Origin of the sequence: Pseudomonas sp. GM25 (genome assembly GCF_000282255.1) — a bacterium.
GTDB classification, from domain to species: domain Bacteria; phylum Pseudomonadota; class Gammaproteobacteria; order Pseudomonadales; family Pseudomonadaceae; genus Aquipseudomonas; species Aquipseudomonas aphyarum.
This window is the reverse complement of the sequence record NZ_AKJQ01000007.1, coordinates 1-47,878: the sequence shown is the minus strand read 5'-3', so window position 1 is coordinate 47,878 and position 47,878 is coordinate 1. Positions and strand designations below refer to the sequence as shown.

Genomic DNA, 47,878 nt, shown 5'->3' with positions numbered 1-47,878 from the left:
GATAGCCGTGGCTGCCGAAGCCGCACATCACCGCCGTGGCGATGGCCGAGACGAACGAGTGGTGACGGAACGGCTCACGGGCGTGGACGTTGGACAGGTGCACTTCGATCACCGGCAATTCGCTGGCGACCAGTGCGTCGCGGATCGCTACCGAGGTGTGTGTCCAGGCGGCGGGGTTGATCACGATGCCGGCGCAGCGCTGGCGGGCGCCGTGAATCCAGTCGAGCAGTTCGCCTTCGTGGTTGGTCTGGCGAAACTCCACGGCCAGGCCGAACTCTTCGGCGGCGCGCCCGCACAGGGCAGAAATGTCGGCCAGGGTTTCGTGACCGTAGGTCGCCGGTTCACGGGTGCCGAGCAGGTTCAGGTTCGGGCCGTTGAGCACCAGAACGATAGGGGGCATGGGGGCAAACTCCACTTATTGTTTTTGGCTTGGGCCGAGGGTTTCGACCTGTGGAGTTAAATTGTACTAGATGGTTACTTTAATCAATTGCTCTGCATCGACAGCTTGGTTTTGTGTGCGGTGATCGCACACAGGTGAGAATCAGTGCGGCAATTGCTCCACCAGAAAATCGATGAAAGCCCTGACGCGCAGGGGCATGTGGCGATTCTGCGGGTACAGCAGCGTGAACGGTCGCGAGCGTCCGCTGTAGGGTTTGAGCACTTCTATCAGCGAGCCGTCGGCCAGTTCTTTTTCCACAATGAAGCGATAAGTCTGGAACAACCCGGCACCGTGCCTGGCCAGGGTCACGCCACCGAGCACATCGTCCGAGCAGCAGAAATTGCCCTCGGCGAGGATTTCCCGTGGCGCGTCTTCGTCGTAAAACAGCCAGGTGATCCGCCGCCCACTGCTGGGCAGTTCGTACTGAATGCATTCGTGTTGTTCGAGATCTTCCAGGGACTGCGGCGTGCCCGCGCGTTTCAGGTAGTCGGGGCTGGCAACCATCACCAGCGCCGCATCTTCCAGATGCCGGGCGATCAGGCCGGAATCGGGAATCGCCCGCACGCGGATCGCCATGTCGTAGCCCTCGCCGACGAAGTCGATGTTGCGGTTGCTGATGTGCATGTCGACCTTCACCTGCGGGAAGCGCGCGCGAAAGGCCGGCAGTAGCGGCAGGATCCGATGATGGGCGTAAGTCGTAGGAATACTGATACGCAGGGTGCCGGACGGTTCCTGCTGCTGGCCCATGACCTCCCGTTGTGCCTCGACCAGTTGCGCCAGCGCCTGGCTGCATTCTTCGTAGTAGCGACGGCCGCTGTCGGTCAGTTTCACGCTGCGAGTGGTGCGCGCGAACAGCCGCACGCCCAGGCGTTCCTCCATGCGTGATACCGAGCGGCTTACTGCTGCCGGCGTCACCGAAGCCGCCTGCGCCGCACCGGTGAAACTGCCGCACTCGGCGGCCAGGCAAAACAACTCGATGCTGCCCAGCTGAAGATCGTCGAAGTGTCGCTGCATGATTGATTACACCGGGGAATGAGTCTTCGTATGTAGCAAATGCGCAGCCGGTGCGAAAGAACTGCTTACCATTTTGCGCGGGGCTTTTTCGGCTCCCGCACTAGGCTCGAAAGGTAACGGCCACAGTAGGCGTTGGTGCCGGTGGTCGGATTTGCCAGGGAATGGCAAGTGTTGAAACGTTTAAACCTAACGGATGGGTTAACATGAAGGTATGCGGTTACAAAGGACTGTCAGTGGTAATCATGTTGCGTGACGAACATTGTCCGCCCCACGCACATGTGGATGCAGGGGCCTGGAGCGCCCGCTTCAAATTCAGTTTCTGGCACAACGGCGTTGAACTGTGGGATGTCGTGCCGCTGTCGCATCGACCGCCGGTTGCCCTGCTTGAAGGGCTTCGCCAGTCATTGCGTGAAGCCGATCATCTGCGGCGGGCCCGCTGGATCTGGTGGACTCGATTGCGCACTGCCTGTCTCGACAATCAGTGGTGGGACGGGCAGTCGAATCAGGTGGCGGTGCTGCGGGAGGTTACCAGCACGAGTTTCAGGATCGGATCGGCGTATTACGAGCCGGAGGTCAACAAAACCCTGTTGGCCCTGATCGGCGCCCACGAAGGAGTGGAAATAGAATTATGAAAACAGTCAAAGCCGCGTTGCACGCGGATCGGCCCGTCACGGAAAAACGTCTGGACGAAGCCGTCGACCGTGGCGGCGTGCGCCGTCGCAGTAGCCTGCAAGCCGTGTCGGTGGCCTTTCAGAAACCGTGCCTGGTGATTCACTTCGAGGACGACAGCGGCGTATTGCTGCCAGTGAATCTCTACCGGGAATTCGATGATTTCGAACCGCAAGACTTCAGCGGATTGCACGTCGGCTTTGCCGGCACCGCGCTGTGCCACGACGGCAAGGATCTGCAGGTTTCCATCGCCGGCATGATCTCGGCCAGTCAACCATTGATGGCCATGGCCGCCTCGGTGATCGCTTCGCGCAATGGTCGCCAGAGCAGCACCGCGAAAGCTGAAGCTGCGCGGGCCAACGGCAGGAAGGGCGGGCGCCCGCGCAAGATTGATCCGGTGTTATGAACAGGCACAAAAAAGCCGTCGGTCAGGACGGCTTTCTTGTATCTGGCACCTGCGATCAACGTCGGGTCAACAGCACGCCGGATTCCATGTGGTGAGTCCACGGGAACTGGTCGAACAGCGCGCAACGGGTGATGCGATGCGTGTCGTGCAGTTGGGCGATGTTGGCCGCCAGCGTCTCCGGGTTGCAGGAGATGTACAGGATGTTGTCGAAGCGACGGGTCAGTTCGCAGGTGTCCGGGTCCATGCCCGCCCGTGGCGGGTCGACGAACACGCTGCCGAACTCGTAGCTTTTCAGGTCGATGCCGTGCAGGCGACGGAACGGACGAACTTCGTTCAGGGCTTCGGTCAGCTCTTCGGCGGACAGGCGCACCAGCGTGACGTTATCCACAGCGTTTTCGGCCAGGTTGCTCAGTGCGGCGTTGACCGAGGTCTTGCTGATTTCGGTGGCCAGCACTTTGCGCACGCGGGTTGCCAGCGGCAGGGTGAAGTTACCGTTGCCGCAGTACAGCTCCAGCAGATCGTCGCTGCGATCGCCCAGCGCTTCGTATGCCCAGTTGAGCATCTTCTGGTTCACGGTGCCGTTGGGTTGGGTGAACGCGCCTTCCGGTTGGCGATAGCTGAATGTGCGACCGCCAACTTCGAGTTTCTCGACCACGTAATCGAGGCCGAGCACTTCGCGCTTGCCCTTGGAACGGCCAATGATGCTGATGCCCAGATCCGCCGCCAGTTTGGTCGCCGCCGCGTGCCAGTGCTCGTCCAGCGGACGGTGATAGCACAGAGTGATCATCGCATCGCCGGCCAGGGTGGTCAGAAACTCCACCTGAAACAGCTTGTGGCTCAGCGCCGCGCTGGCCTGCCAGGCCGCTTTCAATTGCGGCATCAGCTGGTTGATGCGCAGGCTGGCGATCGGAAACTCTTCGATCAGGATCGGCGTGCGTTTGTCATCCTGCGAGAACATCGCGTAATGCCGCTCACCGCCCTCGCGCCACAGGCGGAATTCGGCGCGCAGACGGAAGTTCTGCAGCGGCGAGTCGAACACCGTCGGCTCCGGTGCATCGAACGGGGCCAGCAGGTCACGCAGGCGCGTGACCTTGTCTTCGAGTTGTGCGGCGTAGGCCTGGGAATCAAAAGTCATGCGTTGAACCAACCCAGCTTGATCACGAACAGAATCGACAGGATCACCAGCGCCGGGTTCAGCTCACGGGCGCGGCCGGACAGCAGTTTGATAGCAGTCCAGGCGATGAAGCCGAAGGCGATGCCGTTGGCGATGGAATAGGTGAAAGGCATCGCCAGGGCGGTGACAACGACCGGCGCGGCGACGGTGATGTCTTCCCAGTCTATTTCCGCCAGACCGGAAGTCATCAGCACGGCGACGAACAGCAGCGCCGGCGCGGTGGCGAAGGCCGGCACGCTGGCGGCCAGTGGCGAGAAGAACAGCGCCAGCAGGAACAGGATTGCGACAACGATGGCGGTCAGGCCGGTGCGGCCGCCGGCACTCACGCCCGCAGCGGACTCGATGTAGCTGGTGGTGGTCGAGGTGCCCAGCAGCGAGCCGGCCATTGCCGCGGTACTGTCGGCGATCAGCGCACGGCCCATTTTCGGCATGTGGCCGTCCTTGCCCATCAGGCCGGCGCGCTTGGCGACGCCGATCAGGGTGCCGGAGTTGTCGAACAGGTCGACGAACAGGAAGGCGAAGATCACGCTGACCAGACCGATGTCCAGTGCGCCCTTGATGTCCAGTTGCAGGAAGGTCGGGGCCAGCGAAGGTGGCATCGACGTCACGCCGCCGAACGGGGTGAAGCCCATCACGATCGAGACGATGGTCACCGCCAGAATGCCGATCAGCACCGCACCGCGCACTTTCAGGGCTTCAAGGGCAACGATCAGGGCGAAACCGAGGGTGGCGAGGATCGGCGCCGGTTGTTTCAGGTCGCCGAGGCCGACCATGGTCGCCTGGTTGCTGACCACGATGCCAGCGTTGTGCAGGGCGATCAGCGCCAGGAACAGGCCGATACCGGCAGCAATCGCCGAGCGCAGCGGCAGCGGGATGCTGTTGATGATCCACTCACGGATGCGGAAGATCGACAGCAGGAAGAAGCACACGGCCGAAATGAACACCGCGCCCAGCGCCACTTGCCAGGTGTGGCCCATGTGCAGCACGACGGTGTAGGTAAAGAAGGCGTTCAGGCCCATGCCCGGTGCGAGGGCGATCGGGTAGTTGGCGATCAGGCCCATGACCGTGGAGCCGATGGCGGCTGCCAGACACGTGGCGACGAACACCGCGCCTTTGTCCATGCCGGTCTCGCCGAGGATGCTCGGGTTGACGAACAGAATGTAGGCCATGGCCAGGAAGGTCGTGACGCCCGCGAGAATCTCGGTCCGCACGTTGGTGTTATGTGCCTTGAGTTGAAACAGCCTTTCCAGCATGTCTGCTCCCCGTGGCGCGCGTGGCGCCGTGAATGTATCGACCTCAACAGCAAAGCACAGACCGTCGCAAGCGCCTGGAAAATTGTGGTGGGCCGGAAAAAGCCGCGCATCATACCAGCAGCGTGAGGAAGATGGCGGATGTTGGTGTCGATCGTCGGCGAAGTTTTGCACCACGGCCAAGTACGCCATACTGCGCGCTGTTTTTTCGGGGATGGATCGCATGAACAAGGGTTGGATGAAGACCGCTGGACTGATGGCCTTGCTGCTGGCCGGTGTACCGGCGGCACACGCAGCGTCGGCACCGCCATTGAGCGAGGTGAAAGTCATCAAGGTTCAGTCGTCGTCCTGCGGGCTCGAAGACATTACCGATGGCCAGGTGCAGACCCGTTGCGATCACAGCGCGCCGGGCATCAAGGTGTACGTGCTGGAAATCGGTTATGGCCAGAGTCAGCCTCAGGCGGCGCTGGACGGTTTTGAAGTGAACGGCACCCGGAGTCCGGTCTGTGCCTTCGATAACGGCAACCTGACCGAATGCACGCCGGGCGCGAAGACCGTCGGTTCGCTGTACACCTTCGATCTGACGACTCGTCAGGAAGGCACCTTTACCTTCAGCAACACCTCGATCAACGCCCCGCGCAACACGATGTCGACCCAGCTTTACATCAAGTAACGGCTGTCGCCGAACAGGGCAGGGCAAAGCTGACTACGCTTTAAAGATCACCCAGCGGATGGCGCCCATGACCTTTAGAGCCCTGATTACCCTCGCCGAGGGCATCGATGATCTGCAATGCGTGACCCTGATCGACGTGCTGCGCCGCGCCGGCATCGAAGTGGTGGCGGCCAGCATCGAAGGCCGGCGCATGCTGACCTGCGCCCGAGGCACGCGCCTGACTGCCGACGGCATGCTCATTGATGTGCTGGCCCAGACTTTCGACCTGATCGTCCTGCCGGGCGGAGCGGTCGGCGCACAACACCTGGCCGCGCACCAGCCTCTGCAACAACTGCTCAAGGACCAGGCCAGTGCCGGACGACTTTTCGCCGCCATCGCCGAAGCCCCGGCGGTCGCCCTGCAAAGCTTCGGTGTATTACGTCAACGCCGGATGACCTGCCTGCCCGACACCAGCCATAACCTCTCCGGTTGCACGTTTGTTGATCAACCAGTGGTGGTCGACGGCAATTGCATCACCGCCCAAGGCTCCAGCGCCGCGCTGGCATTTGCGTTGACGCTAGTTGAGCAACTGGCGGGCAAAGCCGTCAGAGCGAAGGTAGCGGGGGAGTTGCTGGCCTGAGAAGTTCAGGCGTGAGCGGCGATTGGTTGAATGGCTGGCTGCTCACGGTGCTCGGCTTGCCAAAGGTCGTAATCGGTCTGAACGCCTAGCCACATACGAGCCTTGCCAATCCCCGCGCGTTCCAGTCGTACGGCCAGATCCGGGCTGATCGGCGCATGTCCGTGCAAGACGCGAGATAGATGAGGACGAGCGAATCCCAGATGCCGAGCCAATTCGGTCACGCTGATGCCAAGTTCCGGCAATACATCCATCAACAGTGTTTCACCGGGGTGCGGCGGGTTGTGCATGGGCATAGGATTTGATCATGCGGCGAGTGTAAGGCGATACATTACACTCAATGCGGTATCTATGTACCGCATCTTTTCGAGCTGATTGTGTTTGGCGGGTTAGCTGCGTAGGTGGCAGCAGTGTAGCTAGGCCTTCACCTCTTCCACCGGCACATGCATCCGGTCGCGGTTGGCCAGGGTCGGGAACAGTTTGATCCAGGTTCCGGTCACCACCAGCGTGCCGATGCCGCCCATCACCACTGCCGGCACGGTGCCGAACCAGTGCGCGGTGAGGCCGGATTCGAATTCGCCCAACTGGTTCGAGGCACCGATGAACAGGCCGTTCACCGCGCTGACCCGGCCGCGCATTTCGTCGGGGGTTTCCAGTTGCACGAAGGAGGCGCGGATCACCATGCTGATCATGTCCGCCGCGCCGAGCACCACCAGCACCGCCAGCGAGAACCAGAACGAGGTCGACAGACCAAAGGCGATGGTGGCGACACCGAACACGCCGACGGCAGTGAACATCACCCGACCGACGTTTCGCTCAACGGCAAACCGCGCGAGGAACAGCGACATCATCAACGCCCCGACCGCAGGCGCCGAGCGCAGCAGTCCCAGCCCCCACGGCCCGGTCAGCAGAATGTCCTTGGCAAACACCGGCAACAGCGCCGTAGCGCCGCCGAGCAGCACGGCGAACAGATCCAGCGAAATCGCCCCGAGAATGTCTGGACGGCTGCGAATGAAACGAATCCCCGCCAGCAACGAATCCAGCGTCGCTTTGCCTTTGTTCAGCGGAGTTTGCCGTGCAGGCAGGTTGAGCATCAGGGTGCAGGCGATGACATACAGAATGACCGTCGGGCCATAGACCCAGACGCTGCCGAAGGCATAGAGCAGACCGCCGAGCGCCGGGGCGACGATGGTGGCCGATTGCTGTGCAGATTGCGCGGCGGCGACCGCCCGTGGGAACAATGCGCTGGGCACGATGCTCGGCAGCAGCGCCTGAGTGGTCGGCATTTCGAACGAGCGCGCGGCGCCCAGCAAGAACGCCAGAATAAAGATCATTTCCCGGGTGACATGGTCGGTGGCGCTGCCGATGGCCAGTGCCAGAGCGATCAAGGCCTGCAACGACTGGCAGATCGCCGCGACCTTGCGCCGGTCGTAGCGATCGGCAACGTGGCCGGTGTGCAGCATGAACAATACGCGTGGAGCGAATTCCACCAGCCCGACCAGACCCAGGTCGAGCACGTTGCCGGTCAGTTGATAGAGATTCCAGCCGATCGCCACGGTGAGCATCTGAAAACCGCTGGCGGTGAAGATCCGGGCAAACCAGAACGCAAGAAAGGGACGGTGATGACGTAACAGCAAGGGCTCTTGGCTGGGCATTTGCGGGCCGGTCTTGATCGAGGGGAACCGCGAGATTATCACCAGTCTGTAACAGGAAGTTGCTATGACAAAAAATTTAGTTAGCCAGACATCGATTTTTCCGCGCCCGGACACCGAACCCGGCCACCGATGTATTTCAGGGCGTTGCCAGGACTCTGAGGCAACTTGTCACGCGGCAAAAGACCACGCGGTTCCCCGTCGGAAATGGGACTACTCTTTCAACGTTGATTGATCCAGATCAAGACCCTTCGCGGAACTGATCCGGGACCCGTCGGCAGACTCCCTGCGTCGCGATGCCTGTAAAAAGAAGAACGAATCCGAGTTCGCCGCACTCCATACCCGTGGGGGCAGTGGTCCAAGGCCGCCAGTCTTGGAACCGTTATCTGATAGAGGAAAGCTTATGTTCGGTTTAGAGGCCCTGGATCTCGCCCGAATTCAGTTCGCGTTCACCATCTCGTTCCACATCCTGTTCCCGGCGATCACCATCGGTCTTGCGAGTTATCTCGCGGTGCTGGAAGGCCTGTGGCTGAAAACCGGCAACGACACTTACCGTGACCTCTACCATTTCTGGTCGAAGATCTTTGCCGTCAACTTCGGCATGGGCGTGGTCTCGGGCCTGGTCATGGCCTACCAGTTCGGCACCAACTGGAGTCGCTTCTCGGACTTCGCCGGTTCTGTCACCGGCCCGTTGCTGACGTATGAAGTGCTTACGGCGTTCTTCCTCGAAGCCGGTTTCCTTGGCGTGATGCTGTTCGGCTGGAACAAGGTCGGGCGCAAGCTGCACTTTTTCTCCACGGTAATGGTGGCCATCGGCACACTGATTTCGACCTTCTGGATTCTCGCCTCCAACAGCTGGATGCAGACGCCGCAGGGCTTCGAGATCGTCAACGGTCAGGTCATTCCGACCGACTGGCTGGCAATCATCTTCAACCCGTCGTTCCCGTATCGACTGATGCACATGGCGACTGCCGCGTTCGTCGCGACAGCATTCTTCGTCGGCTCGTCGGCGGCCTGGCACTTGCTGCGCGGCAAGGACAACCCGGCGATCCGCACCATGCTGTCGATGGCGATGTGGATGGCGCTGATCGTTGCGCCGATTCAGGCGGTCATCGGTGACTTCCACGGCCTCAACACCCTCAAGCATCAGCCGGCAAAAATCGCCGCGATCGAAGGCCACTGGGAAAACCATGGCAATGAGGCGACGCCGCTGATCCTGTTCGGCTGGCCGGACATGAAGGAAGAGAGAACCAAATATGCGGTCGAGATCCCGTACCTCGGCAGCCTGATCCTGACCCACTCGCTGGACAAGCAAGTCCCGGCGCTCAAGGAGTTTCCACCGGAAGACCGGCCGAATTCGACCATCGTGTTCTGGTCGTTCCGGATCATGGTCGGCCTCGGCTTCCTGATGATCTTCACCGGCCTCTGGAGCCTGTGGCTGCGCAAGCGCGACACGCTCTACACCTCGCGGCCGTTCCTGTACCTGGCGCTGTGGATGGGGCCGTCCGGTCTGATCGCGATCCTGGCGGGCTGGTTCACCACTGAAATCGGTCGTCAGCCGTGGGTGGTCTACGGGCTGATGCGCACGGCGGATGCGTCGTCCAACCACAGTTTCATGCAGATGAGCATCACGCTGATCATGTTCGTGGTGGTGTATTTCGCGCTGTTCGGTGCGGGTCTGGGCTACATGATGCGTCTGGTGCGCAAAGGGCCGAAGACCGACGAAGGCAAGGAAACCAACGACGGTGGTCCTGGCCAGAAACGCACGCCGGCCCGTCCGTTGTCCGCTGCCGACGACGATGGCGCCGAACACGACCGCAGCCTGACCAAGGAGATTTGAGTCATGGGTATTGATCTTCCGCTGATCTGGGCCGTGATCATCATCTTCGGGATCATGATGTACGTGGTCATGGACGGTTTCGACCTGGGGATCGGGATTCTCTTCCCGTTCATCCCGGGCAAAGTCGACCGTGACGTGATGATGAACACCGTCGCCCCGGTGTGGGACGGCAATGAAACCTGGCTGGTACTGGGCGGCGCTGCTTTGTTCGGTGCGTTCCCGCTGGCCTATTCGGTGGTGTTGTCGGCGCTGTACCTGCCGCTGATCTTCATGCTGATCGGGCTGATTTTCCGCGGGGTGGCGTTCGAGTTCCGCTTCAAGGCCAAGGACGACAAGCGTCACCTGTGGGACAAGGCCTTCATCGGTGGTTCGGTGGCGGCGACGTTCTTCCAAGGTGTGGCGCTTGGTGCGTTCATCGACGGCTTGCCCGTGGTCAACCGGCAATATGCTGGCGGTTCACTGGACTGGCTGACGCCGTTCACGCTGTTCTGCGGTGCCGCGCTGGTGGTGGCGTATGCCTTGCTCGGTTGCACGTGGCTGATCATGAAGACCGAAGGCAAGCTTCAGGAGCAGATGCACAATCTGGCGCGCCCCCTGGCCTTCGTGCTGTTGGCGGTGATCGGCATCGTCAGCCTGTGGACGCCTCTGGCCCATCCGGAAATTGCGACGCGCTGGTTCAGCATGCCGAATCTGTTCTGGTTCATGCCGGTGCCGATTCTGGTGCTGGTGACGATGTACGGTCTGATTCGCGCAGTGGCGCGTAATGCCAACTACATGCCGTTCCTGTTGACCCTGGTGCTGATTTTTCTCGGCTACAGCGGTCTGGGCATCAGCCTGTGGCCGAACATCGTACCGCCGTCGATCTCGATCTGGGACGCCGCCGCACCGCCGCAAAGCCAGGGCTTCATGCTGGTCGGCACGCTGTTCATCATCCCGTTCATCCTGGGTTACACCTTCTGGAGCTACTACGTGTTCCGCGGCAAGGTCACCCACGAAGACGGTTATCACTAATGGTGATCACGATGGCGCCGACCGCGGCGCCATCTCCCTCAACCGGAGGATGCAAGCATGACCGGCAAACATTCCCTGCACGACATTGAAGAAGCCGAAAAAAAGCCGCTGTGGCAGCGGCTCGGCTGGTTGGCCATGATCTGGGTCGGCAGCGTCGGTGCACTGTTCATCGTCGCCAGCCTGATGCGCATGTTCATGAATGCAGCAGGCCTGACCACGCACTGAGACTTCCCATCCCGCTGCCTTGCGGCACGGATTTTTGACCCTCCGACCGGAGGGTTTTTTTTGCCCGGATTATTTGCGCGCCTTGAGGATGACGAACTTCGGCGTAGCCGCGACCTGCTCGACACCCCGGAACAGCCGCGCCAGTTTGCTGTGATAACCCAAGTGACGGTTGCCGACGATGTACAGTGCACCGCCAACGACCAGCGCTTCGCGGGCCTGCTGAAACATGCGCCAGGCGAGGAAGTCGCCGACCACCTGTTGCTGGTGGAATGGCGGGTTGCACAGCACCACGTCCAGCGATTGCGCTTCCTGCCCGGCCAGACCGTCGCCGGCGCGCACGATCACTTCACGCTCACCCAGCGCCGCGCGCCAGTTTTCGGCTGCTGATTGCACGGCCATGAACGATTCATCCACCAGCGTGTAATGCGCGTCGGGGTTTTGCAGGGCGCTGGCGATGGCCAGTACGCCGTTGCCGCAGCCAAGATCGGCGACCCGCGCAGAGCCGAGGTTTTTCGGCAGGTGCGGAAGGAAGGCGCGGGTGCCGATGTCCAGGCCTTCACGGCAGAACACGTTGGCGTGGTTGAGCAGTTCGATGGCCGGCTCGTCGAGGCGATAACGGGTCGGGTAGGGCGAGACGGCGGGTGCCTTGGCCTCGGGCGTGGCGATCAGCAGTCGGGCCTTTTTCACGGCCAGCGAAGCCTGAACCGGGCCGATATAGCGTTCCAGCAGGTCACCGGCGGCACGGGGCAAATGCTTGACCATCGCCGCTGCTACCACCTGAGCGCCGGGTGCCAATTGACCCTGCAAGCGAATCAGTTGCTCTTCCAGCAGCGCCAGGGTTTTCGGGACGCGGATCAGCACCCGGTCGAACGGCCCGACCAACGGCTCGCTGGCAGGAATGCCGCGCAGCGCATCGAATGCCTGACCGTTACGCAGCAGGTTCTTTTCCAGGCCCTGAAACGCCAGGAACGAATCACCGCTGGTGCTGACCTGCACCTTGCCCGAGAGGCTGATGGCCAGTGCGCCGAAACTGTCGTTGAGCACCAATACTCGGGTATCCGTCGGTAGGTTCTGTTCGGCCAGATGATTGAGCAGGTATTCGTCGGCTGCATCGAAGGCTTGCAGCGGTTCGTTCTGCTGTTCGGGCTGGCGGATCAGATCAAGCTGGGCGAAGGGCGTATCGAGCAAAGGCATGGGACGGGGACTCTGGGTAATCGACGGGTGTCCCGCGGCCCAGGGTGTCGTGCGGCGGAACCGACCGAGTGGACAACGGCGTGAACGCTCACGACATCACTCAGGAAGGCTGCAAATGGTACGTTTTTTTTGTTGGCAATACTCGTCTGATTTCAGTGCAGGGAAGAGGGCGGCCTAGAGATATCCGGCCTTGGAGGCGGCGATGACGGCTGACATCTTGTTGCAGGCGTTGAATTTGGTGATCAGATTTTTGATGTGATAGTTCACGGTCCGTTCCGCGACATTCAGGATCTGACCGATTTCCCAGGCTGTCTTGCCCAAGGCGCACAGCTTCACGATTTCGAGTTCCCGTATAGACAATCGTACGGGCGGTGGTTTGGCCAGCATTGGCGGGAACGCAATGAGGAACAACGCGCACAAGTGTTGCAACACGTATTGCAACACACCGTATTGATCGTACAGTTCCAATGCGAAAACTTCGCAGTAGGGCCGCGCCAGGCTGATTGTGCAGCACAAGTCATTTTTTTCGTCGTGAAACGGCTGCGACCAGCCGTGTTCCATCCTGTGATTTTGAAGCGCACTCCACATGAGCGGTGTCTTCGAGAAGGCTTTCCTGCTCCAGAGAAATGGCAGCATGGACTTGTGGCAGTATTCGGTTATCGGGTCATTTGCGCTGAAATTGTTCTGATATTCCTCATTCCAAGCCGGTGTGAAGTTGTTGATGAAAAAGGGTTTGAATGACGTAGTGCCAGGTCGCGAGACTTTAATGCCGCAATACTGGAATCCAATATTGTTGGCAAAATTTCTTAAAATCGGGAAAGCGTTATCGATTTCCTTCGCGCGAGTAATCTGTTCTATCTGGGACTCCTTCCACCTTTCCATTTTGGGATGTTCTCCATAAACAAGTTCGCGGGGGTGTCTATTGGATCCAAAGGGACGGACACGCAGACGAGTGTAGGACGCTTCTTACGAGTCGCTTGGATTTTTTTGTTCTTGGAGAGTGAATCTGTTTGGAATATCTACACCAGTCGTTTATATGGGGTTGTTCATATAAATGTTTGGCCTTCAAGTTAGTAGATTTTCTGTAATAGTGGCACTTTGAAATGCCATTACAAACTGTCGGTGTTCCAGTGCGTAATTATGAGTAACAATCGGTTCATTGTTGATGGAGTGAATCGATGACCGCCAGCAGCGAAAAATTCAGCCGCCAGACATTGCTCGATGTACAACCGCTGACCCCGAACCTGTTCACCCTGCGTACCACGCGCGATGCCGGTTTCCGCTTCCGCGCCGGGCAATTCGCGCGGATTGGCGTGACCCGTGAGGACGGCAGTACGGTGTGGCGCGCCTATTCGATGGTGTCTTCGCCGTTCGACGAGTTTCTGGAATTCTTTTCCATCGTGGTGCCAGGTGGTGAGTTCACCAGCGAACTGAGCCGGCTGAAGGCGGGGGATAGCTTGCTGATCGAGCGCCAGGCCTTTGGTTATCTGACGCTGGATCGCTTCATTGATGGCCGCGATCTCTGGCTGTTATCCACAGGCACGGGGGTGGCACCGTTTCTGTCGATCCTTCAGGACTTCGAAGTCTGGGAAAAGTTTGAACGAATCATTCTGGTCTACAGCGTGCGAGAGGCTCGAGAGCTGGCTTATCAAACACTGATTGCCGAGCTGACGCAGCGTGACTACCTGACCGAATATGCACACAAATTCCAGTTCATTCCGGTGGTCACCCGTGAACCGTATGCGGGCGCCCTCAACGGACGCATCACCACGCTGATCGAAAATGGCGAGCTGGAGAGGGTGGCAGGCGTCGAGCTGACCCCGGCGCATTCGCGGGTCATGCTCTGCGGTAATCCCCAGATGATCGATGACACCCGGGCCTTGCTCAAGCAACGCGGCATGGCCTTGAGTCTGACGCGGCGACCGGGACAGGTGGCGGTGGAAAACTACTGGTAAGAAAACGGCGCCCTCAGGCGCCGTTTATGTGTTCAAGGCCGGTTGTTCTGAGCCTTGAGCAGATCGCGGATCTCGCCCAGCAGTTCTTCTTCCTTGGTCGGTACCGGCGGCAGGGTCGGCGCCACGGCTTCTTCGCGTTTCAAGCGGTTGATGGCTTTGACGCCCATGAAAATCGCGAAGGCGACGATCACGAAGTCAAGAATGCTCTGGATGAATTTACCGTACGCCAACATCACCGCGGGAGCATTGCCCTCGGCGGCTTTCAGCGTGATGGCCAGGTCACTGAAATCCACTCCGCCGATCAGCAGACCGATTGGCGGCATGATCACATCGCCGACAAACGACGAAACGATCTTGCCGAAGGCCGCACCGATAATGATACCGACGGCCATGTCGACCACATTGCCTTTGACCGCGAAGGCCTTGAACTCGCTGAGCACGCCCATAGTTATTTCCTTGTTACAGATGAGTTTGGTGTACGCAGTGTAAATCAGCATAACGCGTCCTGCGCGTAACACCTTCTTACAAAGCCTGTTTTTATCGACACACCATTTCGCAATTAGTTTGCAAAGTGCCACTAATCGCGCGCGGAATACGCCTCAAACCGCTGATTCCGAAGAAAAAATATTCAATCACGGCGTTGTGATCTTTCTATTTAGGTTTGGCGAATCGAGCTTCTAGCCTCTGTCTGGCGCACCTGGATGCGCCTCAAAAAAACAGAGGAACCTGAAATGAATTCCACGCTTGGTTCAGGGGTTATTCCCCGTCGCACCGTTGGTGTATTGGCCGCCAGCCTGTTGACCCTTTCCGTGAACGCCGCACCCCTGACCCGGGATAACGGCGCGGCAGTCGGCGACAACCAGAACTCGCAAACCGCCGGCGCCAACGGCCCGGTACTGTTGCAGGACGTGCAACTGATCCAGAAGCTGCAACGCTTCGACCGCGAGCGCATTCCCGAACGCGTTGTGCATGCCCGAGGCACTGGTGCCCATGGTACGTTCACTGCGACCAACGATCTGAGCGATCTGAGCAAGGCCAAGGTGTTTACCGCCGGCCAGGTCACGCCGGTGTTCGTGCGTTTCTCGGCGGTGGTTCACGGCAACCATTCTCCGGAGACCCTGCGTGACCCACGTGGCTTCGCAACCAAGTTCTACACTGCCGACGGTAATTGGGATCTGGTGGGTAACAACTTCCCGACATTCTTCATCCGCGATGCGATCAAGTTTCCGGACATGGTGCATGCCTTCAAGCCCGATCCGCGAACCAACCTTGACGATGACTCGCGTCGCTTCGATTTCTTTTCCCATGTACCTGAGGCCACCCGCACATTGACGGAGTTGTATTCCAACTCGGGAACCCCGGCCAGTTATCGGGAGATGGATGGCAACAGTGTGCATGCCTACAAGTTGGTCAACGCCAAGGGCGATGTTCACTATGTGAAGTTTCACTGGAAAAGTTTGCAGGGCATCAAGAATCTCGATCCGCAACAAGTTGTGCAAGTTCAGGGCCGGGATTACAGTCACATGACTCACGATTTAGTAACAAATATTAACAAGGGTAACTTTCCCAAGTGGGACTTGTACATCCAGGTCTTGAATCCGCAAGATTTGTCCAAGTTTGATTTCGATCCTCTTGATGCAACCAAGATCTGGCCAGGTATTCCAGAGCGAAAAGTTGGACAAATGGTCTTGAACCGCAATCCTGCGAATGTCTTCCAGGAAACCGAACAAGTAGCCATGGCGCCATCGAATGTGGTGCCGGGCATCGAGCCCTCGGAAGACCGTCTGCTGCAAGGCCGGATATTTGCCTATGCCGATACGCAAATGTATCGCCTCGGTGCCAACGCCCTGCAATTGCCGATCAATGCCGCCAAAACCGCCATCAACAATGGCAATCAGGATGGCGCGATGAATACCGGTGCGAGCACCTCGGGCGTCAACTATCAGCCAAGCCGTCTGCAACCACGTGAAGAGACGCCAGGTGCGCGCTACAGCCAGACCGCGCTGCAGGGCAGCACGCAACAGGCGAAGATCCAGCGCGAGCAGAACTTCAAGCAGGCCGGTGATCTGTATCGCTCGTTCAGCAAGAAGGAGCGCCAGGATCTGATCGAGAGCTTTGGCGGTTCGCTGGCGGGTGCCGACGACGAGAGCAAGCACATCATGCTGTCCTTCCTTTATAAGGCGGATCCTGAATACGGTGCCGGTGTGACCAAAGTGGCCAAGGGTGACCTGGATCGGGTCAAGGCCCTGGCGGCCAAACTGGTCGACTGACAGCGGCCCTTTCAAGCCCCGGCAATTGTCGGGGATTGACCGACAGCAGCGCCGCGCGTCTGGCCAGCGGAGAAATCCGTCCCGGCGCGCCGCGCTGATCGGCGATGGCTGCGTTATCATCGCGGTTTTTGCCGGGGGTTCAGATGGCCAAGGCCAAGCGCATGTATGGCTGCACCGAGTGCGGCGCAACCTTTCCCAAGTGGGCGGGGCAGTGCGGCGAATGCGGCGCCTGGAACACCCTGACCGAAACCATGGTCGAGAGCGGCGGTGCGGCCGCCCCGAGCGGGCGTACCGGCTGGGCCGGGCAGCAGGCCCAGATCAAGACCCTGGCCGAAGTCAGCATCGAAGAGATTCCGCGTTTTTCCACAGCCTCCGGCGAGCTGGACCGAGTGCTCGGCGGTGGTCTGGTGGACGGTTCGGTGGTGCTGATCGGCGGCGATCCGGGTATCGGCAAATCAACGATCCTTTTGCAGACCCTGTGCAACCTCGCCAAGAGCATGCCGGCGCTGTACGTCACCGGTGAGGAATCCCAGCAACAGGTCGCCATGCGCGCGCGCCGCCTGGGCCTGCCGCAGGATCAACTGCGGGTCATGACCGAAACCTGTATCGAAACCATCATCGCCACCGCCCGTCAGGAAAAACCCAAGGTGATGGTGATCGACTCGATCCAGACGATCTTCACCGAACAACTGCAATCGGCGCCGGGCGGCGTGTCCCAGGTACGCGAAAGTGCGGCGTTGCTGGTGCGCTACGCCAAGCAAAGCGGCACGGCGATTTTCCTGGTCGGCCACGTGACCAAGGAAGGCGCGCTCGCAGGGCCGCGCGTTCTGGAGCACATGGTCGATACCGTGCTGTATTTCGAAGGCGAGTCCGATGGCCGGTTGCGTTTGCTGCGAGCGGTGAAAAACCGTTTCGGCGCGGTCAACGAACTCGGCGTTTTCGGCATGACTGACAAGGGCCTGAAAGAAGTCTCCAACCCTTCGGCGATTTTTCTCACCCGCGCTCAGGAAGAAGTCCCGGGCAGTGTGGTGATGGCAACGTGGGAAGGCACCCGGCCGATGCTGGTGGAAGTTCAGGCGCTGGTGGATGACAGCCATCTGGCCAACCCGCGTCGGGTGACGCTGGGTCTGGATCAGAATCGTCTGGCGATGCTGCTGGCGGTGTTGCACCGCCATGGCGGCATTCCGACTCACGATCAGGACGTGTTCCTCAACGTGGTCGGCGGGGTGAAGGTGCTGGAAACCGCGTCCGACCTGGCCTTGATGGCCGCCGTCATGTCGAGCCTGCGCAACCGGCCGTTACCCCATGACTTGCTGGTGTTCGGTGAAGTCGGCCTGTCCGGCGAAGTGCGCCCGGTGCCGAGCGGTCAGGAGCGATTGAAGGAAGCCGCCAAGCACGGCTTCAAGCGTGCGATCGTGCCCAAGGGCAACGCGCCGAAGGAAGCGCCGCCAGGCTTGCAGATCATTGCGGTGACACGTCTGGAGCAGGCGCTGGATTCACTCTTCGAGTAATCAGACGTCCATCAATGCCCCAAGCTCTCGTTCGAGCTCGGCCTCATCCCCGAGGTTGAGCTCGATCAGACGGCGCAGGCGCTGAATCGATTCCAGGCTGATGTGCCGGCACTGGAAGCCCAACTGACCATGATCGTCGTGTGCCAGTTGCACATCCATCTGGATGTCGGTGTCGTCGCTCAGGTGAATGTCGACGTTGAAGTCCTGCGTTTCATCCCCCAGCCAGGGTTCCGGCCGCTCGATCAACAGCCCCTTGAGCGACAGGTCGATCAGCTTCACCGGCCAGATGTACTCGCCCTGGCTCAATTCGGTTCTGGCATCGAACGCGATACGTTTGAAGCGGCGACGCTCGGACGGGTGCTCGCTCATGGCGCAATCCTCAGGAAGGTCAGCTGACTATAGACCCGACCGGCGGGGTGATGCCAACGAATGGACTGTCTAGACCAATGTCGGGGTATGGCCTTTGCCGCCAGTAGCGCTAAACTCGGGGTGGCTGTCTTTCTTGTCCACCCTGGCTGGAATAATAAAATGAAAAATAATAATAGCCTGCTACGCCACTTACCCTGGCTGCTGCTGGCAATCGTAGGAGCGTGCGCCCTTGGCGTAGTGGCATTGCGCCGAGGCGAGGCGATCAACGCCTTGTGGATTGTGGTCGCCGCCGTGGCCATTTATCTGGTTGCGTACCGTTACTACAGTCTGTTCATCGCTAACAATGTGATGCAACTCGATCCGCGTCGGGCCACCCCCGCCGTGCTCAACAACGACGGTCTGGACTACGTTCCAACCAACAAACACATTCTCTTCGGTCACCACTTCGCGGCCATCGCCGGCGCAGGTCCGCTGGTCGGCCCGGTACTGGCGGCGCAGATGGGCTATCTGCCCGGTACGCTGTGGCTGATCGCCGGCGTTGTGCTGGCGGGCGCGGTGCAGGACTTCATGGTCCTGTTCATGTCGACCCGTCGCAACGGCCGTTCCCTGGGCGACATGGTGCGTGAAGAAATGGGCCGTATCCCCGGCACCATCGCGCTGTTCGGCTGCTTCCTGATCATGATCATCATCCTCGCGGTGCTGGCGCTGATCGTGGTGAAAGCCCTGGCTGAAAGCCCGTGGGGCATCTTCACCGTGATGGCGACCATTCCGATCGCGATGTTCATGGGCATCTACATGCGCTACATCCGTCCGGGGCGAATCGGCGAGATCTCGGTAGTTGGCGTGTTGCTGCTGCTGGGTTCGATCTGGCTCGGTGGGCAGATTGCCGCCGATCCGGTCTGGGCCAAGGCCTTCACCTTCACTGGCGTGCAGATTACCTGGATGTTGGTCGGTTACGGTTTCGTCGCCGCTTCGCTGCCGGTTTGGCTGATTCTGGCGCCGCGTGACTATCTCTCCACGTTCCTCAAGATCGGTACCATCGTCGCCCTGGCGATCGGCATCCTGGTGACCATGCCCGAGCTGAAAATGCCGGCACTGACCCAGTTCGTCGACGGCACCGGCCCGGTGTGGAAGGGCGGTCTGTTCCCGTTCCTGTTCATCACCATCGCTTGCGGTGCGGTATCCGGTTTCCACGCGCTGATCTCTTCCGGGACAACGCCGAAGCTGCTGGATAACGAAACCAACGCCCGTTACATCGGTTACGGCGGCATGCTGATGGAATCGTTCGTGGCCATCATGGCCATGGTCGCTGCCTCGGTGATCGAGCCAGGCGTGTACTTCGCCATGAACAGTCCGGCCGCCGTGGTCGGCGGTGACGTGGTGTCCGTGGCAACTGCGGTCAGCAACTGGGGCTTTGCAATTACCCCGGAAGCCCTGCAAGCCGTGGCGCATGACATCGGCGAAACCACCATCCTGGCCCGTGCCGGCGGTGCGCCGACCCTGGCGGTCGGTATCGCGCAGATCCTGCACAGTGTGCTGCCGGGTGAAAACACCATGGCGTTCTGGTACCACTTCGCGATCCTGTTCGAAGCGCTTTTCATCCTGACCGCAGTCGATGCCGGTACCCGTGCCGGTCGCTTCATGCTGCAGGACCTGCTCGGCTCCTTCGTACCGGCGCTGAAACGTACCGAATCCTGGTCCGCCAACCTGATCGCCACCGCCGGTTGTGTGGCGATGTGGGGCTGGTTGCTGTATCAGGGCGTGGTCGATCCACTGGGCGGGATCAATACCTTGTGGCCGCTGTTCGGTATCTCCAACCAGATGCTGGCCGGTATCGCGCTGATGCTCGGCACCGTGGTCCTGATCAAGATGAAGCGCCAGCGCTACATCTGGGTCACCCTGCTGCCGGCCACCTGGCTGCTGATCTGCACCACGACTGCAGGCTTCATCAAGCTGTTCGACGCCAACCCGGCGATCGGTTTCCTGTCGCTGGCCAAGAAGTACAGCGATGCACTGGCCAACGGTCAGGTGCTGGCGCCGGCGAAAAGCGTCGAGCAGATGCAGCACGTGATCTTCAACGCCTACACCAACGCTACATTGACCGCGCTGTTCCTGTTCGTGGTATTCAGCATCCTGTTCTATGCGCTCAAGGTCGGCATCGCCGCCTGGGGCAAAAAAGAGCGTACGGACAAAGAATCGCCATTCCAGGCCCTGCCGGACGCGTAAACAGAGGATTGCAGCATGTTCAATGACCTGAGTCGCCTCGGTAAATACCTCGGTCAGGCCGCGCGCCTGATGGTCGGCATGCCCGACTACGACACCTACGTCGAGCATATGCAGACCAAACACCCGGACAAACCGGTGATGAGCTACGAGATGTTCTTTCGCGAACGTCAGGAAGCCCGTTACGGTGGCAAGGGTGGGCCGAAGTGCTGTTGATCTGACAGCCTTCGGTTGATGCAGTCCCCAACTGTGGGAGCGGGCTTGCTCGCGAAAGCGGTGTGTCATTGAGCAATGATGTCGACTGACACGACCCTTTCGCGAGCAAGCCCGCTCCCACATTTGTTTTGTGTTGTTCATCAATTTTGTGAAGGGGATCGATGTTGTCTTCTCCAATACCTGTAACGGTGCTCAGCGGTTTCCTCGGCGCCGGCAAGACCACCTTGCTGCGCCATCTGTTGAAAGCCGAGCACGGCCTGAAAATCGCCGTGATCGAAAACGAATTCAGCGACGCCGGTATCGACACCCAATTGCTGGGCGACGAGCCGGTGCAAGTCATGACCCTGGCCAACGGCTGCGTCTGCTGCACCATCCACACCGACCTGACCAAGGCCCTGTACCTGCTGCTCGAACGCCTGGACAGCGGCGAAATCGCTTTCGATCGGCTGGTCATCGAATGCACCGGCTTGGCCGACCCGGCCCCGGTGGCGCAGACCTTTTTCATCGACGAAGAACTGCGCGAGCGTTATCTGCTCGACGGCATCATCACCCTCGTCGACGCGGCTCACGCCGAACTGCACCTGACCCAGACCATCGCCCAGGCGCAGATCGGTTTTGCCGACCGCTTGCTGGTGAGCAAGACCGATCTGGTGGACGAGGCCGCGTTCACGGCGCTCAGCGAACGACTGACCCGCATCAACCGCCGTGCACCGATTCGCGTGGTCGAACACGGCAACATCGATCTGGCTGAATTGCTCGATGTGCGCGGTTTCAACCTGAATGCCGATCTCGGCGGCGGGGTGAGCTTGCGGCCCGTGAGCAAGGCGCCGTCCATCGACCGGATTTCCAGTCTGGTGCTGCGCACCGATCAGCCGCTGGATATCGATCAGCTCAGCGAGTTCATGAATGAATTGCTGGAAGAGCACGGCAAGCAACTGCTGCGCTACAAAGGCGTGTTGAACATTGCCGGTGAAGATCGGCGGCTGGTGTTTCAGGGCGTGCTGAAACTCTACGGCTTTGACTGGGACACCGAGTGGGCGGAAGGCGAGGCGCGGGAAAGCGTGATCGTGTTTATCGCCGACGATTTGCCGGAAGAGAAAATCCGGGCGGGGTTTGCCAAAGTAGCGGCGAACTGAGTCCGCCGCGCTTTCAGTGCATGCAGCCGCTGAGAATCGTCTGCTCCAGATGATCCAGATGACGGTTCATCAGCGACACCGCCTCGGCAGCGTCATCACGCTCGATCGCCTCGACGATCCGGGCGTGATCCTGCCAGCCGCAACAGCTGTGCGTGGTTTCAGTGCATCGCGCAATCGCCAGTGAGGTCAGCGGCACCAACGTGCCGAGAAAATGCGCCAACGGTGCATTGCGCGCCATTTTCGCTACCTGCAAATGAAACTCCCCGGAAAGGCGAATTGCCGCCCCGCGCCGATCTTTATCCACAGCCTGACGCTCACGTTCGATTAACGCTCGCAGGCGCTTCAAATCTTCAGCCTGCGCATGCTGACAAGCCAATCGCACCAGCGTGTTCTCGGCCAGACGCCGGGCGTGCAGGGCCTGACGTGTCTGCTCGGCATCCGGCGTGGCCACTCGCGGTCGGTGGTTGGCCCGCAGCACGATGATCTGTTCGTGGGACAGCTGGGTCAGCACCCGACGCACATCAGCGCGGCTGACGCCGAACATCTGCTTGAGACTTTCTTCGGTGAAACGGCTGGCGGCATCGATGCGTTGCTCGAGGATTGCGTCGAACAGGCGCGGATACAGATCGTCCACCGGCGCGTGCAGGCGGGAGAAGGGCAGGGCCGTCGAGGTCGGGCGAGGGTGCGACGGCGTGGCAAGACTGTTCATGGCCGGTCTCCAGTGAGGCGTTTCAGTGGCTCAGGTTGTCATCCGGAATATTCAGCTCGATGCCCATCCGCTGGCCTTCACGCAGGATGTGCCGGCGCATTTCGGCGCTGGCCTGTGCGCTGTTCTTGCTGCGGATTGCGCGCACCACGGCTTCGTTTTCCTCAAGGCGTTCGGCCAGGTGCTCCGGCGAATTGCGCAGTACTTCGGCGCTTTGCTTGAGGGCGTTGCTGGTCTGTTGCACCACGCTCTGGAAAATCGGGTTCGAGGTCAGGGTGAACAGTTCTTCGTGGAACGCGATGTAGGCGCTGACCCCGGCCTCGCTGTCGCCCGCTTCGAGGGCTTCGCGCATGTCCATCAGGGTCAGGCGCAACTGGCCGACTTCCTTGCTGCTGATCGACTGCGCCACCAGACCAACGATGAACGGTTCGAGGGTGTAGCGCAGTTGCAGCACGTCTTCGAGGCTGGCGCCGGCTACCGCGCTGTCGTGGCTTTGGCTGTCACTGGCCTGGGCGTCGAGCACCACCACGCCTTTGCCCGGCATCGAGCGCACCAGGCCGAGGGTTTCCAGCACGATTACCGCTTCGCGCAGGCTCGGGCGGCTGATGCCGAGCTGTTCGGCCAATTCGCGCTGGCCCGGCAGCATCTCGCCGGAGCGCCACTGACCACGGGCCAGCGCGGCCCGGAGTTTTTCCACCACTGAGTTGACGACGGTTGATGTAGTTATCACGTGTTCGCTCCATGAGCCGTGCCTGCATTTGCACAGGCACGGCGATCATTCAGAATTCTTTGGCCGCCGCTTGAACGACCGTTTTTCTCGGCTGAAAGTTATAGCCCTGCTCGCCGTTGAGCACCTTGTTCGCCCGCTGCACGTCGATGTCCTTTTCCCAGCGGGCGATGGCCACGGTGGCGACGCAGTTGCCGATCAGGTTGGTCAGCGCGCGGCCGATGCCCATGAACCAGTCCACCGCCAGCACCAGCACCAGACCGACCACCGGAATCGCCGGGATGGCCGTCAGCGTGGCCGCGAGAATCACCAGCGCCGAGCCCGGAATGCCGTGGGCACCTTTGGAGGTGATCAGCGACACCAGCAAAATCGTCAGCAGATCGGTCATGGCCAGCGGCGTACCGGTGGCGTTGGCGATGAACACGATGGCCAGGGTCAGGTAGATCGAGAATCCGTCGAGGTTGAACGAGTAACCGGTGGGAATCACCAGCCCGACGGTCGAGCTGCCGATGCCCAGATGTTCCAGCTTGCGCATGATCTGCGGCAGCACGGCGTCGGAGGAGGCGGTGCCCATGACGATCAGCAGTTCTTCACGCAGGTACTTGAGCAACGGCCACATGCGCAGACCGGACAGGCGCATCACCAGACCGAGAATCAGCGCGACGAAGGCGATGCAGGTCAGGTAGAACAAACCGACCAGGCTGCCCAGGTGTTGCAGCGAATCCAGGCCATATTTGCTGGTGGTGAAGGCGATGGCACCGAATACGCCGATCGGCGCCAGACGCACGATCATGCCCATGATGCGGAAGATCACATGGCTCAGCTCGTTGATCAGCCGCGAGATCCCGGAAGCCGCTTCGCCCACCAGGTTCAACGCGCTGCCGAACAGCACCGAGAACAACAGCACTTGCAGGATGTTGTTGTCGGCAAAGGCGCCGAGTACCGAAGTCGGGATCAGGTCCATCAGGAACTGGGTGGTGGTGTGCATGTGCTGGCCGCGTTCGGCGATGTCGCCCATGTCGGCGGCGGACAGTTGCTCCAGATGGATATTGGCGCCGCTGCCGATCCCGGTGCTGAAGGCGAACACCAGACCGATCACCAGGGCGATGGTGGTCAGCACTTCGAAGTAGATCACCGACTTGAGGCCGATGCGCCCGACCTTCTTCAGGTCGCCGGCGCCGCTGATGCCGCTGACCACCACGCAGAACACGATCAGGCCGATGAGCATCTTGATCAGTTTGATGAAACCGTCGCCGAGCGGTTTGAGCTGGGCTGAGTATTCAGGAAGGGTCAGCCCGCAGACGATGCCGAGCACCAGTCCGAGAACCACTTGGAGGAAGATTGAACGCGAGCACCATCTGAGCATGGGAGGAATCCTGGTCGGTGTCCTGGCTGCCGTGCGCGGGGCGCATCAGATTCAGGACTTAATTATTGTGGTCTTACCGGTATGTCCAGTGCGGGTGCAGTCTAGGCGCTGTTTTTTACGGATCGCAAGTGAAAAATGACGAATTGGCATGACCGGTCTGACCAGTTGGGCGCGAGACCCCGACCTTGAGCCATTTAGCGTTCGAAACTTTTTTGCGGGCGAAAAAAAACCGGCCATCACTGGCCGGTTTTTCATGCTGCGGTTTTAACGTCGCAATTAAGCGCCGTATACCGGCAGTTTCTTGCAGATGGCTTTGACTTTCTCACGAACAGCGTCGATCACCGCTTCGTTGTTCAGGTCAGCCAGGATGTCGCAGATCCAGCCGGCCAGCTCTTTGCACTCAGCCTCTTTGAAGCCGCGAGTGGTCACAGCCGGAGTACCGAAGCGCAGGCCGGAGGTGACGAACGGGGAGCGTGGGTCATTTGGCACGGAGTTCTTGTTCACGGTGATGAACGCTTTGCCCAGAGCGGCGTCGGCGTCTTTACCGGAGATTTCCTGCTTGATCAGCGACAGCAGGAACAGGTGGTTTTCAGTACCGCCGGAAACCACGTCGAAACCGCGCTCGATGAACACGCCGGCCATGGCCTGGGCGTTTTTCACCACTTGTTGCTGGTAAGCCTTGAACTCAGGCTGCAGTGCTTCCTTGAAGCAGATCGCTTTGGCGGCGATCACGTGCTCCAGCGGGCCGCCCTGGGCGCCCGGGAATACCGCGGAGTTCAGCTTCTTCTCGATGTCGGCGTTGGCCTTGGCCAGGATCAGGCCACCACGTGGACCGCGCAGGGTCTTGTGGGTGGTGGTGGTCACGACGTCAGCGAACGGAACCGGGTTCGGGTAGACGCCAGCGGCGACCAGACCGGCCACGTGAGCCATGTCGACGAACAGGTAGGCGCCAACCTTGTCGGCGATGGCGCGGAAGCGCGGGAAGTCGAGGATCTGCGAGTAGGCAGAGAAACCAGCCACGATCATTTTCGGCTTGTGCTCAACTGCCAGACGCTCGACTTCGTCGTAGTCGATCAGGCCGTTGGCGTCGATGCCGTACTGGATGGCGTTGTACAGCTTGCCGGAGGAGGAAACGCTGGCGCCGTGGGTCAGGTGACCGCCGTGAGCCAGGCTCATGCCCAGGATGGTGTCACCGGCCGACAGCAGGGCCAGGTAAACAGCAGCGTTGGCTTGGGAACCTGCGTGCGGCTGAACGTTGGCGTAGTCGGCGCCGAACAGTTCCTTGGCGCGGTCGATGGCCAGTTGCTCGACAACGTCGACGTACTCGCAACCACCGTAGTAGCGCTTGCCCGGGTAGCCTTCGGCGTACTTGTTGGTCAGTACCGAGCCTTGAGCTTCCATCACCGCTGGGCTGGTGTAGTTCTCCGAAGCGATCAGCTCGATGTGTTCTTCCTGGCGCTGGGCTTCTTGCTCCATGGCGGCAAAAAGATCGGCGTCGTACTTGGCAATAGTCAAATCACGGCTGAACATGGCGGTCCTCAAGGATCGGGGGCAGAAAAGGGGGGCATTCTAACCCATCGGGTTTTGGATGGCATATGAAACGACATCATGTCGCAGACAAGTGGCGTTCATGACCAGATATGTGGCGTCCGTGCCGGCCTTCGTTGACCAGCCGGTTCGCACAATAACCGAGGCTGCCCCGCGATTTTGTGATCGACATCAATCCCTGTGGAAGCGAGCTTGCTCGCGAAGATCGCGCCGCCGATCTTCAGTCGAACATGAACAGCGCATCATTGCTGAACTGCGCCTCGAACCGTCCCGCCGGCATCGGCCGTCCGAACAAATAGCCCTGAACCTCGTCGCAGCCATGCTCGCGCAGGAAGTCCAGTTGCTCATGGGTTTCCACGCCCTCGGCGATCACCGCCAGATTCAGGCTGTGGGCCATGGCGATGATTGCCCGGGCAATCTGCGCGTCCTGCTCGCCGGACGGCAGGCCGTCGACGAAGGTGCGGTCGATCTTCAGCACGTCGATCGGGAATTGCTTGAGGTAGTTCAGCGATGAGTAACCGGTGCCGAAGTCGTCGACCGCGATGCTCAGGCCGAGGTTCTTCAGGCCGGCGAGGATCTGCATCGCCTCGCTGACTTCGCGCATCAGGATACTTTCGGTCAGCTCCAGTTCCAGGCACGCCGGCGGCAGGCCGGTTTCCTTGAGGATGGTGGCGATCCGCGTGCCGAGCTGGCCGTCGGAGAACTGCCGGGCGGAAATGTTCACCGAGACTTTCGGCACGCGCACGCGGCTCTGGTGCCAGGTCTTGAGCTGACGGCAGGCCTCGCTGATCACCCAGTCGCCAACGTCCACCACCAGCCCGAGTTCTTCGAGCACCGGGATGAAGTCCCCCGGCGGCACCAGTCCACGACGCGGATGACGCCAGCGCAGCAGGGCTTCGGCGCCGGTCAGGCGTTTGCCGTCGCCGCTGAACTGCGGCTGGTAATACAACACGAATTCGTTCTGCTCGAGGGCGTGGCGCAAATCGCTTTCCAGCTCCAGACGCTCCAGCGCACTGGCGTTCATGTCGGCCTGATAGAACTGGAAGTTGTTCTTGCCGCGCTCCTTGGCGTGATACATCGCGGTGTCGGCGTTCTTCATCAGTTGGCTGAGTTCGTTGCCGTCCTGCGGGCTCAGGGCGATGCCGATACTGGCGGTGACGAAGAACTCGCGGCCTTCGAGCACGAACGGCCGTACGAGGCTGGCGAGAATCTGCTCGGCCACGTGGATCGCACGGTTCAGCGCCATTTCGCGGCTGGAACGGTGTTGCAGCAACAGGGTGAATTCGTCGCCACCCATTCGCGCCACGGTGTCGTCATCGTCGACGCAGGCCAGCAACCGCGTGGCCATGTCCTTGAGCATGCGGTCGCCGGCAGCGTGGCCGAGGGAGTCGTTGATCGGTTTGAAACGGTCGAGGTCGAGGAACATCAGTACCACCCACGACTTCTGCCGCTCGGCCGATTGCAGCGCGGTGTGCAGACGATCCTGGAACAGCGTGCGGTTCGGCAGGTGGGTCAGGGCGTCGTAATAGGCGAGGCGGTGAATCCGCTGCTCGCTGGCCTTGCGCTCGCTGATGTCGCTGAAGAAACACACGTAACTGGCCAGATCGCCCTCGTCATCGAGCACGGCGGTGATGCCGACCCACGCCGGGTAATGCTCGCCGTTGCGGCGCTTGAGCCAGACTTCACCTTCCCAGGTGCTGTGCTGATGCAACTGCTTGAGCACGTAGCGCAGGTGCGCGTCCTGCTGTTCGTCGACGGTCAGCATGTTCGGCAACTGGTCGAGCACCTCGCTCACCGCGTAGCCGCTGACCCGGCTGAACGCCTCGTTGGCCTGGACGATGTAACCGGCCGGGTCGGTGATCAGGATCGCCGAGGTCGAGTGCTCGAAAACCGTGGCCGCCATGCGCAGGTCTTTCTCGGCACGGCGCTGCTGGCTGATGTCGCGACCAACCCCGAGCACGCCTTCGAAGGCGCCGTGTTCGTCCCACACCAGCACCAGACGCAGTTCGATCGGGATCTTGCGGCCGTCGGCGCGCAGGCAGTCGAACAGGAACATCTGGGTCTGCACCTGGCTGCGCAAAATCACCAGTTGCTCGGGTTTGCCCAAGGCTTTGCTGACCCGATCCATCAGGTGATAGATGCCGCTCAGCTGCTGCGGGTTGGCGATGGTCGATTGCCAGCCGTTCTGGAAAATCCACTCGGCGTCATAACCCAACACCGCTTGTACCGATGGGCTGACGTAGTTCAGCGACAGCTTGCTGTCGGTGGAGAAAATCACGTCGCTGATGCTTTCGGCGAGCATCCGGTAGCGCTGTTCGCTGTCGCGCAGGGACTCGCTGGCTTCGATCTGCTCGGTGATGTCCTTGGCCACGCCGATGATCCGCGTGACCTGATCGTGCTTGTCCCGGGCCAGCGCCTGTTCGCGAATGTCGAAGCGCCGCCACTTGCCGTCGCGATGACGGAAGCGCAACTGACACTGCAACAACTGGCTGTAACCGGCGTGACGCTGCATCTGCCGCGAGCGGTGGTAATAGTCGGCGTCTTCAGGGTGCAGGAGGATTTCCCAGAAGTACTCGCCCATCTGATGCAATTCGGTACGGTTGTAACCGAGGGTCTGGCCGAGGTGGTGGTTGCTGAAGATCATCCGCTGGCTGATCACGTCCTGCACATACAGATGATCCGGCACGGTACGCACCACGTCCGACCAGAAACCTTCGCGCTCCAGCAGCGACAGCTCGATCAGCTTGCGGCTGGTGATGTCGTTGATGCTCAGGATCACGGCCTTGTAGTCGTGCTGTTCCTGAGGCAGGCGCAGCACCAGCCACAGGTGCTGGTCGCGGCCATTGATGTCCGGCAGTTTGATTTCCAGTTCCAGCTGCTTTTGCTGCTGGAGCACCGCGTCGAGCACCTGATTGCCGATGGCGCACTGACTGTGTGGCTGGCCGTCGATCAGCAGTTGCCAGGCGTGGTCGCAGGAATTGACGTTGAGCAGTTGCAGCGCAACCTGGTTGACCTCGGTGACCCGCAGTTCGTGGAGCAATTGCTGGCGCTGCGCCGGCTGGTCGAGCCAGGCCTTGAGCTGGTCGCTGGTCTGGATCTGGGCCTTTTCAAAAACCTGCTTTAGCCCCGAAAGATCCAGCACGCACAGCGCCACGCCGGTGCCTTCGAAAATATCCTGATAACGCCGACGCCCTTCATGCACCTGACGCTGACGGCGGCGCATGTTGAGCAGCGCGATAAACGGCAGCAGCGAGAGTGCCAGGCCCAACAGGCATTTGCCGATGAACGCCGGCAGCAGTTGTTCGAGCACATGCTGGCGGTCGAACAGGCCACGCAGTTGCCAGTCGCTGCTGCTCAGCGGCACGGTCAGTACGCTGTTGGCCAGATCGTCCGGGGTCAGGGTGCTGGTCTTGGAAGAAGGCAGGGCTTCGTCGCGGCTGATGATCTGATGGTTGACGCGGTTTTCCACCAGCCACAGCGGGCGGATACCGCTGTCGCCCTGTTTGGTCAGTGCGTCGAAGAAGGTCGGCGTCAGGCGCAGCGCCCAGTAACCGCGCGTGCTGCCGCTAGCCTGATGCAGCAATAGATGCACCACCGAACCGTCGTCGGCGTTGCTGAAGTAGTGGGCCTGAGCGCGGCTGCGGCGTACCAGATCGCTGAGGTAATCGGCGTCGTGGCTGTCAGTCGCGCTGTCGCTGAGGATTTTGCCGGACGGGCTGAGCAGGGCCAGGCTGCGCAGGTCAGGCAGCGATTGCTGAAGCTTGCGCAGCAGCGCCTGCTGTTCGTCGGCCGATTGGGGCTGTTCGACGATCGGTAGCAGATTGAGGGCGATCTGCGCGTTCAGCGCCATGTTCAGGCTGACCTGAGCGGCGAGGTCAGCGGTGTAGTCGATGGTGTACTGACGCTGGTTTTTCTGGGTTTCGCGCAGTTGATCGAGCAGCTGCCAGAACAGCAACGCGAGCAGCAACAGCACCAGTGTCGCCAGCGCGCCTTTCAATGTTCCGCGCAGGGACGAGCCGGGCGCCGGTTGGGTGCTGCTCACAGAGGCTGGCGGAGTGACGTTGGACAAGCTGTAATCCTGCGGTCTGGCTGGACTGGCGCGACGTGCACTATAAGCCGGACGCCCAAGGGGCGGCTAGCATGCCTTGAGTTGTGGCGAAGTGCCAGCCCCGCTCGGCTGGACTGCCATCGGTCATTAAGGTAGCTTTGCCGGTTACGCGGGAGCCCAGACACTGTTAAAACTACTGCGCTCGGAAATACTGCGTTGAAAACAGGCTCGGACTGCTCATTTACAACCCGTAAACTCCGCGTCCTCGCCTGTTTCCGCCTTGTCTTTCCTTCGCTCGTTACGTTTTAACAGCGTCTGGCCCAGCTCCTAGACTCAGACTTTTTCAGCGCGCACGCATTGATGACCATCAAGTGAACGACGCGCATCGGTCTGGCCGGGCATCGCCTGCGCTCCAATCATTCATCTGTCACTGACCCAAGGTTCTCCATGGCTCAATACGTCTTCACCATGCATCGGCTGGGCAAAGTTGTTCCGCCGAAGCGGGAAATCCTGAAAAACATTTCGCTGTCTTTCTTCCCTGGCGCCAAGATCGGCGTACTCGGCCTCAACGGTTCGGGTAAATCCACGCTGCTGAAAATCATGGCCGGCGTCGACACCGAGTTCGAAGGCGAAGCGCGCCCGATGCCGGAACTGAACATCGGTTACCTGCCGCAAGAGCCGCAACTGGATCCGACCAAGACCGTGCGTGAAGTGGTCGAGGAAGCGGTCAGCGTGATCAAGGATGCGCAAGCGCGTCTGGACGAGGTCTACGCCGCTTACGCCGACCCGGATGCCGACTTCGACAAGCTGGCCGCCGAACAGGCCAAGCTCGAAGCGATCCTGCAGGCCAGCGACGGTCACAACTTGGAGCGCCAGCTGGAAGTCGCCGCCGATGCGCTGCGTCTGCCGGCCTGGGACGCCAAGGTCGAGCACCTGTCCGGTGGTGAAAAACGTCGTGTGGCCCTGTGCCGTCTGCTGCTGTCCGCCCCGGACATGCTGCTGCTCGACGAACCGACCAACCACCTGGACGCCGACTCCGTTGCGTGGCTCGAACACTTCCTGCACGACTTCCCGGGCACTGTGGTAGCGATCACGCACGACCGTTACTTCCTGGACAACGTCGCCGGCTGGATTCTGGAACTCGACCGCGGCGCGGGCATTCCTTACGAGGGCAACTACTCGGGTTGGCTGGAAGCCAAGTCCGATCGTCTGGCCCAGGAATCCAAGCAGCAATCGGCTCACGAAAAAGCCATGAAGGAAGAACTGGAGTGGGTGCGCAAAGGCGCCAAGGCCCGCCAGTCGAAATCCAAGGCTCGTCTGCAACGCTTCGAAGAAATGCAGTCGCAGGAATTCCAGAAGCGTTCGGAAACCAACGAGATCTACATCCCGGCCGGTCCGCGCCTGGGCGACAAGGTCATCGAGTTCAAGAACGTCACCAAGGGCTACGGCGATCGCGTACTGATCGACAACCTGTCGTTCTCGATGCCAAAAGGCGCCATTGTCGGCGTGATCGGCGGTAACGGTGCCGGTAAGTCGACCCTGTTCCGTATGCTGATGGGCAAGGAAACCCCGGACTCTGGCAGCATCGAGATCGGCGAAACCGTGCAACTGGCCTGCGTTGACCAGAGCCGCGAAGACCTCGACGGCAGCAAGACCGTGTTCCAGCAGATCTCCGACGGTTCCGATCAGATCCGCATCGGCAACTACGAGATCCCGTCGCGTACCTACGTCGGTCGCTTCAACTTCAAGGGCGGCGATCAGCAGAAGTTCGTCAAGGACCTGTCCGGTGGTGAGCGCGGTCGTCTGCACCTGGCGCTGACCCTGAAGGAGGGCGGCAACGTCCTGCTGCTCGACGAACCGTCCAACGACCTCGACGTTGAAACCCTGCGTTCCCTGGAAGAAGCCCTGCTGGACTTCCCGGGCGCCGCCATTGTGATCTCTCACGATCGGTGGTTCCTTGACCGCGTCGCGACTCACATCCTGGCGTACGAAGACGACTCGCAAGCGGTGTTCTTCGAGGGCAACTACACCGAGTACGAAGCCGATCGCAAAAAGCGCCTCGGCGAAGCAGCGGCCCAGCCACACCGGGTACGCCACAAGAAACTGGCCTGATAACAGGTTGGTTGCATGAAAAAGCGGGGCCTTCGGGCTCCGCTTTTTTTTGCCTGCAATGCAGACTGTTTTATAGCGTGTGTACTATTTGTTTTCATAAATGCGACATTTTTGTCTGTTGCTGTGTACATGTCGTTTGTTACAGTTCGGCTCAATCTCCTCCAACGACAACAAATTTGCCGAGACTTTTCCCATGATCGAATCCGTCGAATCCTTCCTCGCCCGTCTGAAAAAGCGCGATCCGGATCAACCCGAATTCCACCAGGCCGTCGAAGAAGTCCTGCGCAGCCTGTGGCCGTTTCTCGAAGCCAATCCGCACTATCTGACCTCGGGGATTCTGGAGCGTATCTGCGAGCCGGAGCGGGCAGTGGTGTTCCGGGTGTCGTGGGTCGACGATCAGGGCAAGGTCCAGGTCAATCGCGGTTTCCGCATCCAGATGAACAGCGCCATCGGCCCGTACAAGGGCGGCTTGCGCTTCCACCCTTCGGTGAATATGGGCGTACTGAAATTCCTCGCCTTCGAACAGACCTTCAAGAACTCCCTGACCTCGTTGCCCATGGGCGGCGGCAAGGGCGGTTCGGACTTCGATCCGAAGGGCAAGAGCGACGCCGAAGTCATGCGTTTCTGCCAGGCGTTCATGAGTGAGCTGTACCGCCACATCGGTGCCGACGTGGACGTGCCGGCCGGAGACATCGGTGTCGGCGCACGGGAGATCGGTTTCCTGTTCGGCCAGTACAAACGCCTGAGCAATCAGTTCACCAGCGTGCTGACCGGCAAGGGCATGACCTACGGCGGCAGCCTGATCCGTCCGGAAGCCACCGGTTTCGGTTGTGTGTACTTCGCCGAGGAAATGCTCAAGCGCCGCGAGCAGACCGTCGAAGGCAAGCGCGTGGCGATCTCCGGTTCCGGCAACGTTGCGCAGTACGCGGCTCGCAAAGTGATGGATCTGGGCGGCAAGGTGATTTCCCTGTCCGACTCCGAAGGCACGTTGTACTGCGAGGCAGGCCTGAGCGAAGAACAGTGGCTGGCGCTGCTGGAACTGAAGAACGTCAAGCGCGGGCGGATCAGCGAATTGGCTTCCGCCTTCGGCCTGGAGTTCCGCGCCGGTCAGCTGCCATGGTCGTTGCCATGCGACATCGCGCTGCCATGCGCCACCCAGAACGAGCTCGACGCGGAATCCGCCCGCACCTTGCTGCGCAACGGCTGCATCTGCGTGGCCGAAGGCGCGAACATGCCGACCACCCTCGAGGCTGTGGATATCTTTATCGAAGCTGGCATCCTGTTCGCGCCGGGCAAGGCATCGAATGCCGGCGGCGTGGCGGTCAGTGGGCTGGAGATGTCGCAGAACGCCATGCGTCTGCTGTGGACGGGCGGCGAGGTGGACAGCAAGCTGCACGGGATCATGCAGTCGATTCACCACGCCTGCGTGCATTACGGTGAGGAAAACGGCCGGATCAACTACGTCAAGGGCGCGAACATCGCCGGCTTCGTCAAAGTCGCCGACGCGATGCTCGCCCAAGGCGTGGTTTAAGCAACGGGTCTCAAGAGCGCTCGATGCGGATCACTTCGATCAGTTGATCACCGGCTGGGCGCTGCCACAGCACTTCATCGTTGAGCCGCGCGCCAAGCAGCGCACGGCCCAGCGGTGAGGCCCAGTTGATCAGGCCGTTGGCGGCATCGGCCTGATCTTCGCCGACCAGTTGCACCCGGCGCTCGGTGTCGTGTTCGTCGGCGTAGGTCACCCAACTGCCGATCTGCACCTTGTCGTTCGACGTCGGGGCCGGGGCGACCTGAGCGCTGCCGACCCGTTGATTGAAATAACGCAAATCCCGTTCAAGATCGGCCAGCCGCTGCTTGTCGGCCTGTTCGCCCTTGGCGGACTGTTCGGCGTGCAGGGTTTGCAGTTCGGCGACTTTCGCCTGCAACTGGGCAAGGCCTTGCGGCGTGACGTAGTTGGGCTGTGTGCTGACCTGCCGTTCGACCGGCTGATCGGCTTGCGCAGCGGCGTTGTCTTCGTTGACGAAGGCGCGACTCATGATGGGCTCCTGTTACAACCGTTGGGCCATGGTCGCAGGCAAAAGGTTTCGCTGGATGTCTGGAAACGACCTACTGCGAACGATAAGCCCGCGCGGCGCCCTGATCCTTTTCCTGCTGCCAGGCGCGCTCGCGTTCGTCCCAGTGTTCGTTGCGATACTGTTCGCGATCCTTGTTTTCCAGCATCGCCTGACATTGGCGAAAGCCGTCGCTCCAGCCTTCGGCGTATTGCTTGTCCTTGAGATAACGCGGCACGTTCTTGCGAAACTCGCCACTGATCGAACCGGCCGCCTGCCGACCGCTGATGCAACCGTCATCGAAACCGTCGGCGAACGCCGGTGGATACCCCTTGGCGATCAGATCTTCGTGGGTGCTCTGACAGCCACCCAGCAACAGCAACACGCCCGCAAAAACCGCACACCGCCACATCACACTCTCCCGGGCCGTCAAACGGCTGATAGGGAAAGTCTAGAAGCGGATTCGTCGACGGGGCGTGAAAGAAAGATCAAAACCTCAGTAGTGATACCACTTCACTTCCAGCATCACCTCGGTCTCTGGCGTGGCCAGATGGCTGAACTCGCGCTGGGCGCTCAGGCGCAGGCCGAGGTTGCGCGACAATTCCCACTGCTGATTCAGGCTCAGGCTACGGCGCACTTCACCATTGAAGAAGTAATCACCTTTGGCCTCCAGGCTGAGATTGCCCAGCGGGTTTTTCCACAACACGCCGGTATTGAAACCGCCTGCGGGTGAAACGAACTCGGCGAAATCATTGTTGTGTTCAACGCGCACCGTGCCGAGGGCAAAACCCAGCATATCGTCACCCAGCGCCCAGGTGCCGCCTCCGCCACCGTTGACGTGGCTGACCAAAGTCTCGTCATCATGCTTGCCCGGTACACGTTCAAGACCACCGGTGACCTGCCACGACAGCGGCTGCAACAGCGCATTGCGCGGCGTCAGCGAGCGGATGGTCGCCAGGTCCAGTTGCTGGAATTGCCAGTGATTGCCTTCGTACTGGCGCAGCTTCATTTGCAGGATTTCGATCTGTGCGCCGAGGGGGAAACTCTCGGCGTTGTCGTTGAGGTCGTGATAGGCCATGCGCAAGCCGTACTCGCCGAATGCACGGTCACCGCGCGTGCCGAGACCGGCCTGCCAGGTGCGCGATTCATGGCCGTCTTCGGGCAGGCCCGGTTGTGGAATCTGCAGCTCCGGCGCCGGATTCTTGTTGATCGCCCGCAGCAGTTCGAAACTGCGCTGGGCCCGTTGCGGATCACGTTCCTGGCCGTTGGCGCGGTAGCGCTCCAGCCGATACGCCGCGTCGATGATCAGCGCTTGCCGGTCGCGGGGCAGTGCCTTGAAAACCGGATCCTGCAATTGCTGCTGATCGGCGCTGACTTTCAGCACCCAGTCCTGTTCTTCGCCGCTCAGGGGCTCGGCGCGGCTGAGCAGTTCGCGCTCGCGGGAAGGGCGATACTCGATGTGCTCGACCAGCCCGGCTTCCTTCACCGCTTTGACGGTGTCGGTGGGGATCGCGGTCAGCGGGAATTGTTCGGTCAGGCGCAGGCTCGGGCGCGCCACCTGCAGCAATTCGAGCAGGCGATAGGAGCAGTTTTCGTCGAAGAAGAAGTAGTCGAACTGGATCTGCTTCAACTCCCACACATGCTCGACCATCCGCGCGGTTTCGGCCTGCGTCAGATTGAGCCGGTATTCCCACAGGTCGCGGTTTTCCAGGCTGCGGTATTCCGAGAGTTTTTCCTGATAGGGCACTAGCGCGAACAGCCCAGGATAGCCGCCCATCAGGCCTTTCCAGGCGTACAGGATGCTGTTGTCCGAACCTTCGATGTAGGCGCCGAAGTTGATCGCGTAACTGAGCAGCGAAGTCTTGTCGCTCTGCACGTCAGCCTGGTCGATGCGCAGCAGGGTGTGGCCGAACATCGATGACGGGCTGTTGAGGTAGGCCGCCGGGAAAATCATCACCGCGCTGTGGGGCGAGACGTCCTTGAACCACTTCTTGAATTCGGCGCAGTCCGGTGTCGGCAGGTCGGTCAGGTTGAGTTGATCTTTCAACCAGCGGGTGCGCGCCGGGTAGACGCACTGGGCGTGTTGCTCACCGAGACTGGCGGGGGCGTACAGCGCTTGCACGGTGGCGGCCAGTTCATGGTCGGGGTGTTCGTTGCCGTCGGGGGCAAGAAAGAATTTTTTGTCGCTGACGTAGCTGCGCCAGCCACCGAGCTTGGCGGTTTCGTAATGACCGAGGGAAATCCAGAAGCGGTCGTTGGCCAGTTGCTGCAAACGTTGAGGGTCGACGTGAGGCGCGGCGGACAGCGGGGCGCAGACACACAGCGCCAGCCAGGCAAGGCGTTTGAGCATAAATGGCAACTTAAGTCGAAAGAAACAAAGACCCAAGAAGGGCGGGTCGAAAAAATAAAACCCGCTTCCCGAAAGAAGCGGGTGGGTCGAGCTTAAGCCTGAGTCGCGTACTTGGCCAGACGTGGGTCTGCCTTCAGAACGGCCAGGGTGTTGGTATGCACGTCTTCGGCGGTCACGTCAGCCTTGCTGAAGATCTGCTGGAAGTGCTCGTGAGTGACGGCGGCGAAGTGCGCACGGTCTTCCGGCGCCACGCCCAGTACCACGGCATAGGTCGTCAGCGCTTCGCCGTTGCCTTTTGCCATGTCTTCGGACAGCTCGTTCATCATGCCATTCATGGCAAACCAGGATTTGCCGCCGTAGGTCAGCGATGCGTTGGTGGAGCAACCGTTGGTGCCGGACGTCATGCCGAACGTGGCGTTGCCGGAGGTGCCGTTGGTGGTGGATGCCAGGAAGTGAGCCGGGGTGCCACGCTGACCTTCGAACAGCATGTTGCCCCAACCGCAATCCGGGCCGCCTGGAGCTTGCGCCATTGCGTTGATGGATACAGCGGTGAAGAGAGTACCGAGAAGAATCCGTTTCATAGCTTTGTTCTCTTTGTGTGCATACCAATGGACAGGGTTCTGGCCCCCCAAGCTCTGTAGAAACAGATCCAAACGAAGCCAGTGGGCCGGTATTAGTTCCAGCCGCGCAGTTTGGAGTTTAGGCACGTTCCCGGGGTTCCGTGATTTTTTACGAAAGATTTGACGATACCCCCGGTTTCACTGGGGCTGCGTCAAGGTTGGCCGGTTGTCTATGCTTTGTCGTATGGCGCGCCTTGCCAGTGGGGCTCGGGCAGCGCCAGAATGCCGCTATCTGCCCCGCCTGATTGTTAAGGAAGCCCGATGCCTGATCCTGTTGCTGCCAGCTTGCGTCTAGCGCCCGAAGCGCTGACCCGTCCGTTTTCCGCTGAACAGTTCAGCTTCACTACCACCAATGATCTGGAGCCCTTTCGCGGTGTGCTCGGCCAGGAACGTGCGGTCGAAGCCTTGCAGTTCGGTGTGGCCATGCCACGCCCCGGTTACAACGTATTCGTCATGGGCGAGCCCGGCACCGGCCGTTTCTCGTTCGTCAAACGCTACCTGAAGGCCGAAGGCAAACGCCTGCAGACCCCGGCGGACTGGGTCTACGTCAACAATTTCGATGAGCCGCGCGAACCCCGCGCCCTGGAACTGCCATCGGGCAGCGCCGCTGCCTTCATCGGCGACATCAACGGCCTGATCGACAACCTGCTGTCGACCTTTCCTGCGGTGTTCGAACACCCGTCCTACCAGCAGAAGAAGAGTGCCATCGACCGCGCCTTCAACCAGCGCTACGACAAGGCGCTGGATGTCATCGAACGTCTGGCCCTGGAAAAAGACGTCGCCCTGTACCGCGACAGCAGCAACATCGCCTTCACCCCGATGCTCGAAGGCAAGGCGCTGGACGAAGCCGAATTCGCCCAGTTGCCGGAGGCCGAGCGCGAGCGTTTCCACGAGGATATTTCCGGCCTCGAAGAGCGCCTGAACGAAGAACTCGCCAGCCTGCCGCAATGGAAGCGCGAGTCGAGCAACCAGCTGCGTCAGCTCAACGAAGAAACCATCACCCTGGCCTTGCAGCCGTTGCTCGCACCGCTGTCGGAAAAGTACGCGGAAAACGCCGCGGTCTGCGGTTACCTGCAAGCGATGCAGGTCTATCTGTTGAAAACCGTGGTCGAGCAACTGGTCGATGACAGCAAGACCGATGCGGTCGCGCGCAAGCTGCTGGAAGAGCAATACGCCCCGAGCCTGGTGGTCGGCCATCCGGCCAGCGGCGGTGCGCCGGTGGTGTTCGAGCCGCATCCGACCTACGAAAACCTGTTCGGCCGCATCGAGTACACCACCGATCAGGGTGCGCTCTACACCACCTATCGCCAGTTGCGTCCGGGTGCGTTGCACCGCGCCAATGGCGGTTTCCTGATTCTTGAAGCGGAAAAAATGCTCGGCGAGCCGTTTGTGTGGGATGCGCTGAAGCGCGCCCTGCAATCGCGCAAGCTGAAGATGGAATCGCCATTGGGCGAGATGGGCCGTTTCGCCACCGTGACGCTCAACCCGCAGCACATTCCGTTGCAGGTCAAAGTGATCATCATCGGCGCCCGTCAGCTGTATTACACGCTGCAGGACCTCGATCCGGACTTCCAGGAGATGTTCCGCGTTCTGGTGGACTTCGACGAAGACATCCCGATGGTCGACGAAAGCCTGGAGCAGTTCGCCCAGTTGCTGAAAACCCGTACTTCGGAAGAAGGCATGGCGCCGCTGACCGCCGACGCGGTGGCACGCCTGGCGACTTACAGTGCGCGTCTGGCTGAACACCAGGGCCGTTTGTCGGCGCGGATCGGCGATCTGTTCCAGCTGGTCAGCGAGGCGGATTTCATCCGGCATCTGGCCAACGATGAAATGACCGACGCCGGCCATATCGAGCGTGCGCTCAAGGCCAAGGCCACCCGCACCGGTCGGGTGTCGGCGCGGATTCTCGACGACATGCTGGCGGGGATCATTCTGATCGACACCGACGGCGCGGCGGTCGGCAAATGCAACGGTTTGACCGTGCTCGAAGTCGGTGACTCGGCGTTCGGTGTGCCGGCGCGGATTTCCGCCACGGTGTACCCGGGCGGCAGCGGCATCGTCGACATCGAGCGCGAGGTCAACCTCGGTCAGCCAATTCACTCCAAGGGCGTGATGATTCTCACCGGGTATCTGGGCAGCCGTTACGCTCAGGAATTCCCGCTGGCGATTTCCGCGAGCATCGCGCTGGAGCAATCCTACGGCTACGTCGATGGCGACAGTGCGTCGCTGGGCGAGGCGTGCACGCTGATTTCGGCGTTGTCGAAAACTCCACTCAAGCAATGCTTCGCGATTACCGGCTCGATCAACCAGTTCGGCGAAGTGCAGGCGGTGGGCGGGGTCAACGAGAAGATCGAAGGCTTCTTCCGTCTCTGCGAAGCACGCGGGCTGACGGGCGAGCAGGGCGCGATCATTCCGCAGGCCAACGTTGCTACCTTGATGCTCGATGAGAAGGTGCTGGCGGCGGTGCGTGCCGGGCAGTTCCACGTTTACGCGGTGCGTCAGGCCGACGAAGCGTTGAGCCTGCTGGTGGGCGAACCGGCCGGTGAGCCGAACGAAGAGGGCGAATTCCCGGAAGGCAGCGTTAACGCGCGGGTGGTGGAACGTCTGCGGGTGATTGCCGAGATGATCAGCGAAGAGGATCTGAAAGAAGCCGAGAAGGAACTGGCACAGGAGGCGCTGGCGGAGGCCAAACCGGCGTAAGCCAGGCCGCCTTCAAAAAAACGGGAGCCTGGTGCTCCCGTTTTTGTTTTGTCGCGAACGTCGGCAAATGTGCCATCACTCTGGCGTCAATATTCACACAATGACCATTCGGCGCCTTCTGGTTCTGTGCGGCTTGCGCGGCGGACTTTTCTTCTATTCTCTGCTCAAGGACATCGACAGTATCACTGGATCGAAACAGCTCTTCAGCAAGGGCTGAACACCGGCTTTACCGAGGGTCGCCGCCATGTCGCGCAACCTCTGCCTCACCCGTCAATGCCTGGGTCTCGTGACCCGTATCGAATGCGCCATCAAGCCGTTGGCCGGCGATAACGGCATGTGGACGTTGCTCTTCGCCGCCGGAATGGCCGGTGAACAACCTTCCGCCATCAAAGCCCAGGGCCCGTTTCACGGGCCAATCGCCGCCGAGTCGATTCTCGACACCATCGTTGAAAGCCTGACGATGCACGGCTATGAACTGGCCAATGATCCACAGATCTGGTCGTTGCATCTGCAGGCGCAGTTGCGGCAGATCAACGGTGGACGCGGACGCAGCATCGGCACTTTCGATCACTAGATCATCAGCGCCGACCATTAGCGTCGATCAGGGCGCAGCGCCCTGGGTCTGCGCCTTGTCGAGTTTGACCTCAAAGCCGTATTGCACGGTGGCGAGGTCGGTTCGCTGGTAGGTTTCCACGTGCGTCGGATGGCCGTAGAAATAATGCACGCCGAGTAACGCCGGCCCTTCCGCGCTCGCGTCGTGGCTGACCGACAGAATCTGTTTCAGATAATGACCGCTGTCGTCCTTGACGAAGAATCGCCATTCGTTGGCCGGGTATCGCTTCAAATCCACCATCAGCGCGTTGTTTCTGATTTCCAGACCTTTGGGCAGGGCCTTGGCTTCGTAAGCCTGTTTGTCCACCGTGGCCAGGAACAACGGCATCGAGCCGACGGCAATCGCCGGGGTCTCCGGGAACAGGTTCAGGTCGTAGGTGATGGTCGCCTGTAGTGGATCGACCTGATATGCCTCGGGTGGCAGTTCGATCGGCTCGTCGAGTTTGCCGTTGTGCTTTTCAGTGAAAAACGTCACCGGGCTTTCGCCGGGGCTGAAGTCGTCGCCGAGCATTTCATCATTGAAGGTTTTGCGGTGTTCGAACTCGATGCGCGCGGCGCTCGGCTCTTCAACCGACTGGCGAATATGAACGCCGCTTTTCAGCTGTTCCTCCGTCAGAGTCGCGCCCTTGAGCCAGTCGGGCGCCTGATCGTCGTAAACGGTGATCGGCAGGTCGAGCGGCTGTACGGTTTTTTCCGTGGTGTGCGGATCGAATTCGCGCACGGGCAGGTCTAGCGCCTTGCGGGTGACGGTCGCTTCGGAAAAATCCAGCAGGCTGACTTCGAGGGTGTCGATCGGGCCGTTGAAATACACCTTGTTGTAGTGGTGCGGGTGCTGCTGTTCAAAGGCCTGCTGTTCGTCGTCCAGCTTTTTTTCCAGCGTCTCGCTCCAGGCTTTTTGCTGTTGCAGGTACGCCAGCTGCTTTTGATAGAACGCTACCTGCTCGGGGTTTTCGTTGATGGCGCCGGCACGCACCAGATACTGGCCTGTCGAGTCGCGGGCCTGGACGATCAACGGATTGAGCCGGGTGTTGGCGACTTCCGGGGCGAGCGGCAGCTGGTTGCTGAACTCGAGTTCGGCGTAGTGCGTGTCCAGTTTCAGCAGGGTTACGCTGAGGTTGCCGTCGGAGCGGGTCTGGCCGACGTCCTTTTTATCCAGATTGAAACTGTGCAGGCGTTTCGGGGCGATGACTTCCACCTGGCCTTGCAGGCTGACCGGGCGCGGCAGGTTCTTCTTGTCGACATTCAGCCCTTCGATGAACGGGTAGGTGACGGTCAGGTCATCGGGGTTGGTGACGTTGGAGCTGGACGGACTCAACTGAATGCCCGGATCGGTTTCCGACCATTCCGGCTGATAGGCGATGACCCGTTTGTTGCTCAGGGTTACCGATTGCCATTCCACGCCATGGGGGAACAGAAAGCCGCCGGGGATGTTGAGCACGAAAGGGAACACCGGTTGCAGGTCGGTGAGGTAATCGGAGCTGGAGTCCTTGTGCAGCACGAACAGGCCATTGATGAAGGTGTCGACCAGCGCCTGGGGTGTCGGGTAATGCCGGAGTACGCCGAGGGCGTCTTCGCCGTATTCGGTCCGGGACGGTTTGTTGTCGAGTCGCTGTTGCGCGCGTTCGAGCAACAGCAGCGAGCCGCCGAGTTCGGTTACGGCGTCCTTGAGTTTCGGATCGGTGATGGCGTCCAGCGATTGCTCGAACTGCGCGGTCTTTTCTTCGAGGCTGACGGCGGGTTTTTCATCGCCGGGCGAACACCCGCCCAGCAACAGGGCGAAGCAAATTCCGGCAGTCGTTATCGGCAATCGCACATCCATTTCCAGTCGTCCTGTCCACTGTCGCTGGGCTGTCAATGGTTTGGACACTAGCAGAAAAACTTTGACACACACACGCAGGTGGCGGATTTCCGGGCGGTTTCTGGCTGTCATGGGCGGCTGGTATACTCGCCGCCGATTTCAACCCTTCTTGTGTGAGAGTCAATGGAACGCTTTATCGAAAATGCAATGTACGCCACGCGCTGGCTGCTGGCGCCGATCTACATCGGGCTGTCCCTCGGGCTGCTGGCGCTGGCATTGAAATTCTTCCAGGAAGTGTTTCATGTCATTCCCAACGTCTTCTCCATGGCCGAATCCGAGCTGATTCTGGTGCTGCTGTCGCTGATCGACATGGCGCTGGTCGGCGGCTTGCTGGTGATGGTGATGATTTCCGGCTACGAGAACTTCGTGTCCGAGCTGAATATCGATGAAGGCAAAGAGAAGCTCAGCTGGCTGGGCACCATGGACTCCTCGTCGCTGAAGATGAAAGTGGCGGCGTCGATCGTGGCGATTTCCTCGATCCACCTGCTGCGGATCTTCATGGACGCCAAGAATGTCGATCCCGAGCACCTGATGTGGTACGTGATCATCCACATGACCTTCGTGATCTCGGCGTTCGCCATGGGTTATCTGGACAAGCTCACCAAGCACTGATGAGCTGTCGATGGCTGTAACAAAACCGCCCGTCTGTTGCGAAACAGACGGGCGGTGTCGTTTGTGGCTTGTACTTTGATCGGCCGAGGCATATCCCTGTAGGTCTCAAGGCTCGCCACCGTGTGAGGTGCGTTCATGAACCTGCAAGAGTTGAATGCGTTTGCCGTCGCCAGAAAGGTCGACGAACTGAACCTGATCTCCATGGAAGGCGGGATCTATCTGCTTGAAGCCCGGATGCATGGTGCGGCATATCCGCTGAGCGATCCGCAGGGGAAAATGCTGACGCTGCGTTCGGTCGAGCATGCCCGGGATGTGCTGCATAACTTTCCGGTGCTGCCATTCAACCTCGTGCACACCTCGGTGCACGATGAAATGTGCGGTCTTGGCGCCAGTGGCGAAGAAAGCCTGAAGGTGCCGCTGGCCTGGCGATCCGCGCTGTAGGCCCGAGGGCCTGATCAATGCCGGAACATCTGTGCTAGTCTGCTCGCCCTTTTGGTTCCGGGCGCGCCGGGACGCGCTGTGTATGCACGGCAAGTCCTGAGGCCGTCCGCACAGCGGAGCAGTGTCATGTCCGAAGTAAATCTGTCCACCGACGAAACCCGCGTCAGCTACGGCATCGGCCGTCAGCTGGGTGACCAGCTGCGCGACAACCCGCCACCGGGTGTCAGCCTGGACGCCATCCTGGCCGGCCTGACCGACGCATTCGCCGGTAAGGAAAGCCGTGTAAGCCAGGAAGCCATGTCCGCCAGCTTCAAGGTGATCCGCGAGATCATGCAAGCCGAAGCCGCTGCCAAGGCTGAAGCCGCCGCTGGCGAAGGCCTGGCATTCCTGGCTGAAAACGCCAAGAAAGAAGGCATCACCACGCTGGCTTCCGGCCTGCAGTTCGAAGTGCTGACTCAAGGTGAAGGCGCCAAGCCATCCCGTGAAGACACCGTGCGTACTCACTACCACGGCACGCTGATCGACGGCACTGTATTCGACAGTTCCTACGAGCGTGGTCAGCCGGCTGAATTCCCGGTTGGCGGCGTTATCGCTGGCTGGACCGAAGCCCTGCAACTGATGAATGCCGGCAGCAAATGGCGTCTGTACGTGCCGAGCGAACTGGCTTACGGCGCTCAAGGCGTTGGCAGCATCCCGCCGCACAGCGTTCTGGTGTTCGACGTCGAGCTGCTCGACGTTCTGTAATCCCGTTACCCTGCACAAGCGTGGCTTGTGCAGGGCTTCTCCGCCGTTCTCATACTTCGATCTTGTTGTGCAGTTCACTGGTCGGGCGCAAGGCCCGGGCATAGCAGAACAGGAACAGATTGCGCACCAGCTCCTTGAGCACCAATGGTTCGCTGGAACTCAGGCCGCTGACGTCCAGATCCCCTTGATCCTGCAACTCGTGCAGGGCTTCTTCTTCCAGTACAGCGCAGACTTCACCGGTTTCCCGATGCAGGATCCTGAGGTACGGGTGCGGGCGATCCAGCCAGGCGTCGATCAAATAAGTCATGGGTCTCATCTCCATTGAAAGGGTTTCAATGAGAATAATTCTTATTCGTCAAATAGCAAGCGCCTATTGGCGGTTTGTGATTTTTTGCGGGTAAAGATTGCGTAAGGTCAAAACGGCTGGCGCTTGGCTATCGCGAGGATTTGCTGGGGATTGCGGGGGAGGGCGAAGCTCCATCCCACGGCGGGCGCGGGATGGAAGACAGCAGAATCAGACTTTTCTGACGAACTCGGATTTGAGTTTCATCGGGCCGATGCCGTCGATCTTGCAGTCGATGTCGTGGTCGCCATCGCACAGGCGGATGTTCTTGACCTTGGTGCCGACCTTCACCACCAGCGAGGTGCCCTTGACCTTCAGGTCCTTGATCACGGTGATGGTGTCGCCGTCCTGCAGGACGTTACCGACCGAATCTTTCTTCACGGCATCGTCGGATGCCACTTCGGCTTCACCGCCGGCAGACCACTCGTGGGCGCACTCCGGGCACACCAGTTGGGTGCCGTCTTCATAGGTGTATTCGGAATTGCATTTCGGGCAGGGTGGCAACGTGCTCACTAAGGCTCCTTGGAGAGGGGATCGCTAAAAGTCGCACATTGTATAGGGTTTTAGCCGCTGATGGCAGGCAACAAAAAACCGCAGGCTCCAACGGAGGCTGCGGTTTTTTGATGATGCGGCGTTGATCAGTGCGTGCGGGCGACCGCGAACTCGCTCAGTTCAACCAGTGCATCGCGGTATTCGCTGGCCGGCAGCGCGTCGAGGCACTTGATCGCACGGGCCACATAGTCACGGGCCAGTTGCGCGGTGTACTCCAGCGAACCGGAGGCTTCCACGGCGATGCGGATGCTTTCCAGGTCTTCGATGCCACCTTTCTGGATCGCCTGACGCACCAGTGCGGCTTGCTCTGGCGTGCCTTCGCGCATGGTGTAGATCAGCGGCAGGGTCGGCTTGCCTTCGGCCAGATCGTCACCGACGTTCTTGCCCAGGGTTTCGGCGTCGCCCTTGTAGTCGAGCAGGTCGTCGACCAGCTGGAACGCCACGCCCAGGTGGTCACCGAAGGTACGCAGCGCTTCGCTCTGCTCGGCGGTGGCACCGGCCAGCGCGGCGGCGCTGTGGGTCGAAGCCTCGAAGAGCATCGCGGTCTTGCCGCGGATGACTTCCATGTAGGTTTCTTCGGTGGTGCTGGCGTCGCGAACCTTGGACAGCTGCAGCACTTCGCCTTCGGCGATGATGCGCGTGGCCTGGGACAGGATCTTCATCACCGGCATCGAGCCCAGTTCGACCATCATCTCGAACGAGCGCGAGTACAGAAAGTCGCCGACCAGTACGCTCGGGGCGTTGCCCCACATGGCGTTGGCAGTCGAACGGCCACGGCGCATGCCGGACATGTCGACCACGTCGTCATGCAGCAGGGTCGCGGTGTGCAGGAATTCGATGGTGGCGGCCAGCAGGCGCATGTCGTCGCCTTCGCGACCCAGGGCCTTGCCACACAGCAGCACCAATAAAGGACGCAGGCGTTTGCCGCCGGCCGACGTGATGTAATCGCCGATTTTCGATACCAGCGGCACTCGGGAAGTCAGCTGCTTCTTGATGATGCCGTCGACGGCGCTAAAATCGTCCGCCACCGCGCGGTAGAAAGCTTGGGGTTGCATCAGCGACAGGTGCTCCAGAAGGGTTGCGCGGCATGCTAGGACCCACGTCCGGGCCTGTCAAGGCGCGATGGACGGCCCCTTGCATGACTTCGAAGGCTTGCGTACAATCGCGCACCCTGAACTTCCTGGGCAGCACCTGCCTTACGCAATTGCAAACGGGCCTCCAGCCCATTGCAGCCATGCCAGCCAATACCTCTTCTTATAAAGAGCTGGGTGAGCAGGATTATCGGAGAAATACCATGTCTTATGCAGTAATCGTTACTGGTGGCAAGCAGTACAAAGTTGCACCAGGTGAATACCTGAAGATCGAAAAACTGGAAGTCGCTACTGGCGAATCCGTAACTTTTGATCGCGTTCTGTTGGTTGCCAATGGCGACGACGTGAATATCGGCGCTCCAGTTGTTGCTGGCGCTACCGTTGTGGCTGAAGTGATCTCCCAAGGTCGTCACGATAAAGTCCGCATCATCAAGTTCCGTCGTCGTAAGCACCACATGAAGCGTATGGGCCACCGCCAGTGGTACACCGAGATCAAAATCACCGGTATTCAGGCTTAATTTCAGCCTAATTCCTCACTAGGAGAATTGACTCATGGCACACAAAAAAGCTGGTGGTAGTACCCGTAACGGTCGCGACTCAGAAGCCAAACGCCTTGGCGTGAAGATGTATGGCGGCCAGGTCATCAAGGCCGGCAACATCATCGTGCGTCAGCGCGGCACCCAATTCCACGCTGGCTACGGCGTTGGCATGGGTAAAGATCACACTCTCTTCGCGAAAATCGAAGGCGTGATCAAGTTCGAAGTAAAGGGCGCTTTCAACCGCCGTTACGTGAGCGTAGTCGCGGCTTAATCGCGAGTATGCTGGAGAAGCCCTGTCTTGCGACGGGGCTTTTTCGTTTGTGGGGTGAGTCTCTTGCAAAGCTGTTTGTATGGGCTGTCGGCGTGCGATGCAGGTCGTGAGTTGGGGTCGCTGCGCTCATTTTTGCAAGAGTCTTATGTCTTGATTGTTTTTCGGCTCGTCCGTACGGCGAGAGGCGTTGGTTATGAAGTTTGTTGATGAAGTATCGATCCGCGTAAAGGCTGGTGACGGCGGCAATGGCTGCATGAGTTTCCGTCGGGAAAAATTCATTGAAAACGGCGGTCCGAACGGCGGTGACGGCGGTGACGGCGGTTCCATCTTCATGATGGCCGACGAAAACCTCAACACCCTGGTGGACTACCGTTACACCCGGCACTTCGATGCCGAGCGTGGCTCCAACGGTGGAAGCACCGACTGCACCGGCAAGAAGGGTGAAGACCTGATCCTGCGCGTGCCGGTCGGCACCACCGTGATCGACTCCGCCACCCAGGAAGTCATCGGTGACCTGACCAAGGCTGGTCAGAAACTGATGGTGGTTCAGGGCGGCTGGCACGGTCTGGGCAACACCCGTTTCAAATCCAGTACCAACCGTGCGCCGCGTCAGACCACACCAGGTAAGCCGGGCGAGCAGCGCGACCTGAAACTGGAAATGAAGGTTCTGGCTGACGTCGGCCTGCTGGGCCTGCCGAACGCCGGTAAAAGTACCTTTATCCGTTCGGTATCGGCTGGCAAGCC

Annotated in this window: 46 protein-coding genes; 23 read left to right on the top strand and 23 right to left on the bottom strand. The window is 60.2% G+C overall.

Annotated features, from left to right (window positions below):
• On the bottom strand, positions 1-400 hold a 400-nt coding region (gene aroQ, locus PMI24_RS02380; protein ID WP_007951004.1), incomplete at its 3' end, for a type II 3-dehydroquinate dehydratase.
• A gap of 141 nt (positions 401-541) precedes the next feature.
• On the bottom strand, positions 542-1,453 hold the full coding sequence (locus tag PMI24_RS02375) for a LysR family transcriptional regulator (protein WP_007951003.1): 912 nt from the start codon (positions 1,451-1,453) through the stop codon (positions 542-544).
• A gap of 203 nt (positions 1,454-1,656) precedes the next feature.
• On the opposite strand from PMI24_RS02375, the gene PMI24_RS02370 reads away from it, so the two are divergent.
• Positions 1,657-2,085 carry a hypothetical protein gene (locus tag PMI24_RS02370; RefSeq protein ID WP_007951002.1) on the top strand — a complete coding sequence of 143 codons (429 nt, stop codon included), beginning with the start codon at positions 1,657-1,659 and terminating at the stop codon, positions 2,083-2,085.
• Entirely contained in the window at positions 2,082-2,528 is a 447-nt protein-coding gene (locus PMI24_RS02365; RefSeq protein ID WP_007951001.1) for a hypothetical protein, read from the top strand. The genes PMI24_RS02370 and PMI24_RS02365 overlap by 4 nt, the downstream gene beginning before the upstream one ends.
• A 55-nt stretch (positions 2,529-2,583) precedes the next feature.
• Here the strand turns inward: PMI24_RS02365 and trmA are convergent, their stop codons facing one another.
• Both trmA and PMI24_RS02355 read right to left on the bottom strand, forming a co-directional pair.
• Positions 2,584-3,663 (bottom strand): tRNA (uridine(54)-C5)-methyltransferase TrmA, encoded by a 1,080-nt coding sequence (gene trmA / locus PMI24_RS02360; protein ID WP_007951000.1) that lies wholly within the window; start codon positions 3,661-3,663, stop codon positions 2,584-2,586.
• On the bottom strand, positions 3,660-4,955 hold the full coding sequence (locus tag PMI24_RS02355; protein ID WP_007950999.1) for an NCS2 family permease: 1,296 nt from the start codon (positions 4,953-4,955) through the stop codon (positions 3,660-3,662). The genes trmA and PMI24_RS02355 overlap by 4 nt, the downstream gene beginning before the upstream one ends.
• A 220-nt stretch (positions 4,956-5,175) precedes the next feature.
• Between PMI24_RS02355 and PMI24_RS02350 the strand changes: the two genes are divergently transcribed.
• Both PMI24_RS02350 and PMI24_RS02345 read left to right on the top strand, forming a co-directional pair.
• Complete coding sequence (locus PMI24_RS02350) at positions 5,176-5,625, top strand: DUF4879 domain-containing protein (protein ID WP_007950998.1); 450 nt, start codon at positions 5,176-5,178, stop codon at positions 5,623-5,625.
• Positions 5,626-5,692: 67 nt separating this feature from the next.
• Positions 5,693-6,244 carry a DJ-1 family glyoxalase III gene (locus tag PMI24_RS02345; protein WP_007950997.1) on the top strand — a complete coding sequence of 184 codons (552 nt, stop codon included), beginning with the start codon at positions 5,693-5,695 and terminating at the stop codon, positions 6,242-6,244.
• Positions 6,245-6,249: 5 nt separating this feature from the next.
• Here PMI24_RS02345 and PMI24_RS02340 read toward each other — a convergent pair whose 3' ends face one another.
• Together PMI24_RS02340 and PMI24_RS02335 are read right to left on the bottom strand one after the other, a co-directional pair.
• The gene (locus tag PMI24_RS02340; RefSeq protein ID WP_045121630.1) at positions 6,250-6,537 is read right to left on the bottom strand and encodes a HigA family addiction module antitoxin; all 288 of its coding nucleotides are present in this window, start codon (positions 6,535-6,537) and stop codon (positions 6,250-6,252) included.
• A 120-nt stretch (positions 6,538-6,657) separates the two neighbouring features.
• A complete protein-coding gene (locus PMI24_RS02335; RefSeq protein ID WP_045121629.1) occupies positions 6,658-7,896 on the bottom strand; it encodes an MFS transporter in 1,239 nt (412 codons plus the stop codon).
• Positions 7,897-8,296: 400 nt separating this feature from the next.
• Here PMI24_RS02335 and PMI24_RS02330 point away from each other — a divergent pair, with 400 nt between their 5' ends.
• Genes PMI24_RS02330 through PMI24_RS28660 form a run of 3 tightly spaced genes read left to right on the top strand, consistent with a single transcriptional unit; the run spans position 8,297 to position 10,969 of the window.
• Positions 8,297-9,733, top strand: coding sequence for a cytochrome ubiquinol oxidase subunit I (locus PMI24_RS02330; protein ID WP_007950994.1), 1,437 nt, complete (start codon positions 8,297-8,299; stop codon positions 9,731-9,733).
• A gap of 3 nt (positions 9,734-9,736) precedes the next feature.
• A complete protein-coding gene (cydB, locus tag PMI24_RS02325) occupies positions 9,737-10,744 on the top strand; it encodes a cytochrome d ubiquinol oxidase subunit II (protein WP_007950993.1) in 1,008 nt (335 codons plus the stop codon).
• 57 nt (positions 10,745-10,801) lie between these two features.
• The gene (locus tag PMI24_RS28660; protein ID WP_007950992.1) at positions 10,802-10,969 is read left to right on the top strand and encodes a DUF2474 domain-containing protein; all 168 of its coding nucleotides are present in this window, start codon (positions 10,802-10,804) and stop codon (positions 10,967-10,969) included.
• Between the two features lie 69 nt (positions 10,970-11,038).
• On the opposite strand, the gene PMI24_RS02320 is transcribed toward PMI24_RS28660, so the two are convergent.
• Both PMI24_RS02320 and PMI24_RS02315 read right to left on the bottom strand, forming a co-directional pair.
• Entirely contained in the window at positions 11,039-12,163 is a 1,125-nt protein-coding gene (locus tag PMI24_RS02320; RefSeq protein WP_007950991.1) for a methyltransferase, read from the bottom strand.
• Between the two features lie 174 nt (positions 12,164-12,337).
• A complete protein-coding gene (locus PMI24_RS02315; RefSeq protein ID WP_007950989.1) occupies positions 12,338-13,045 on the bottom strand; it encodes an autoinducer binding domain-containing protein in 708 nt (235 codons plus the stop codon).
• Between the two features lie 296 nt (positions 13,046-13,341).
• Here PMI24_RS02315 and PMI24_RS02310 point away from each other — a divergent pair, with 296 nt between their 5' ends.
• Entirely contained in the window at positions 13,342-14,118 is a 777-nt protein-coding gene (locus tag PMI24_RS02310; RefSeq protein ID WP_007950988.1) for a ferredoxin--NADP reductase, read from the top strand.
• A 32-nt stretch (positions 14,119-14,150) separates the two neighbouring features.
• Here the strand turns inward: PMI24_RS02310 and mscL are convergent, their stop codons facing one another.
• Positions 14,151-14,564, bottom strand: coding sequence for a large-conductance mechanosensitive channel protein MscL (gene mscL / locus PMI24_RS02305; RefSeq protein ID WP_045121628.1), 414 nt, complete (start codon positions 14,562-14,564; stop codon positions 14,151-14,153).
• A gap of 285 nt (positions 14,565-14,849) precedes the next feature.
• Here mscL and katB point away from each other — a divergent pair, with 285 nt between their 5' ends.
• A complete protein-coding gene (gene katB / locus PMI24_RS02300) occupies positions 14,850-16,388 on the top strand; it encodes a catalase KatB (protein WP_007950986.1) in 1,539 nt (512 codons plus the stop codon).
• Positions 16,389-16,531: 143 nt separating this feature from the next.
• Complete coding sequence (gene radA / locus PMI24_RS02295; protein WP_007950985.1) at positions 16,532-17,899, top strand: DNA repair protein RadA; 1,368 nt, start codon at positions 16,532-16,534, stop codon at positions 17,897-17,899.
• Here radA and PMI24_RS02290 read toward each other — a convergent pair whose 3' ends face one another.
• Complete coding sequence (locus PMI24_RS02290; protein ID WP_007950984.1) at positions 17,900-18,268, bottom strand: PilZ domain-containing protein; 369 nt, start codon at positions 18,266-18,268, stop codon at positions 17,900-17,902.
• Positions 18,269-18,427: 159 nt separating this feature from the next.
• On the opposite strand from PMI24_RS02290, the gene PMI24_RS02285 reads away from it, so the two are divergent.
• The 3 genes from PMI24_RS02285 to yjiA all read left to right on the top strand — a co-directional run bounded on the left by PMI24_RS02285 (position 18,428) and on the right by yjiA (position 21,843).
• Positions 18,428-20,494: a carbon starvation CstA family protein gene (locus tag PMI24_RS02285; protein WP_007950983.1), complete on the top strand. Its 2,067-nt coding sequence runs from the start codon at positions 18,428-18,430 to the stop codon at positions 20,492-20,494.
• Between the two features lie 15 nt (positions 20,495-20,509).
• Positions 20,510-20,707 carry a YbdD/YjiX family protein gene (locus tag PMI24_RS02280; RefSeq protein ID WP_003228401.1) on the top strand — a complete coding sequence of 66 codons (198 nt, stop codon included), beginning with the start codon at positions 20,510-20,512 and terminating at the stop codon, positions 20,705-20,707.
• A gap of 161 nt (positions 20,708-20,868) precedes the next feature.
• Complete coding sequence (yjiA, locus tag PMI24_RS02275; protein WP_007950982.1) at positions 20,869-21,843, top strand: GTPase; 975 nt, start codon at positions 20,869-20,871, stop codon at positions 21,841-21,843.
• A 13-nt stretch (positions 21,844-21,856) separates the two neighbouring features.
• On the opposite strand, the gene PMI24_RS02270 is transcribed toward yjiA, so the two are convergent.
• From PMI24_RS02270 to morA, 5 genes are all read right to left on the bottom strand, one after another.
• Positions 21,857-22,552 carry a GntR family transcriptional regulator gene (locus PMI24_RS02270; RefSeq protein ID WP_007950981.1) on the bottom strand — a complete coding sequence of 232 codons (696 nt, stop codon included), beginning with the start codon at positions 22,550-22,552 and terminating at the stop codon, positions 21,857-21,859.
• Between the two features lie 22 nt (positions 22,553-22,574).
• Positions 22,575-23,279 (bottom strand): FadR/GntR family transcriptional regulator, encoded by a 705-nt coding sequence (locus tag PMI24_RS02265; RefSeq protein WP_007950980.1) that lies wholly within the window; start codon positions 23,277-23,279, stop codon positions 22,575-22,577.
• A 49-nt stretch (positions 23,280-23,328) separates the two neighbouring features.
• On the bottom strand, positions 23,329-24,642 hold the full coding sequence (locus PMI24_RS02260) for a C4-dicarboxylate transporter DctA (protein WP_007950979.1): 1,314 nt from the start codon (positions 24,640-24,642) through the stop codon (positions 23,329-23,331).
• Between the two features lie 276 nt (positions 24,643-24,918).
• A complete protein-coding gene (gene glyA / locus PMI24_RS02255) occupies positions 24,919-26,172 on the bottom strand; it encodes a serine hydroxymethyltransferase (RefSeq protein ID WP_007950978.1) in 1,254 nt (417 codons plus the stop codon).
• A 238-nt stretch (positions 26,173-26,410) separates the two neighbouring features.
• A complete protein-coding gene (morA, locus tag PMI24_RS02250) occupies positions 26,411-30,259 on the bottom strand; it encodes a cyclic di-GMP receptor MorA (protein WP_007950977.1) in 3,849 nt (1,282 codons plus the stop codon).
• A 426-nt stretch (positions 30,260-30,685) separates the two neighbouring features.
• Between morA and ettA the strand changes: the two genes are divergently transcribed.
• Positions 30,686-32,350, top strand: a complete 1,665-nt coding sequence (gene ettA, locus PMI24_RS02245) for an energy-dependent translational throttle protein EttA (protein ID WP_007950976.1) — start codon at positions 30,686-30,688, stop codon at positions 32,348-32,350.
• A gap of 193 nt (positions 32,351-32,543) precedes the next feature.
• Positions 32,544-33,881, top strand: a complete 1,338-nt coding sequence (gene gdhA / locus PMI24_RS02240) for an NADP-specific glutamate dehydrogenase (protein ID WP_007950975.1) — start codon at positions 32,544-32,546, stop codon at positions 33,879-33,881.
• Positions 33,882-33,891: 10 nt separating this feature from the next.
• On the opposite strand, the gene PMI24_RS02235 is transcribed toward gdhA, so the two are convergent.
• The 4 genes from PMI24_RS02235 to PMI24_RS02220 form a co-directional block, all read right to left on the bottom strand.
• A complete protein-coding gene (locus PMI24_RS02235; RefSeq protein WP_007950974.1) occupies positions 33,892-34,386 on the bottom strand; it encodes a GreA/GreB family elongation factor in 495 nt (164 codons plus the stop codon).
• 70 nt (positions 34,387-34,456) lie between these two features.
• Positions 34,457-34,813, bottom strand: coding sequence for a hypothetical protein (locus PMI24_RS02230; protein ID WP_007950973.1), 357 nt, complete (start codon positions 34,811-34,813; stop codon positions 34,457-34,459).
• Positions 34,814-34,897: 84 nt separating this feature from the next.
• The gene (locus PMI24_RS02225) at positions 34,898-36,751 is read right to left on the bottom strand and encodes an Lnb N-terminal periplasmic domain-containing protein (RefSeq protein WP_007950972.1); all 1,854 of its coding nucleotides are present in this window, start codon (positions 36,749-36,751) and stop codon (positions 34,898-34,900) included.
• 92 nt (positions 36,752-36,843) lie between these two features.
• A complete protein-coding gene (locus tag PMI24_RS02220) occupies positions 36,844-37,332 on the bottom strand; it encodes a DUF3015 domain-containing protein (protein WP_007950971.1) in 489 nt (162 codons plus the stop codon).
• 300 nt (positions 37,333-37,632) lie between these two features.
• On the opposite strand from PMI24_RS02220, the gene PMI24_RS02215 reads away from it, so the two are divergent.
• Both PMI24_RS02215 and PMI24_RS02210 read left to right on the top strand, forming a co-directional pair.
• Positions 37,633-40,071 (top strand): Lon protease family protein, encoded by a 2,439-nt coding sequence (locus PMI24_RS02215; RefSeq protein ID WP_007950970.1) that lies wholly within the window; start codon positions 37,633-37,635, stop codon positions 40,069-40,071.
• Positions 40,072-40,315: 244 nt separating this feature from the next.
• Positions 40,316-40,645: a PA4575 family protein gene (locus PMI24_RS02210; RefSeq protein ID WP_007950969.1), complete on the top strand. Its 330-nt coding sequence runs from the start codon at positions 40,316-40,318 to the stop codon at positions 40,643-40,645.
• Positions 40,646-40,672: 27 nt separating this feature from the next.
• Here PMI24_RS02210 and PMI24_RS02205 read toward each other — a convergent pair whose 3' ends face one another.
• Positions 40,673-42,502 (bottom strand): hypothetical protein, encoded by a 1,830-nt coding sequence (locus PMI24_RS02205; RefSeq protein ID WP_007950968.1) that lies wholly within the window; start codon positions 42,500-42,502, stop codon positions 40,673-40,675.
• Positions 42,503-42,664: 162 nt separating this feature from the next.
• On the opposite strand from PMI24_RS02205, the gene PMI24_RS02200 reads away from it, so the two are divergent.
• From PMI24_RS02200 to PMI24_RS02190, 3 genes are all read left to right on the top strand, one after another.
• Positions 42,665-43,153, top strand: a complete 489-nt coding sequence (locus PMI24_RS02200; protein ID WP_007950967.1) for a TIGR00645 family protein — start codon at positions 42,665-42,667, stop codon at positions 43,151-43,153.
• Positions 43,154-43,288: 135 nt separating this feature from the next.
• On the top strand, positions 43,289-43,594 hold the full coding sequence (locus PMI24_RS02195; protein ID WP_007950966.1) for a DUF6482 family protein: 306 nt from the start codon (positions 43,289-43,291) through the stop codon (positions 43,592-43,594).
• 126 nt (positions 43,595-43,720) lie between these two features.
• Positions 43,721-44,338, top strand: a complete 618-nt coding sequence (locus PMI24_RS02190; protein WP_007950965.1) for an FKBP-type peptidyl-prolyl cis-trans isomerase — start codon at positions 43,721-43,723, stop codon at positions 44,336-44,338.
• Between the two features lie 49 nt (positions 44,339-44,387).
• Here PMI24_RS02190 and PMI24_RS02185 read toward each other — a convergent pair whose 3' ends face one another.
• The 3 genes from PMI24_RS02185 to PMI24_RS02175 form a co-directional block, all read right to left on the bottom strand.
• Positions 44,388-44,645, bottom strand: a complete 258-nt coding sequence (locus PMI24_RS02185; RefSeq protein WP_007950964.1) for a PA4570 family protein — start codon at positions 44,643-44,645, stop codon at positions 44,388-44,390.
• Between the two features lie 207 nt (positions 44,646-44,852).
• The gene (locus PMI24_RS02180) at positions 44,853-45,194 is read right to left on the bottom strand and encodes a zinc ribbon domain-containing protein YjdM (protein WP_007950963.1); all 342 of its coding nucleotides are present in this window, start codon (positions 45,192-45,194) and stop codon (positions 44,853-44,855) included.
• Positions 45,195-45,319: 125 nt separating this feature from the next.
• Positions 45,320-46,288, bottom strand: a complete 969-nt coding sequence (locus PMI24_RS02175) for a polyprenyl synthetase family protein (RefSeq protein WP_007950962.1) — start codon at positions 46,286-46,288, stop codon at positions 45,320-45,322.
• A 239-nt stretch (positions 46,289-46,527) separates the two neighbouring features.
• Between PMI24_RS02175 and rplU the strand changes: the two genes are divergently transcribed.
• The 3 genes from rplU to cgtA form a co-directional block, all read left to right on the top strand.
• Entirely contained in the window at positions 46,528-46,842 is a 315-nt protein-coding gene (rplU, locus tag PMI24_RS02170) for a 50S ribosomal protein L21 (RefSeq protein ID WP_007950961.1), read from the top strand.
• A gap of 34 nt (positions 46,843-46,876) precedes the next feature.
• Entirely contained in the window at positions 46,877-47,134 is a 258-nt protein-coding gene (gene rpmA / locus PMI24_RS02165; RefSeq protein ID WP_007950960.1) for a 50S ribosomal protein L27, read from the top strand.
• 193 nt (positions 47,135-47,327) lie between these two features.
• Positions 47,328-47,878, top strand: a 551-nt coding sequence (gene cgtA, locus PMI24_RS02160; protein WP_007950959.1) for an Obg family GTPase CgtA, incomplete at its 3' end; no start/stop codon positions are given.

Bases quoted from the DNA above. Each gene is read 5' to 3' on its own strand.
- mscL (WP_045121628.1), bottom strand. From the start codon at position 14,564: ATGGGCGTGCTCAGCGAGTTCAAGGCCTTCGCGGTCAAAGGCAATGTG.
- PMI24_RS02315 (WP_007950989.1), bottom strand. From the start codon at position 13,045: ATGGAAAGGTGGAAGGAGTCCCAGATAGAACAGATTACTCGCGCGAAG.
- PMI24_RS02225 (WP_007950972.1), bottom strand. From the start codon at position 36,751: ATGCTCAAACGCCTTGCCTGGCTGGCGCTGTGTGTCTGCGCCCCGCTG.
- PMI24_RS02215 (WP_007950970.1), top strand. From the start codon at position 37,633: ATGCCTGATCCTGTTGCTGCCAGCTTGCGTCTAGCGCCCGAAGCGCTG.
- trmA (WP_007951000.1), bottom strand. From the start codon at position 3,663: ATGACTTTTGATTCCCAGGCCTACGCCGCACAACTCGAAGACAAGGTC.
- PMI24_RS02290 (WP_007950984.1), bottom strand. From the start codon at position 18,268: ATGAGCGAGCACCCGTCCGAGCGTCGCCGCTTCAAACGTATCGCGTTC.
- yjiA (WP_007950982.1), top strand. From the start codon at position 20,869: ATGTTGTCTTCTCCAATACCTGTAACGGTGCTCAGCGGTTTCCTCGGC.
- PMI24_RS02205 (WP_007950968.1), bottom strand. From the start codon at position 42,502: ATGGATGTGCGATTGCCGATAACGACTGCCGGAATTTGCTTCGCCCTG.
- PMI24_RS02235 (WP_007950974.1), bottom strand. From the start codon at position 34,386: ATGAGTCGCGCCTTCGTCAACGAAGACAACGCCGCTGCGCAAGCCGAT.
- PMI24_RS02345 (WP_007950997.1), top strand. From the start codon at position 5,693: ATGACCTTTAGAGCCCTGATTACCCTCGCCGAGGGCATCGATGATCTG.
- ettA (WP_007950976.1), top strand. From the start codon at position 30,686: ATGGCTCAATACGTCTTCACCATGCATCGGCTGGGCAAAGTTGTTCCG.
- PMI24_RS02340 (WP_045121630.1), bottom strand. From the start codon at position 6,537: ATGCCCATGCACAACCCGCCGCACCCCGGTGAAACACTGTTGATGGAT.
- glyA (WP_007950978.1), bottom strand. From the start codon at position 26,172: ATGTTCAGCCGTGATTTGACTATTGCCAAGTACGACGCCGATCTTTTT.
- PMI24_RS02375 (WP_007951003.1), bottom strand. From the start codon at position 1,453: ATGCAGCGACACTTCGACGATCTTCAGCTGGGCAGCATCGAGTTGTTT.
- PMI24_RS02370 (WP_007951002.1), top strand. From the start codon at position 1,657: ATGAAGGTATGCGGTTACAAAGGACTGTCAGTGGTAATCATGTTGCGT.
- PMI24_RS02195 (WP_007950966.1), top strand. From the start codon at position 43,289: ATGAACCTGCAAGAGTTGAATGCGTTTGCCGTCGCCAGAAAGGTCGAC.
- PMI24_RS02210 (WP_007950969.1), top strand. From the start codon at position 40,316: ATGTCGCGCAACCTCTGCCTCACCCGTCAATGCCTGGGTCTCGTGACC.
- PMI24_RS28660 (WP_007950992.1), top strand. From the start codon at position 10,802: ATGACCGGCAAACATTCCCTGCACGACATTGAAGAAGCCGAAAAAAAG.
- rplU (WP_007950961.1), top strand. From the start codon at position 46,528: ATGTCTTATGCAGTAATCGTTACTGGTGGCAAGCAGTACAAAGTTGCA.
- PMI24_RS02185 (WP_007950964.1), bottom strand. From the start codon at position 44,645: ATGACTTATTTGATCGACGCCTGGCTGGATCGCCCGCACCCGTACCTC.
- PMI24_RS02260 (WP_007950979.1), bottom strand. From the start codon at position 24,642: ATGCTCAGATGGTGCTCGCGTTCAATCTTCCTCCAAGTGGTTCTCGGA.
- PMI24_RS02220 (WP_007950971.1), bottom strand. From the start codon at position 37,332: ATGAAACGGATTCTTCTCGGTACTCTCTTCACCGCTGTATCCATCAAC.
- rpmA (WP_007950960.1), top strand. From the start codon at position 46,877: ATGGCACACAAAAAAGCTGGTGGTAGTACCCGTAACGGTCGCGACTCA.
- PMI24_RS02335 (WP_045121629.1), bottom strand. From the start codon at position 7,896: ATGCCCAGCCAAGAGCCCTTGCTGTTACGTCATCACCGTCCCTTTCTT.
- PMI24_RS02285 (WP_007950983.1), top strand. From the start codon at position 18,428: ATGAAAAATAATAATAGCCTGCTACGCCACTTACCCTGGCTGCTGCTG.
- PMI24_RS02200 (WP_007950967.1), top strand. From the start codon at position 42,665: ATGGAACGCTTTATCGAAAATGCAATGTACGCCACGCGCTGGCTGCTG.
- PMI24_RS02330 (WP_007950994.1), top strand. From the start codon at position 8,297: ATGTTCGGTTTAGAGGCCCTGGATCTCGCCCGAATTCAGTTCGCGTTC.
- PMI24_RS02365 (WP_007951001.1), top strand. From the start codon at position 2,082: ATGAAAACAGTCAAAGCCGCGTTGCACGCGGATCGGCCCGTCACGGAA.
- PMI24_RS02350 (WP_007950998.1), top strand. From the start codon at position 5,176: ATGAACAAGGGTTGGATGAAGACCGCTGGACTGATGGCCTTGCTGCTG.
- gdhA (WP_007950975.1), top strand. From the start codon at position 32,544: ATGATCGAATCCGTCGAATCCTTCCTCGCCCGTCTGAAAAAGCGCGAT.
- PMI24_RS02270 (WP_007950981.1), bottom strand. From the start codon at position 22,552: ATGAACAGTCTTGCCACGCCGTCGCACCCTCGCCCGACCTCGACGGCC.
- PMI24_RS02355 (WP_007950999.1), bottom strand. From the start codon at position 4,955: ATGCTGGAAAGGCTGTTTCAACTCAAGGCACATAACACCAACGTGCGG.
- PMI24_RS02175 (WP_007950962.1), bottom strand. From the start codon at position 46,288: ATGCAACCCCAAGCTTTCTACCGCGCGGTGGCGGACGATTTTAGCGCC.
- PMI24_RS02320 (WP_007950991.1), bottom strand. From the start codon at position 12,163: ATGCCTTTGCTCGATACGCCCTTCGCCCAGCTTGATCTGATCCGCCAG.
- katB (WP_007950986.1), top strand. From the start codon at position 14,850: ATGAATTCCACGCTTGGTTCAGGGGTTATTCCCCGTCGCACCGTTGGT.
- PMI24_RS02190 (WP_007950965.1), top strand. From the start codon at position 43,721: ATGTCCGAAGTAAATCTGTCCACCGACGAAACCCGCGTCAGCTACGGC.
- PMI24_RS02230 (WP_007950973.1), bottom strand. From the start codon at position 34,813: ATGTGGCGGTGTGCGGTTTTTGCGGGCGTGTTGCTGTTGCTGGGTGGC.
- PMI24_RS02280 (WP_003228401.1), top strand. From the start codon at position 20,510: ATGTTCAATGACCTGAGTCGCCTCGGTAAATACCTCGGTCAGGCCGCG.
- cydB (WP_007950993.1), top strand. From the start codon at position 9,737: ATGGGTATTGATCTTCCGCTGATCTGGGCCGTGATCATCATCTTCGGG.
- radA (WP_007950985.1), top strand. From the start codon at position 16,532: ATGGCCAAGGCCAAGCGCATGTATGGCTGCACCGAGTGCGGCGCAACC.
- PMI24_RS02310 (WP_007950988.1), top strand. From the start codon at position 13,342: ATGACCGCCAGCAGCGAAAAATTCAGCCGCCAGACATTGCTCGATGTA.